Below are 57,671 nucleotides of genomic sequence, written 5' to 3'. Positions count from 1 at the left end.
CATGATAATTCCGGCGCAGGCAAGCGGCGCGACGAGCAGGATGCTGTTCGAGTCAAGCGTGAGCCATTCTTCGAGAGTGTGGTGCAGTGCAATAAAGATGAGCGTTAACAATAAAACGATGAGCCCTTTGATGTAAGGCACCTTGATTTTCGGTACCAGACTGAGGTCGCGCTCCATACGCTCTTTGAGGCGTACGTCAAATTCATCGAGTGCTTTACGGAACCAGAACATGGTGATGACGATACAGGAAGCAAGCGCGACGAGCATGATAGGAAATGCCCAGTAAATAAAATCAGAAAATGTGAGGTGAGCCTTAGTGCCGATATAAATTCCGACCGGATTGCCCATCATGGTTCCGGCGCTGCCGATGTTGGTGCAAAGTACGCAAATGATGATGTACGGTGCCGGATTCAGCTTGAGCCGGTTGCAAACCTGAAAGACGAGTGTGGAAATGAAAATGATGGATGTCACCTCATCAACCGCGCACGCAAGCAGCGCTGAGGCGACAGCGGTGACAGTGAGAAATTTTCTGCCGGTGATTTTCGGAATAGAAATGATACTTTGTACAATCCAGGTAAAAAAACCGAGGTCGCGCAGTGCGCCGACAATGATCATCATGCCGACTAAAAACAGAATGACCGGCAGGGAGGCTTCTTTTACAAAGTGGTCGATGTCAAGTGACCGGGTGAAAATCAGCACACCAATGCCGAGAAATGCGATTGCGAGCCGGAAGCCCCAAAAGAACAGTGTGCCGAGAATGATGGCGAGAAAAACAGATGTAGCGGCGGCCTGCTGGATCGTTAATCCCAGCCTGACGCCGGAAAATCCGATTCCGCCGCTGATGAACAGCAGCGCTGCCATGCGCAACATCATCTGTTTTCTGCCGAGTGTTCCACTATGATCATCATTATGCATACTTCCACTCCGCTGTTAAAATTATTATGGAATGTGACCGCGGATTACGCGGATAAAAAATATCTCAGACAGAATTACCGGCTTCCATTTTTATCCAGTGAATTCCATCAAAAAACATCCCTTTTCTTCGATCTTTCTTTGTAAATATCCGTTTCCATCCGTGATATCAGAGGTTCAAGATGTTTTATTTTCGGTGTTTTCATGAAATTCTCCGATGACCCGAAAGTTAAGCCCAGAAAAGTTTGGTTGAAAATCCGCTGAGATCGACTACGCCGATGAGCCGGCGTTTTTCGAGTACATAAATCTGGCGCACATCGCGTTTCAGAAAAATTTTTGCGAGCTGTACCGCCGGCGTTTCCGGTGCGACCGAAACAAAATTTTCGCGCATAAAATCAGCGAGCTTGGTTTCGTTATCTTTTTTCATCATTTCGGCAAACGGCTCAAAACGGAGAATCGGCGTTAAATCCTCCAGCCACAGCAGATGTTCCGGCAGGCTCTGCCGGAGAATATCTTCCGTGCTGACCACACCGCGCATATCGCCCTCTCCATCAATGACCGGCACATCCAGAATCCTGCATGCTGATAAGGTGGCAATCGCTTTTTGCAGCGTATCACTTTCAAGCAGCGTGATCGGCTCACTGTTCATGACATCGGCGGCAACCAGGTAATCTTTTCCGTTTCCGGCGGCGGCATTGAACAGTGCGGTGATTGAATCGGCGGTAGCGGTGGAAATAAATTCCGGCACATTAATATCTTTAAGAATGGAAACCAGCAGTGAAAGTACGCGCAAATAGGAGCTGGGATCATTCTTCGGCGTGAGTACGAGCAGAATCAGATGCACCGGCGGCTGATCAATATCAAAAAGAATTCCGGCGCGCGTCGTGGCAATCGCAATCATCGGCTGTTCACTCCCGGCCAGCCGTGCATGCGGCAGTGCAACGCCGGGCGCAATCACGGTTGGCAGAACATTCTCGCGTTCTTTTAGCGCCGCAATCGCGGCACTGGAATTAAACCCGCCGCCGGACTTTTCAAGTTGTTTGGTGAGAAAATCCAGCGCAGCATTGCGCGTCGTCGCATCAATTTCAAAAATTATATTTTCTTTTTTCAGATAGTTGTTCAGTTGAATGTCCATTCGTACTCCCTGCACTATTATCAATCTTACCGCGGATATAAACAGATGAGTTTTGAACCACGGAATACACAAAGCACACAGAAATAGTCTTCAGTGTTTTCAATGTGTTTCATTGTGAAAAATCCGTTTTCATCCGTGATATCTGCAGTTCATTCATCCAGATATACAGTTTTTAAAGCGCCGGAAAATAAAAAACTTTTTTCATTCCGTTTGCTGTTCGTGCGATTCATCGGTACCTTCTGCCGGATGATTGAAATTCCAAATCAAATCTTACTTGAAGTTTGCACGGCGGCGGCGCATACCACCGGAAATTTTGCATTAAAAAATATCCACCGGCGCAAAGAGGTCGCGCAGCAGTTTGATCACGATATAAAACTGGTGATGGACAGTGAAAGCCAGCACATTGCCGAAAAAATAATCCTCGAAAAATTCCCGGCACATTCCATTCTCGGCGAAGAGAGTGCGACCGAAAATACCGGCGACTATGAATGGATTATTGATCCGATCGACGGCACTGCCAATTACACCAATGATTTTCCGTTCTGGTGCTGTTCCATCGCCGTGCGCCGCAGCGGAAAAATTCTCGCCGGCTGCGTATATATTCCGCCGTTAAATGATTGCTACATCGCAACGATTGACGGACCGGCGCTGTGTAATGGCGAGCCGATTCACCCCTCCGGTATTGCAGATTTAAAACACGCAACATTGTTCACTGGGCTGACAAAAGATATTGATTCGCGCACGATTGAATTTTTCACCGCCGCTGCACCGCGCGTGAATAAAATTCGCATTCTCGGCGCGGCGGCGATTGATATCTGTCATGTAGCGTGCGGACGGTCGGACGCATTTTTTGAAGCCGGACTGTATCTCTGGGATGTTGCCGCCGCCGGACTGATTGCCGAACGCGCCGGCGCATGCTGCACCGCAACTCCGCGCGCCGAAACTCACGGCGTACGTTTTCTCTGTTCCACGCCGGAAATTCATGCCGGACTGAAGCAGCTGGTTGAAAAATATTTTTAAAATATCTGACGCACGAAAGATCTAAAAATTTTGAATCATCATTCACTGAGACTATTGAGCCGGCAACTACATGAAAAGAAGAATCAGTAAAGACGAGCTACACTATTATTATGAAGCGGCTGTGCAGGGTGCTGAGCACGATCTTGACTTTGCAGTCCGCATTTTTAAAACGAAAAACCGGCGCATACCAAAAATTATCCGCGAAGATTTTTGCGGCACTGCCGCCCTCGCCTGTGAATGGGTCAACCGCTCGCCGGAAAATTATGCATACGGCGTGGATATTGATCAGCCGACGCTTGACTGGGGCGCCGAGCATAATCTGAAATATCTGAATGATAACAGCGGCGAAATTGAACTGGTTTGCGGCGATGTGCTGACAACAAAAACACCGGCGGCGGATTTGCTGTTCGCGCTCAATTTTTCCTACTGCATTTTTAAAACGCGCGATCTGTTGCGCACCTATTTTAAAAAAGCGCGTACGGCATTGAAAAAAGACGGCCTGTTCATTCTTGATCTTTACGGCGGCACAGAATCCATTGAAGCAAAACCGGAGCCGCGTGAAATCGAAAAGCACACCGCAACCGACGGCACAAAAATTCCGGCGTTTACCTATATCTGGGATCAGGCCGAATATAATGTGATCAATCATCACGTCATTAATTACATCCACTTTAAAATTCCAGGTGCCGGAAAAATTAAAAAAGCATTTGCCTACGACTGGCGGCTGTGGACACTGCCGGAAATTCAGGAACTGCTGCTTGACGCCGGATTTAAATCCGCCGAAGTTTATCTGCACGGCTGGACCAAAGACGGCGAATCCGACGAAATTTACCGCAAACGTACAAGATATGAAAACTCCCTCGGCTGGGTTGCATATATTATTGGTGTAAAATAAATTCAAATTAATTATACGGCGGCGGCAGAGACGTTTCGATGAGGCGTCCGCGGCGGGTTCATTGAACCCGCCCTACCATTTTTTCATCAATTAGAACGAAACCTTTCCAGGTTTTCAGTTTACAAGTCCTGCCGGACAGCGATAATCGAGGCAAACTCAATAAGGAGGTCCATGATGAAAATTATGACAGCCATTGATTTTTCCACCGCAACCGAAGCGGTGCTCAAAGCCGCGAAGACCTATGCAAAAAAATTGCGAGCCGAGGTTCTGTTGATTCACGTTGAACCGACTCCGGTGCTGCTCCCCGATATGGGTATAAGCGGTACCGGCATTGAAGTGCTCTACGAAATTCCGGTGGATCATAAAACCGAACATGTCCGGTTGAATAAAGATGCAAAAGCGCTGGAAGCCTGCGGCGTAAAAGTAACGCCGCTGCTGCGTACCGGGTCACCGGCAAAAACCATCATCAAAGAGGCTGAAAAGCAGAGCGTGGATTTAATTATCGTCGGTTCTCACGGTCACGGTGCGCTGCAAAAGATATTGATCGGCAGTACCAGTGAAAGCATTCTCAAAAAAAGCAAAATTCCGGTGCTTCTGATTCCGGTGGCGCATTGATTTGAACCGTGGATAGTGCGGATGGAAACGGATGATTCTCTGCCGCAATTTACGCCGGTGAAAGTCCAGTGAAATTATCCGTATATATCCGTGTTATCTGCGGTTAAAAATAATTCCGGTTTAAATCATTTTTCTTTAGGTGCCGGCAGAATTTTCTCCGGCGCTTTCCGTTTATAAAAATCAAGTTAAAAAAGCGCGTTATACGCTTATTTTTCAATGGTTTTTATATTATTTTTCCCGCTGTTTTTGTTCGCTATTTTGCAACGTTTCCGGCATAGTGAATTATTTAAAGTTTGAGGAGGAAAAGGAGCAGCATGTCGAACGAAAATCTGGAGCACAAAACCCAAAAATCCGGCGAATACAGCGCCGGTCAAATTACCGTTCTTGAGGGGCTTGAAGCCGTCCGCAAACGCCCGGCGATGTACATCGGCGACACCGGCGCACGCGGATATCATCATTGCGTTTATGAGGTGGTGGATAACTCTATCGATGAGGCACTCGCCGGTTACTGCACACACATTCATGTAACGATTAATTCCAACGGCTCATTGACGGTGATCGATGACGGCCGTGGAATCCCGGTAGACATGCACCCGACGGAAGGTGTTCCGGCAGTGCAGGTGGCTTTGACGAAACTGCATGCCGGCGGTAAGTTTAACAGCGATTCGTATAAAGTTTCCGGCGGTCTGCACGGCGTCGGCGTTTCCTGCGTCAATGCGCTGTCGGAATGGTTTGAGGTTGAGGTGTGCCGCGACAGCAAAGTGCATCATCAGCGCTATCAGCGCGGAGCGCCGGCGACATCGCTGGAGGTGATTGGCAAAACACAGAAAACCGGCACGAAGATCACGTTTAAACTGGATCATCAGATTTTCACCCATGAAGGCTTCCAGTGGGATATTCTGGCGTCACGCCTGCGCGAACTGGCCTTTTTAAATCGCGGCGTACGCATTCGCCTGGCGCAGGAAGAACCGCCGCGCGAAGAAATTTTTGAATACAGCGGCGGCATCAGTGAGTTTGTCACGCATCTGAATATCGGCAAAACGCCGATTCATCCGGACGTCATTTATTTTGAACGCGAACGCGACGGAGTCACCGTTGAAATTGCCATGCAGTACAACGACTCATATAACGAAAACCTGTTCAGCTTCGCGAACAACATCAATACGATTGAAGGCGGCACACATCTGTCCGGCTTTCGCAGCGCCCTCACCCGCACCGTAAACCAGTATGCAAAAAACAATAAACTGGTGAAGGATGATAAACAGGCAATGGGCGGCGAAGATATTCGCGAAGGCCTTACAGCGGTGCTCAGTGTCAAAATTCCTGACCCGCAGTTTGAGGGGCAGACAAAAACAAAACTTGGCAACGGTGAAGTTCAGGGAATCGTCGAAGCGGTACTGAACGAAGAGCTCGGAACCTACTTTGAGGAAAATCCGGCGGTCGCGCGCAACATCATTGAAAAAGCGGTTATGGCCGCGCGCGCGCGCGATGCAGCGCGCAAAGCGCGCGACCTGACGCGCCGCAAAGGCGCATTGGAAAGCGGCGGACTGCCTGGCAAACTGGCGGACTGTTCGAGCCGCGATCCGGCCATGTGCGAGCTCTATATTGTTGAAGGGGACTCCGCCGGCGGTTCCGCCAAGCAGGGTCGCGACCGCGAGTTTCAGGCGATTCTGCCGGTCAAAGGCAAAGTGCTGAATGTTGAAAAAGCACGCCTGGATAAAGTGCTCGCGAATGAAGAAATCCGCACAATGATTACAGCGATTGGCACCGGCATCGGCAGCGATGAGTTTGATCTCGGTAAAGCGCGCTATACAAAAATTGTCATCATGACCGATGCCGACGTGGACGGCGCGCACATCCGCACGCTGCTGTTGACATTTTTCTACCGGCAGATGCCGCAGCTGATTGAGGCCGGATATGTCTATATCGCCCAGCCGCCGTTGTATAAGATTAAACGCAAGAAACGCGAGGAATATGTCGACAGCGACGCGCAGCTGACGCGTATGCTGCTCGACTTCGGCTCGGAAGATCAAACACTGATCTGCACCGCCGGACGGACGCTGCTGACATCCGAACAGCTGCCGGAAGTGCTGCTGTTACTGAGCGATGTTGAGCGCGTTGCCGAACAGCTGAACCGGCGCGGTGTTGATTTTGACCGCTACATGGGCAAACTGACGGAAGACGGCCGGCTTCCGACCAGCGCGGTGATCATTGACCGCGGTGACGGCAGCCCCGAAACACATTTCGTTTTTAACGACGCTGAACTGCGTGAACTGCGCGAGCAGACCGAAAAGCAGTTGGGGACGGAACTGGAATTTTCCGATTCGTTCACCGGTGCGCCGGGATTCTACTCGCAGGAGATTCATGCCACCGAGCGTCTGGAAAAACTGATTGCCGACTTAACGCAGAGAGGGTTTCCGTCACGCAGCCTCCGGTGCCTGGACGATGTAAATTATTTTCTGCAGAACGAAAAAGGTGAAAAAGTTCCGCTGCATTCGCTGCTTGAACTGCTCTCCGCCACTCGCGAATCGGGACGCAGAGGATTGACCATTCAGCGCTACAAAGGTCTCGGCGAAATGAATCCGGATCAGCTTTGGGAAACGACGATGGATCCGGCGAACCGTAAAATGACGCGCGTGATTCTCGAAGACGCTGTGAAAGCCGACCGGATGTTCACCATTCTGATGGGTGATGAAGTTGAGCCGCGCCGCGAATTCATTGAACAGAACGCACTGAACGTTCAGCACCTTGACATTTAATTTAACGCACAGGAAATAGAGCATAATGAACACAGAACGTATTGATCTGATTAATATTGAAGATGAAATGCAGCGCGCCTACATCGATTATTCGATGAGCGTGATTATCGGCCGCGCCCTGCCCGACGCGCGCGACGGGTTGAAACCCGGCAACCGGCGTATTCTGTTCGCCATGAAAGAACGCGGCTGGACGGCCTCCAAACCGTTTGTGAAATGCGCGAAAGTGGTCGGTGAAGTGATCGGTAATTATCACCCGCACGGCGACTCGGCGGTGTACGACACACTCGTGCGCATGGCACAGGATTTTTCGATGCGCTGCATGCTGATCAACGGTCAGGGAAACTTCGGCTCCATCGACGGCGACCGCGCGGCGGCGTACCGCTACACCGAGTGTAAACTGCTGCCGCAGGCGGAAGATATGCTCGCCGATATCGAAAAAAATACAGTGGATATGCGGCCGAACTTCGACGAAACACTGCAGGAGCCCACCGTTCTGCCGGCGCGCATTCCCAACCTGCTGGTTAACGGCAGCACCGGCATCGCCGTCGGCATGGCAACCAATATCCCGCCGCACAATCTGAGCGAAGTGATCGACGGCACAATCTATCTGATTGAACATCCCGACGCGCCGGTGGAAGACCTGTGCCAGTTTGTAAAAGGCCCGGACTTTCCGACCGCCGGAATTGTACACGGACTGAGCGGCATTAAGAGCATGTACCTCACCGGCCGCGGACGCATCCGTATGCGCGGCAAAGCGGAGATTGAAGAGTTCGGCACCGGCGGGCGCGAGCGGATTATCGTCACTGAAATTCCGTACACGGTCAACAAAGCATCGCTCATCACCAAGATGGCGGAACTTGTGCGTGAAAAACGGCTGGAAGGAATTTCCGACATTCGCGATGAATCCGGCAAACAGGGCATCCGCATCGTCATCGAACTGAAACGCGGCGCGATCGGCAAAGTGGTGCTGAACAATATTTACAAGCATACGCAGCTTGCCTGCACATTCGGCGCCATCATGCTGGCGATTGATGACAACCGCCCGAAAGTGATGAATCTGAAAGAGCTGCTGCAGTGCTTCATTAATCACCGCTTCGACGTCATTACACGCCGTACAACATTTGATTTAGAAAAAGCCCGCGCACGTGCACACATTCTGGAAGGGTTGCTGATTGCGCAGGATCATATTGATGAGGTCGTGCGCCTCATCCGTGAATCAAAAGACCGTGATGAAGCACAGACAAAACTGATATCGCGCTTTCAACTGACCGAAATTCAGGCGAAATCCATCGTTGAAATGCGCCTCTATCAGCTCACCGGACTGGAGCGCGATAAGCTTCTGGCAGAATATGATGAGCTGCAAAAAACAATCGCCTATCTGCTCGATCTGCTCGCAAATGAAGAGAAGCTGTACGGCGTCATCAAAGACGATCTCCTCGAAATCAAAGCCAAATACGGCGAGCCGCGCCGCACGCAGCTGGAAGTGGATGAAGGTGAAATTGATATTGAAGACCTGATCGCCGACGAAGCGTGCGTGATCACGCTTTCCAATACCGGCTATATTAAACGCGTTCCGGTTGATACCTACCGGCAGCAGCGCCGCGGCGGCAAAGGCGTTGTGGGAATGAACACCAAAGAAGAGGATTTTGTGGAACACGTCTTTACGGCGTCAACGCACGATTATCTGCTCTGCTTCACGGAGGGCGGACGTATGTACTGGCTGAAGGCCTATCATGTGCCGGAAAGCAGCCGCCAGTCGCGCGGACGCGCGCTCGCGAACGTGATTGAGATGGGACCGGAGGAAAAACTCGCTGCCATTATTTGCGTGCGTGAACTGGACGACAGCGAGCACAACCTGCTGATGGCAACGCGCGCCGGCATTATCAAGAAAACTGTTCTTTCGGCATACAAAAATATTCGCGCCGGCGGTATTAACGCCATCAATATTGATGAAGGCGACCAGCTTATCGGCGTGCAGTTAACCTCCGGCAGCGACGAGATTATCCTCAGCATGCGCAACGGCAAAGCGATTCGTTTCAACGAAAAAGATGCGCGCCCGATCGGCCGCACCGCCCGCGGTGTAAAAGGCGTAACGCTGGAAGATGACGATCAGGTCGTTTCGATTGAGGTCGTCAATAAAGAGGCCACCATGATGGCAATTACCGAGAACGGTTACGGCAAACGCACCAGCTTCGATGAATACCGCCTGCAAAACCGCGGCGGCAAAGGCATCATCAGCATTCAAACGACGGAGCGCAACGGCAAGGTCGTCAGTGCGCACGCGGTGACCGATGAAAACCGGATCATGCTCATTTCGCAAAACGGACAGATGATCTGCATCGGCGCCGGCGATCTGCGCGTGATCGGACGTAACACGCAAGGTGTGCGCCTGGTCAATCTGAATGAAGGCGATAAACTTGTCTCCGCTGCCGTGCTGGATGCGGAAGAAGAAAAGTCAGATGAAGAAAATTCCGGCGCCGGAATTGAAGAAACCGGAACCAATGACACTCAATCTGAACAGCCTGAATCTGACGCCGGAGTGGAGTAAATCCGCTCCCGGCACCAGCCTGCCGCCGAAAAAGCAACCCGCCGGCGCACCTGCGCCGGCAGTTAAAAACGCCGGCGTTGTACGGGTCGGGCGCGAAACCAAAGGACGCAAAGGCGCCGGCGTAACCGTCATCAGCGGAATTCCGGCGCATCCCGCCGGACTCGCAAAGCTGGCCGGGCAGTTCAAGCGGCAATGCGGCACCGGCGGCACGGTGAAAAACGGTGTTATTGAAATTCAGGGCGAACACCGCGATCTGCTGGTTGAAGAACTCAAAAAACTCGGTTACGCCGTCAAGCGTTCCGGCGGATAAAATTTAATCGCCATAAAAATGCACAAACGCACAACAACATAAAATCGCCGGTGCGGGACACGCTTCAAGTTTTGTGAATTTTCGTGTTTTTCGTGGCAATAAAAAAATCACATGAATCCTGTCTATCCTGTCAAAAATTCTGTGTATTGACTTCACAGGCAAAGAAAGAGAAGAATACAACACATGAAACAGAGAACAGCGGCAATTGAACGGAAAACGGGCGAAACGGATATTAAACTCTCCATCAATCTCGACGGCACCGGCGCCTACTCGATCGAGACCGGCGTGCCCTTTTTTAACCACATGCTCGAGCTGCTTTCAAAACATTCGCTGATCGACATGAACATTCACGCCGCCGGCGACATTGAGGTGGATTATCATCATTTGATCGAAGATGTCGGACTGGCGCTCGGGAAAGCATTCAATCAGGCGCTCGGCGAACGGCGCGGAATCAACCGGTATGGTTTCTGGGTGCTGCCGATGGACGACGCCGCCGCCGCCGCCGAAGTGTCGCTCGATCTCGGCGGACGCCCCTATCTCGTTTACAACATCGCCAATCCGAAAAAGATGATCCGCGATTTTGACACCGATATTCTGGAACACTTCTGGCGTTCGTTCTGCGACACCGCGAAAATGAATCTGCACATCGACCAGAAATACGGCGACGATCTCCACCATGCACACGAGGCGGTTTTTAAAGCGGTCGCCCGCGCCCTGCGCATGGCCTGCACCGCCGATCAGCGCGCGCTGGACGCCATTCCCTCGAGCAAGGGAACGCTGTAGCGCTCACGCTTAATTTGCCGGCATTTCAAAATACTCGTTCGCGCGGATGACGGTATCGAATAATCCAATGTTATTCCCCTCATGGCGGTTGATGCCGGAGTAGGCAAGGCTGGCATCTTCGTAGCGTTTGAATTTATAGACGGCATCATTCATCAGTGCGCTGTTAAACAGATTCAGACTCACCAGCAGCTCGAAATCCGGAATATTCAGTCCGGTGACTTTTTTAAACAGTCCGGGTTCAAGCTGTGTAATGATATCGCGCAGGCACCGTTCACGGGAATCGGTCAAATACATAAACACCGGAATGCGTGTCGCAAATTTTTTCAGTTTATCCTGAATCTGTTTTCTGAGCGACTTGTACTCTTTTTCATCTTCAGTTAATTCCCGTTTTTCCTGTTTCGACAACTCCCGGTCGGCGGCATCTTTTTTTACTTTTTTAACCGCTTCCGATTGATTGATGATGGTCTCGATATCCTGATTTAAACTGCGGAACCCCTCGATATTCATCAGCGCCTGCATTGCGCGCTCATTCGCCATGAGCCGTTTCAGCGTCTCGTTATCCACATTCACCAGCAGCGCACTTTCCCACCGCCGCGCCAGCAGTGTCGCGGATGTTCCGCTCAGGGCAATGTCCAGAATTCCGGCGGCATCGATCTGTTTCATTGAACTGCCGTCATACGCCAGCACCGGCAGAAAACGGATAAATTCCGCCACTTTCTTTTCCGGATTAATTTCATTCACATTCAGGCGGCAGCTGTATTCCTGAATCTGGCGCAGCGCGCGGTTCGGCGCAAAATCAAACACATAGCACTCCTGCTTAATAATCTCTTCCTGATTCGGCGCCGTACGAACAGTCCACGGCGACTGAACGCGGAATGCCGCCTGAAAATAGGTCTCCGGGGTGGATGAATTGCGCAGCATAAAAATTCCGCTCCACGGCTTCACCGTCACGCCGGTCGTCAGTTTCCCGCACGACAGTGTAATCGTTTTACTTTTCAACGGGTTGACCATGGCATTCTGCACCGGATACAGCGCGTCCACGCCGATGCCGGCGGAAACACCCGCCGCCACAACCACGCGATAGTCATGAAAAAAGAGATTCTGTTTCTGCCGCAGCAGATTTGCCATCGCATAACAGGACGCCACACTTGGCAGAAACCAGAATGTGTGCGACAGCACGTTAAGCAGGCGGACATCAGAAAACGGCAGCGGCGGTTTTTTAGCGCCGAGCTTCAGGTTATCCACCGTCGTTTCAGCAAATGCTCCGCGAATCAGATCCAGCCATTTTTGAACTTCGGTTTCATAAGTAAAAACCGCCAGCTCGCGGTCGCCGTGAGCAGAAAAAAAGAGATTCAGGTCAAACTCATTAAACTCACCCTGCAGCGCAATATCACGGATGGAAGCGGGCAGCTGATAGGTCATCATCACCATGCGCGGCAGGGAGAGATACGGATTATTCTCCCCGATCCAGCTTTCTTTCGCCGCCTGCTCATCTGAATAAGTCCAGTTATAAATCTGCTCCTCGATAAATTCACCGGTGGCAATCGCCCGGAACGGCGTGCCGGAGAGATAAAGATAAGCGTTGGTGGTAATCGGCATATCCTCTTCATCAAAATACTCCAGCCCCTCGCCCTGCCCGAACCCGATCTCTTTTTTATCCTCCGCCTCAAAGAGATCTTTGGCATTTTCGCGCCACGCGCCGTAATGGTATTCATCGAAAATCACACAGTCCCAGTGTATGCAATGCACCCATTCGTTTTTTGTTTTAATTCCGCCGGTGCTTTTATTCCGTCCCAGATAATCCTGAAATGATCCGAAACAGACAAACGGCCGCTCGGGATCCACTGCATCTTCCGTCAGTCCGCTGCGCGCAACAAACTGCCAGCCCTCAAAATCAATATGCGTCCGCAAATCCTCTTCCCAGGCGCTCTGCACCGCCGGTTTAAAGGTTAACACCAGCACCCGCTTCCAGCCCATTTTCAGCGCCAGCTGATATGCCGCAAACGTTTTGCCGAATCGCATCTTCGCGTTCCACAGAAAATGCGGCGTCTTCCCCGGATTCTCTTGTTTAAACGCACAGAAATAATCCGCTGTTTTTTCAACCGCCGCGCGCTGTTCCGGACGCATCCCGAAATCCAGCGACCGCCGTTCCTCATTCCGCTCACCACGCCGCACCGTTAAGATTGCCGCTAAAACATCCTCTTCCGAACACCGGAACCACTCGCCGTCAGGATTATGCACACCGTTCCGGCGCAGCACGCGGTGCACATCGCGGTCAGAAAAAACCGACCCGTCACTGCGCATCGCCGGCTCTTCCAGCACAATCTCGTACGGCGCTTTACCCGGCCGCATCGTCGGATACTGCTGCGCCACGCGCTGCTGAACATCCACCGCTGTAAACCCGACCTTCAGCAAACCCGCATACTGCGGGTTCGTATCCCGATACGCATAAATCATCGGATTTGCAGCCGGCCGCGCAGGAAACAGCACCTTACTCATCGCTCGCCTCCATTGGACGAATCATTGATTCAATGAAAGCGATTTCGTCATCAGACAGACCGTATTTTTTATAAAGTTTTTCATCCGTCCATTCTTCGATGAAATCTTGAATAGGAACAAATCGAAATTTATCTCTAGAAATGTCCATGCCAGATATGCTCTGAACAAGAAGGAATCGTACAAATTTTGTTTCAAGATATGATTTTAGATTACGAGCAGTTTTCTCGTCATCATGACTCCCTGCAACCAAATATGTATGAGTACAAATTTCTTTCGGTTTTAGTACTTTTGTAAGAGCAATTACCTTAAATGGTGGAGTTTCTAAATTTCCAGAAATTGGGCGAGATAATAATATTTTATATTTATTTATTAAATGCCGCCCTGTCCTAACCTCCCCTGCAGGGATATATCCTGTTCCTTTGCTAGAATATAAAACTAAGGAGTCTTTTGATTTTTTATCTATACCTCTCACTGAAGTCGCCAAACCAAATGGACTGACGGCAGATATGAGTTCGGATAGGGAGTTTTCTTTTTTCTCTATCACTTTATGAATAATCTGTAGCGCCTGATTCCACCGGATGAATATGGGAAATTCATCCAATTGTCGTGTCATGATGTTTTTTTCACCGGCGGAAATGCTTATATAATCGCATTTCCCTTTGTTATCTCGATCCCAAAGGAAATAACAAACACCACCTCGGAGTTCAATCCCGGGGAAACAATCACCAGCATTAGGAAAATCCACCAAAATTCTAACGTGCATATCCCCGAGCATTTCATCTCGAAATCTATCAAGTCCCATACCTCCCGCATACCAACGACCAGGAATAATCATTGTTAAATAACGCGGTCTTAGCTTTTTTGCCTGTATTATGAACTTATGATAAAGAGGTATTGCTTGCGCCGAAGTAGTACCGGTAGAGAGTTGATACGGCGGATTCCCGATAATCACGTCAAAATTCATCTTAAAAATCTCCTCTGGTTTTTCAGTATGAATCCAATGGTAGGCGTGCGTTTCGAGCGCAGCGTCGCGGTCATATTCCGACCGGCTGGCGCCGCAAAACCGGCAGCGTCCTTTCACCCATTCATGCTCGATGCGTTCAAACAGAATATTGCCCTGTTCATCGTCAAAGACTGTGCAGGTAGAGTAGTCTCCGTTGGCGGTTTTCGAGCAGTAGAGCGAGCGGCGCGACAGCAGGGATGTTAATTCCGTGGTGGCAATGCCAAACAGCTGATGCTTAAAAATATGATTCAGCCGTGCCTGCAGATCAGGAAAGTCAGTCTGCAATCCGTTAATCAGCCGCTTGGCAATTTCACGCAGAAACACGCCTGATTTGCAGAACGGATCCAGAAAGGTCGCCTGCGGATTATGCCAGAGTTCCGGCGGCAGCAGATCCAGCATTTCATTCACCAGTTTCGGCGGCGTAAACACCTCATCGCTGCTCAGATTCGCAATACAGGTTAACACATCAGGATTATACCCGGCTGCAATCATTGCTAACCTCCCTGTTTCAGCCACGAAAAACACAAAAATTCATAAAGAGCCGAATTTCCGGTTTTTGTAATTTTTGGTGGCCATTCCCTTTTATTCATCGCTAAATCCCTCCGCGATTTTCATAAAATGCACCGGCGGAAAATCTTGCACCGGCTCAGGAATGAAAACGTCGTCGCCGAGGTCGGAAAACAGCGGCATGACTTTGATGGATTGATGTTCGAACAACCCGTGAAATGTAAAATCACGGCGTTTCAGCATGGAGCCGTTTACCGGCGACCACTCGGAAAAAACAATCGGGCGGCCGCTGCCGTCCGCGTATTGCAGTGTCAGCGCGTCGCCCCAGAGAATATTCCGGCGGAGGATATACCGGACGGCCGCGCAGCACTCCTCTTTTATAAGATCGCGGAAAATTCCGCCGTACTGTGCATAAAAAATTTCAAACAGGCGCTCCCGGCATTCGCTCACATTGTCTGCAAGCAGTTCAATGCCGTAAAGGCTCGCAATGGCGAGAACGGCATACCGCTCATATTCCGGTTGGCTTGTGCGGTAGCGCCGTTCCACCGCCGCCAGTTTCCGGCGCAGAATTTGAGCCAGAAAGTTGCCGTTGCCGCAGGCCGGTTCAAGAAAACGGGATTCGATCCGCTCCGTCTCCGGCTTCACCAGATCGAGCATGGCATTCACTTCCCGTTCGGAAGTAAACACCTCTCCGTGGTGCGCCACCCGCTCCCGCGTTCTTATCTGACTCATATTCCCGGCTCCGGCCGCAGTCAGGCCGTCCGAAAAAAGAGAGCGGCCTCAACGTGCCTCACCTCGGGCATCGGGAAACGCCCACACGGAAAACACGAAGAAGCCGCCCCGATACGGGGCGGTTCAACGAGTCGTTTCCGTGTTTCAAAATTTCCCGATTTTGAGGTGAAACCGACTGCGTCTAATACGCAAATTTTTAAATTGTCCCCGCAGTGTATGACGAATCAACGCGGAGTCAAATATTTATATCCGGGCATCCTTTCAGACCGGACAGAAGAGTTTTTACTTTCCGGCGAGCTGGCCGCAGGCGGCGGCGATGTCGTCGCCGAGTGAATAACGCAGCGTGGTTTTAAATCCGGCGCGCCGCAGTTCTTTGCCGAAGGCTTCGCGCGCTGCTTTGCTGACGGGCTCAAACGGCGCGCCGGGATATGGATTAAACTGGATCAAATTAATGTGCGCGTTTGTACCGGCGAGGAATCCGATCAGCGCCGCCGCGTCTGCCGGTGAATCGTTCACGCCCTGAAGCATCAGATATTCGATCATGAAGTTTTCAGGAAAAGCGGCTTTCAGTTTTTTGAGTGTGTGTATTTTAGCCACCGGCATCAATTTTTCGCGCACCTCCTGCTGCGCACTGTGCAGACTGAACGCCAGACGGACTGCCGGAAAATGTGCAGTGAATTCAACGACTGCCGCCGGAATACCGGCGGTGGAAACCAGCAGGTGATTGCCGGAAAAATTAAAGAAGCGCGTGTCGCGCAACAGCTCGAGGCTTTCAAACAGCGCGCCGCAATTTAACAGCGGTTCGCCCATACCCATAAAAACGACGTTGCGCAGCGCCCGCCCTTCTCCCCGCAGCAGCCGGCGCGCCTGCGTGACCTGATCCAGAATTTCGCCGGCAGTGAGACTGCGGATAAATTGCAGCGCACCGGTTGCGCAGAATGTACATTTTGCCGGACAGCCGATCTGCGACGAAATGCACAGGCTGGTCCGGCCGGTGGCGATGCGCAGAATAACACTTTCGATGCAATACCCGTCCGCCGTTTGAAAAACGAGTTTGGTGGCGCCGTCAATTTTTGAATCGTGGCGCTCCATAAGTTCTAGCGGGTGAAAATTGAACGCACCGGCTAACTCCGGCGCTTTGCGCAAGCACTCTGCCAGCGGCAGTCCCTGTTTAAAAAAGGCGTTGCAGAAAAGTTTCCGGCGATGCGCATCGCGACACGCAGACTCCAGCGCCGAGATGCTGTACACAGAGTTCGCTGGCGCTGACTTTGCTTCGCGCGCCGACGCAACTTCAACTGCGCTCGTTAGAATGTTCACACGTGGAGTCATTGCGGCGGGTTGAATCCGAAGAGTTGCAGCTTGGAGGTGAGGAGCTGATTAAGCACCGGCAAATCTTTGGGGTATACGGAGATGATCCGCTTGCCTTCCTGCTGATAGAGCAGTTGTTTTTTGTACATACTCATTTTGTATTGCGGTGTATCGAGTCCCCAGTATTCGATGTAGAGATCGATTTCGGGCAGATAAAAATCGGGACGGATTTGAAATGCAGCGATGATACGGAATTTGGCGTCGTAGCGATATGCGATTCCTTTGGAGATCAGCCATTCCGCAATCTGCCGTTCTCCACCGGACTGCACCACAGTGCCATCAGCAGCTTCGATTGTTTTATTCATTTCAACCTGTGTTTCAAAATTAAGACGTTGCAAAAAGATTTCATCGAAACAGCGGTCGCAGAAATCGCGCTGAAAAGCCTGCTGCGAACGTACATATTCATCGGCAGTTAATGCAGCATTGCACCGCTGACAGCGGTGCAATGCTTTAGCTTTTTGTATTTCAAGCACTTCCTCAATGAATTCCACCGCAGCGGCGGCATCGCGCCGGAGATATTCTTTTTCAACCGGGTTGCGGGAAATGTCCCGCAAATCGTGCAGACAATCACATGCTGCAGCACCGCAGGCTTTGAGCGCTTTGATTGCATACTGCCGGGTTTGCGCGTGAGGATCGTTGCGCATCACCGGGGTAAGCGCTGCAACAGCCGCCGCCTGATCAATCCCCTGCCAGGCAAGTTTGCCGATCGCAGATGCAGAGAGCCGCCGGACATTCGCAGAAGATGATTGCAAACCCTCCAGCAGTTCCGCAAACGCTGCAATATTTCCTTCGCGGCCGATGGAAACAACCCGGTCGGAGAATTTTTTTTCGAGCTGTCGATCCATCGGGTTTTTCATGAATCTCTCCGGCGCCAACGAACGAAGCGAAGTAAGCTACAATAAAATGCCCGGCGGGGTTTCTTCGTCGTTCCGCCACCAGCGTCCGGGCTTTGTGTCGATGTATTGAATAGATTTCGCGGTCAGCCCTTTGCCTTTGGCTTTGGCGCCTTTTGCCAGCAGTCCTTTGACGTTGAATACCTGCTGATGAATCCGCTGACCTTTTGCCGGACGGTAGCGCAAATAGAGCTCGTCGGGGCAGCCTTCCATCAGCAGCACAATTTTTGATCCGGCGGGCGCCAGCCAGTAGTCGCGGTTCATGATGGCGCCGCCGAATGCAAACCGTTTGATATAGGAAGAGCCGCGGTGCGTATAGACGCAGGTCATCTCGCGGTCACGGTCGAAGATGGCGCAGTAATTCAGATTTTTATCTATGAAGAATTTTTCCGGCGGCGGCATCATCTGATAGCGTCCGTCATCCCAGACCAGAATCAGTTTGTCGAGCGACGAACACTTCAAGACCGACTCGCCTTTCACCGCCGAACCGAGGAAATGACTTTCGGGGTCGCGCTGAATATGCAGTTCGTCCGCCGTTAATTCGCGCACTTCAATTTCCTTGAAGGTTTTAATTTCGGTGCGGCGCGGATATTGATCTTTATATTTTTTAATCAGGTTTTTCAGATAACGCACGGCATACGCCGTTAAGCCGCCGAGATCTGCTTCAACCTCTGCCAGCCCGGCAAGAATGCTTTTAATGTCATCACGGTTTTTATTAATATCAAACAGTGAAATGCGCTTAATGCGGACGCCGAGCAGCATTTCAATATCTTCCGGCACCACCGGACGCTTCAACTGTTTTTTGAACGGCTCCAGTCCGTCCAGCACCGCTTTTTGCACCGCTTCGTAGGTTTTGCACTGCTCAATCATTTTATAGATGCGGTTTTCTACGAAAATCTGTACGAGCGTTTTAGTGTGGAATTCATCCAGCAGTTTGCTCTTTTTCAGATTCAGCTCGGCTTCAAGAATGGTGACAAGCTGCTGCGTGTTCAGATGCAGAATTTCGTCGACCGTCATCTCAACCGGACGGTTGTCGCGAATGACGACGATACGGCTGGTGATGGATGTTTCGCAGTTGGTGAATACATACAGCGCCTGCCGCACCTGTTCCGGATCGGCGCCCTGTGAAAGAATCAGCTCAATCTCAACAGTTTCGGCGGTGTAATCGTTAATGGCGCGCACGGCGACTTTTTTCTTTTTCACCGCGTCTTCGATGGATGCCACCAGTGTTTCGGTGGTTTGTCCGTAGGGCAGCTCTTTAATCAGCAGCCGGCCTTTTTCTGTGATGATGCGCGCGCGGACTTTAATTTTTCCGCTGCCGTTATCATATTCGGAAACATCCAGCAGCCCGCCGGTCAGAAAATCCGGCAGTGCGGCGGCTTGATAGGGTGTGCGTTTTTTTTCGCGCAGAATTTCAATCTGATCCTGAAGCAGTTCGATGAAGTTATAGGTCAGAATTTTGGTCGAAAGTCCGACGGCAATGCCTTCGGCGCCGAGCATCAGCAGCAGCGGCAGTTTACACGGCAGTGTGACCGGCTCTTTGTTGCGCCCGTCATAACTCGGGATGTAACGCGTCAGTTCTTTATTAAACAATTCTTCGCGCGCGAGCTGAGTTAAGCGGCACTCGATGTATCGCGAAGCTGCCGCCGGATCGCCGGTGTAAATATTGCCGAAGTTGCCCTGTCCTTCAATCAGGTAGCCGCCGCGGTTTGTTAACGAAACCAGCGCGTCGGCGATGGACGCGTCGCCGTGCGGATGATACTGCATGGTGTGCCCGACGATATTGGCAACTTTGATAAACCGTCCGTCATCTTTTTCCGCCAGCGCGTGCATGATGCGCCGCTGCACCGGCTTCAGACCGTCCTCCACATTGGGAATCGCACGGTCGCAAATGACATACGATGCATATTGCAGAAAATTATAATCGATCAGCTTTTTCAGAGGACCGTCACCAAAACCGTAATGCCCGCGTGCCGGCGCATCCGGCGTTTTTTCCGCATCGCCGGAAAATTCATCCGTTGTTTCCGGCGGCACTTGTTGTTTCATTTTTTTCTTCGGCCGGGGCTCTTCTGAGCTGTCGCCGAAAAGCAGTTCCTGATCTTCACTCATAAAATTTCTTCATCCACAACAAGGTTATCCATGATATACGTCCGGCGGTCCTGCGTATTTTTACCCATGTAAAACGTGAGCACTTCCGGAATCCCGTACTCTTCATCAATCACCACCGGCGTCAGCTTCATCTCTTTACCGATGAATGCCTTGAATTCGCCCGGTGAAATTTCGCCGAGTCCTTTAAAGCGTGTCACCTCTGCGTTTTTGCCAAGTTTATCCATTGCGGCATCGCGCTCTTTTTCGGAATAGCAGTAGAGCGTCTCTTTTTTATTCCGCACGCGAAAGAGCGGCGTCTCAAGAATTTTTAAATGTCCGTCGCGCACCAGCGGTTCAAAGAAACGCAGAAACATTGTAATCATCAGGTTGCGAATGTGCAGGCCGTCGACGTCGGCGTCGGTGGCAAGAACCACATGACCGTAACGGAGTCCGGCGACCGACTCTTCAATGTTCAAACTGCGCATCAGATTGTAAAATTCAATATTTTTATACAGCGCTTCCTTGCTGGCATCGCACACGTTCAACGGCTTGCCGCGCAGTGTAAAAATGGCCTGCGTATTCACATCGCGACAGCTCACCAGCGAACCGGCAGCCGACTGGCCTTCGGTGATGAAAATCATTGTATTGCCGTGCGTGTTCTTGTCTTTATTAAAGTGGTGCTTACAATCCTTTAACTGCGGCACACGGATGGAGACGGTTTTTGACCGTTCACGTGCCAGCCGTTTCACCTGCTGCAAATCTTTACGCAGCCGCTGGCTGTCTTTAATTTTTTCAATCAGCCTGTCCGCTTCCGGTTTATTGCGGTGCAGCAGCTCCACTACCGCTTTTTTTACATTCGCCACGAGATCGGAACGGATTTCGGTATTGCCCAGTTTATTTTTTGTCTGCGATTCGAATACCGGATCTTTCAGCCGGATGGCTACCGCGCCGAGAATCCCCTCGCGCACATCGTCACCGTCAAATTTTCCGTCAGAATATTCATTCACCGCTTTCAGCAGGCCTTCGCGGAAAGCGCTCAGATGCGTGCCGCCATCGTTCGTAAACTGACCGTTCACAAACGAATAATAATCTTCACTGAAGCGGTTGGTGTGTGTGAAAGCAAATTCCAGCATTTTGTCGCGGTAATGAAACGGCTCATACACCTTCTCGTATTCGCTCTCATCAGCAATCAGATCCAGCAGCCCGCCCTGCGAAACAATTTTCCGGTCGTTAAATACGATCACCAGACCGGCGTTCAGATAGGAATAAAAACGCAGCCGGCGCTCGATATGATCATCGCGGAATTTATACTGCTTAAAAATTTCCGGATCCGGCGAAAAACTGATGAACGTGCCGTTCTCCTCGCCAGTTGCGCTGCCTGCTTCTTCATCTTCAAGAATACCCTGTGCAAAACGCGCTTCAACAAACTCGCCGTCACGGTGTGAGCGGACCACGAAATAGCTCGACAGTGCATTCACCGCTTTTGTGCCGACTCCGTTTAAACCGACGCTGAACTGAAATACATCGTCATTATATTTTGCGCCGGTATTAATCCGCGAAACGCATTCGATGACTTTACCGAGCGGTATGCCGCGGCCATAGTCGCGCACATTCACCGTGTCGTCTTCGATTGTGATTTCGACCCGTTTGCCGTGCCCCATAATAAATTCGTCAATGGCATTATCAACGATCTCTTTCAGCAGAATATAAATTCCGTCGTCGTAATGACTCCCGTTCCCGGTGCGCCCGATGTACATTCCCGCGCGGGTCCGGATATGCTCCAGCGACGACAGTGTTTTGATCTTACTCTCGTCATAAATATGCTTTTTATTCTCACCAGCCATAATTTTAGAAAACCACTAGATATTGTATAACTCGACATTGAAAATACAGTGTATAGCACTTCCCGGCCTTTGCCGCAACCTTTGGAAGAGGGCAAATGCAAGAATTTGATATGAATCAGGACGAGCGGCGCCGGCCGATCGAACTGACTGAACGGCAGATATCCCGGACGGATCAGCCGTTAAGCGTCATCAAAAATTCGGCGTTGCTCTTCGTCTTTTTCAGGCGGTTGATGAGCAGCTCCATCGTTTCGACCGCCGGCACATCTTTGAGCGCTTTACGAAGCGTCCAGACGCGCGCGAGCTCTTCTTTGTGCAGCAGCAGCTCTTCTTTGCGTGTACCGCTTTTCTCAATATTGATCGCCGGGAAGATCCGTTTACCGACGAGGTCGCGATCCAGAACAAGTTCCATATTACCGGTGCCTTTGAACTCTTCGAAAATAACTTCATCCATGCGGCTGCCGGTTTCGATGAGCGCGGTGGAGATAATGGTTAAACTTCCGCCGCCTTCAATGTTACGTGCGGCGCCGAAGAAGCGTTTCGGTTTATGCAGCGCATTGGCATCGACGCCGCCGGAAAGAATTTTTCCGCTGTGCGGCTGAACGGTATTATAGGCGCGCGCAAGACGTGTGATACTATCAAGCAGAATGATAACATCTTCACCGTTTTCAACACGGCGTTTCGCCATTTCAATCACGATTTCAGCGACAGAAACGTGACGCTCCGGATGTTCATCAAATGTTGAGAAGAGCACTTCCGCTTTGGTTGTGCGCTGCATGTCCGTCACCTCTTCCGGACGTTCATCAATCAGCAGAATGATAAGTTTTGCTTCGGGATTATTCTGCGAAATGCTGTTGGCAATTTTCTGCATAAGTACAGTCTTGCCGGTACGCGGCGGCGCCACAATCAATCCGCGCTGGCCTTTGCCGATCGGCGTTGCCAGATCCATCACGCGCATGGCAATTTCATCCGGTCCGATTTCAAGCACAAGGCGTTTGTCGGGAAACAGCGGTGTAAGGTTTTCGAACGGGATGCGGTTGCGGTTTTCTTCCGGTGTTTTGTTGTTTACCACATCCACCGACGCAAGCGCAAAAAAGCGTTCTTTGGATTTCGGTGAGCGGATGCTGCCTTCCAGCATATCGCCGGTGCGCAGTCCAAAACGCCGGATTTGCGACGGCGAAACATAAATATCTTCTGGATTCGGCAGATAATTGTTCTCCGACGAACGGAGAAAACCGAATTTATCCGGCAGCACTTCAAGAATGCCGCGGCAAACCGCTTCGTTGCCCCAGCGGATATGCGTTTTTAAAATTTCAAAAATCAGATCGTGTTTGCGGAGTCCGGCCGGCTCTTCCACTTCATATTGTTCCGCAAGCCGCTTGAGCGCCGGAACCTCGGCTTTCTGCAGTTCAAACAGCTTAAGCGTTGGCATGGCACGGGTCACTTCCTGCACCGGCGGCTCATCGTTATGAGGATTTCCGCCGGGGTTATTGTGCCGGAATCCGGTGCGGTTATTATTATGCCGGTTGCTGTGCCGGTTATTATTATGCCGGTTGTTACTATTGAACTGGTGCTGGCTGTTAGTATTCTGATTTTGCGGCCGGTGGTCCTGTTCGCCGGAATGGTGCTGATGTTCATCTGTCTCCGGCGGCTTCGTCAGCGGGGTCTCCGGTTCGGCCGGCGCCGGAGCTTCCGCAGCATCCGCTGCCGGAACAGCGTCCGCCGGCGTTTCAAAAAGTTCTTTTTCTGCAAGAGGCTCTTCGGTCGTTTCCTTTTTTAAACGGCCTCTGGCGGCAGTTTTCTTTACGGTTTTTTTCATCTTTTTTTGTTCATCACTCATGGCTGTTCCCTTTTTTTCCTGCTGCGTACACATTCTGCTAAATCGATCATTTTATTGCGAAACGACTCCAATGTACTGTCATTCCAAATTACGAAATCTGATTTCGCCGCTTTTTCATCCAGCGGCATCTGCGCGGCCATCCGCCGGCGCGCCTCATCCTCATTGAATCCGCGTTGATGCTGCAACTGCTCCACTGCCTGATTCTCCGGCGCTATGATGCAGACTGTTGCGTCCCAGCCATCCGTCCAGTTCACTTCGAACAGCAGCGGAACCAGCACCGCGGCATCTTCATCGGCTGCGCGACATGCGGCGACCCATTCTTTGGCCGCCGTTAGTACCGCCGGATGAACCATCCGGTTCAGCGCCGTCAGCTCGTCCGGATTTTTAAAAACCCGTGTACCGAGTTTCCGTCGATCAATTTCACCGTCATCTGCCAGAATATCTTTTCCAAACTGTGCCACCACCCGGCTGTACACCGGGCGTCCGCTGCTCATCAATTCATGCGCCAGAACATCGCAGTCCAGTACCTTGAATCCTTCTGCAGAAAGTACACGGCCGGCTTCCGATTTACCGCAGGCAATACCGCCGGTAATTCCAATAATAATAGAAACTGACGAACCCATACCGAATGAATTGACCCGGGAAACAAAATTCCGTCGAAAAAGCGTGAAATATGTCTGTGTTTATATGTTGCAGTGCACTGTTTGTCAACCAAATCATTGCATCCAAATCAGAGAAATTTTCACTGCGCATCCAGCCAGTTTTGTAAAATAATCTGCGCCGCGATTTTATCCACCACCTCTTTGCGCCGCTTTCCATCCAGCCCCGCTTCACGCAGTGCGTTATGTGCGCTCACCGTACTCAACCGCTCATCCCATTCGAATACCGGTATCAGAATTTTTTCTTTCAGCTTTTCAATAAACGCGCGCACCTTTTCCGTCGCCGGACCGTAGGAGCCGTCCATATTGCGCGGCAGACCGATCACAATTTTTTCAACGGCGTGTTCTGCAATCAGCGCCGCAATTTCATCCAGTGCGGTGCAGCTGTTTTTAATCATGCAAAATGACGATGCCAGAAACGCCGTTTCATCGCTCAGCGCAATGCCGATACGCACATCGCCATAATCAATTCCAAGCACACGTCCCATAAAATTTTTAAATTCGAAATCCGAATATCGAAATCCGAAACAAATTATAATTTAAAAAATTCAAATGTTTTAAACATTGTAATTTGAAATTTTGAATTTGTTCCGTGCTTCGAATTTAGAATTCCGGATTTTCCTCAAAGCAGTTCTTCAAATGAACCTTTTTCTCTTAATGCCGTTACCATCTGCTTGATGTCCTGCGCACGGTCGCGCGGACACACCAGCGTCACGCCGTCGGCCTGAACCACAATCAGATTTTCAGCGCCGATCACCGCCGTCAAACGGTCTTTTGAATAAATGATATTATTTTTGGAATCAATCTGCTTGCATTCGCCAATCAGTGTATTGCCGCCGGCGTCCTGCGGGAAATGAGCTTCCAGCGCCGGCCACGAACCGACATCGTCCCACGCAAACGTACCGCACGCCATCACAATATTATCCGCTTTCTCCATCAGCGCATAATCCACTGAAATTTTTTTCAGCGCCGGATAGGTTTTTTTCAGTCCCGCAAAAATTTCGCCGCGCACCGCAAACGGAATCAGCTCATCCATTAAGATTTTCATCTCCGGACAGTGCGCCGCGAATGCTTTTTGCAGCGACTTCACCGACCAGATAAACATGCCGGAATTCCAGTAAAACCTGCCGGTTGCCAAATACCGCCGCGCGCGTTCTTCATCCGGTTTTTCAACGAACCGCACCGCCTTGCGAAACTCAACATTCTCCACAGTGGAAAAATCTTCCCCGGATTCGATATAACCGAATCCCGTACTGGGAAACGCCGGTTGAATACCAATCGTTACCAAAATATCATTCTGCTGCGCCAACTCCATTCCGCCGCGCAGCGTCGCACGAAAAACATCCAGATCGCCCATCACCTGATCCGCTGTCAGCACAGCAAACACCGCCTCCGGATTTTTGGCCGCAACCAGCGCACCGCCGCACGCCACCGCCGCCGCTGTGTCGCGCCCGACCGGTTCACCGACAATATTTTCCGGCGGCAGCATCGGCGCCGCCGCGCGCGTCGCATCCATTAAATCCGCATTTGTCACCACAAAAATATTTTCCGGCGGCACCAGACCGTTCAACCGCTCCACCGCCTGTGCAATCAGCGGTTGATCGCCCACCAGTGCCAGCAGCTGCTTCGGATGCTGCGACGTACTCAGCGGCCAGAACCGCTCGCCCCTGCCCCCCGCCATAATCACTGCAAAATGTTCTGACATAAATTATATCCTCGTATTTGATTTTCTTAACAAATCCAACGTCACCCATTTGCTCGACTTATTTTTAAAACTCCAAAATGTCCAGCCGTTTACCGGGTGATTCACCACAGCCATCGCAGCCGAAGAAGGCGAATTATAAATTTTTCCGCCGTATTGAATTGTTCCGTCAGCAAACACCACCGCTTCATAGGTTTTTCCTTTATAAGTTTTCCGCAGTAGAAATGAGTTTTCAACATATCCCGACAGTGCCGGAATGTTATTTTCTTTTTTACGGCGCACCGCTGATCCATTGCGTTTTACTTTTTTCTCAGCAGTTTTCTTTTTGCAGAACGGGTTTAGCATCGCAGTTCTTATTTTATCCTGCCGTTTTTTCATTTCCGAATTCAACCGTTTGTTCAGCTTCTCTGCGTGAGGCATCCGCCCTTTTACTGAATTTCCTTTCGGATCAGCGATCCGGAGAATTAATGACTCCAGCTCTTTAATGTGTTCACTCTTACGAATCAGATAAAGCCGGAACGAATCCCACTTTCCGGCATGTTTATCACGTAGATGATAGTTTACCCTGCGGTGCAGATTCGTTGCCAAGCCGACATAGTAAAGCCTGTCGCCTTTATAAAGCGCATAAATCCCATGCCGACCGGCAACCATCGCCGTAATTTCTTTCGGAAATTCAGAAAAGACCGAACTCGAAACATTTTCGAGATACGCCAGCACCAGATTTTTTTCTTTCATAGCGACTGCTCCGTTTACTGAACCGGCCACGCAGGAATTGTTTCATCAATCTTTTGCATCAGTTCAATCGTCATCCCGAGTGCTGCGACAATTTTTTTATAATGCTGAAGATCGTCGTGCGAAAGTTCACGTCCACGCCGGTCTTTCAGCCACTTTTCGCAAACCTGATAGCCGCCGATCGTAAAATTCCAGACATTGGAAGGCACCCCGTCGAAATACTGTGTTTTATTAATATAAACGCAACCCAATGCAGATGCGACGTCTCCGGTGGATTTCTCTTTTTGTACGGAACGCGACGAGGGCGTCGCGTCTACGTTGAATTTCGGGAACCCTTTTTCGACCTCATTGTTGCCGGCGACAGGGAACGCCGTTGTTGGCTTATTCAGTTCCGGCGCTTCCATCAAATGAAATGCTGACAGCTTGCTGCCGAGCTTAACCAGTGAAGCAAACAGTTTTTTATCGGATGTTAGCGGAACGCGAGGGAAATCGATTTTCAAGAAATCGGCATAACGTGTTCGATACGTTGGAGAATGAAGAATTGCATAAATGTAATAAAACACATCTTCCGGCCCGAATGTTTTCTTACAATCACCCTGCCCTTCCGGAATAAATTTTAAATTCAGTTTTTCGCTGAACTCCTTGATGAATTTTTCAGATAAATTCGGCTTCCGTTTTTCAGCGCCAAAACTGAACTCACTGGTATTAGGATAAAGATAAAGAGGTGCAACATTTGCGTTATCGGCAGAAGATAATAATGTTTTGTCTACAACACTGCTTGCGACAAAATAATTTGACAACACATTCTCCCGACTGCGGCGTACAAAACATAAAGCTTTATTATGTTTTCCATTTAAATGGCACATAACATCTGCTCTTGGCATACAAAGAAAGCCTTTGGTTTTCCCGGTATAATAAGTGGCTCGAGTATCAAACGGTCGATACACATACTCTGCAATTAACGACTCCGAGCATTTTGTCTGTAATACATCTTGCTGAGCGAAAAGCACCTTCCAGTCGCGAGCATCTTTTCCTAGATTGAACAGCTTGCGAGCGTCCTCTGCAGGCAATTCTGAAAACATCCGGATTCGTTGCAAAAGCTCATCTGCTGTCCACGCAACAGTCAATTCATCTCGCGCAGTTGCAACACCCATAGATTGCTTTATGAAGATATCAGGCAATAAAACACCAAAATCATATTCATTCCGAAGGTTTTCATCCTGTGGAATGAAAAAATATAAAGGATCGTGTGGACTGACTTTTATCCATTTAGTTTTCGAAACATCGTCTTTATTTAAACGAGCATATTTTTTGTCTCGTCTTCCAATTATCTCGGCATAATGAATCTGACATTTCCGATTCGAATCCGATTGTTTAACAAAAATTCCGATGCAAACACCTTGTTGAATATCAAATACATTTTCATCACTTTCATCAAATCCCTGTTTTTTAACATTGGATAGCCCATGTAAATTAAGAATATAGATATCATTAAAACTCTGCATGAGCGACCAGCGCATGCCGCGAAAAGTCGGATTATCCAGATAACCGTTGTTGGAAATAAACGCCAGCACACCGCTTCCGCTCTGGTCAAGCCGCCATTGTGCAAAACGGATAAATTTTACATAGTCGTCCTGCAGCCATTTTGAATTTCTTTCACCGAGCGGTTGGCCGGCAACAAATTTATAATCGTTGATTAAATCTGAAATCCATTTTCCATTGTTTTCGGAATGCCCTGAATACGGCGGATTGCCGCAAATGACCATGATAGGCAAGTCGCGTTTGACTGCGTTGGCGGCTTCAGTTTCCGCCGCAATCCAGCGGGCAAAAAGCGGCAATCCGCTCATTTCATGCATGTCTTCGAGCGTATTCGTTAGAAAGATATTGAGGCGGTTACCCTCTTCCATTTCATACTTCCAGCTCTGTTCTTGAAGTTGCAGAAGATCGCGGCCTGCAAGCTGCAAACTGAGTTTAAAGTGTGCTATCGCATACGGCGCCATCATCAATTCAAATCCGAAAAGGCGCGGAAGAAGCGACCCTTTTACATAACCGGGCCACATGCCGGCATCGTTGCGTTCGATAAACTGATTACGGATCAAGCCGATAATGTCGTAAAGAAACGTGCCAGTTCCGCAGGCGGGATCGAGGATGAGAACCCGGTGACATTCATCGGTTTTACGCATCGCATCTTTCTTCGTGCGTTTTTCCGGTCGCCAGTTCGGAAGCTTAACTTTTGAGCTGTCGGCCAGTCCCTCCGGACATTTGAATTTTATTTTCAGGATGTGATCAACTGAACGGACGATGTACGAAACGACCGGGTCCGGCGTATAATAAACGCCGCGTTTTTCGCGCAATGCCGGATCATATTCTGCCAGAAATGTCTCATAGAAATGGAATACCGGGTCGCGTGTTTTCTTTGATACACCGAAATCTTTCAGGACACGGGTCATGTCTGTGTGAGCAAGAACGGCAACCAGATCGTCAACAAACGGCGCGAACGGCTCATCATCCAGCGCCGGCCCGGTGATTTGATAGAAAAAGTTTCTGAGAAACGGATTTGATTTCGGAATCAGCGCCTGTGCTTCCTGTCGCGAAAATGTGTCAGGAGTCGGATCAAGCACACGGGCGGAAAACAATCCGTAAGCAATTGTCTGTGCAAACATATCTGCGAAATCGCCGGTACGCTCCGGACGCTCCAGGTCATGCATCAATGTCTGTGCAAATGCAGACCGCCAGTCTTTAAGCATGTCAGAGGCCTTGTCCTGTTCAAATGCTTTTACGATGATGTCACGAACCATGTGCGCCAGATTCGCCATACGCACGGCAAGCTCTTTCGGATGCCGGATTGTCTGCGGCTTATATTTCAAGAACCCATGCAATAGTGCGGCAACATCTTCAGCGCCGGAAACATCAGCGCGTATTTTCTCGCCTGTAAAATTCCCGGCACGGACAACCTGCCGTAATTCACCGTTTACATACCAGCGAAACTCCAGATAATCGGTAAGAATCAAATTTTCAAGCGCATGGAAATAACGTTTAAGCTGTTCGCTTTTTGCTGCCTCATTTAATGAAATGCCGATATCTTTTGTTTCGATATAACCAAGTGTGAATTTTTTTCTGGAAATTAGAATATCAGGAGCACCGCATGCAATCCGGCGCGGTTCATTCACGGCCTGAATATTTGAATCAAGAGACTCAATCAGTTTTTGAAGCGCCGGACGGTGCGTATGTTCCGTTGCAATACCGGCAGACATTTTTCGTTCAATTTCATTCAGATAATTAAGAACCGCATTGCTCGCCATGTATTTCTCCGGAGGTTTCGAGTTTTTTACATTTTTCACCGGATATTGAAAAGACCTGTCTGGAAGTTATTTCAATTTTTCCAGTTTTGACAGGAGCATTTCGCGCAGGTACGGTCGGTCGGCGGGATAAAGAGGAATCAGTTTCTTATCCTGCTGCTGATACAATTTCTGCTTTTTCAGCATACCGATTTTATAATCGGCGGTGTCCATGCCCCGGTATTCAATATACACATCAAATTCCGGCAGATAAAAATCCGGACGAATGGCATAACCGTTGAGAATGCGAAACCGTTCGTCATAGCGGTATTCAATTTTTTCGCCGGTAAGAATTTCACAAATCTGCTGTTCACCGACGGACTGAACCAGTGCTCCGTCTTTCGCACGAATTGTTTTCTGCAGTTCAACTTTTGTTTCAAAATTCCGGCGGCCGAGAAACATCTCGTCGAAACAATGATCGCAGAACGAACGCTGAAACGCTTTTTGAGAGCGTGCATATTCGTCCGGCATCAGCTTTACACCGCAGCGCCGGCAATGATGTACAATTTTTTCTTCCGCAATTCGTACCGCTTCACGGATTGTTTTTCCGGCAGTTGTCACCGAACGTTTTACATAATCCTTTTCCACCGGATTTTTCAACATATCGCGCAAATCCGGCAGAACATCTTTGGCATGCGCGCCGAATGCGCCGAGCGCTTTGGCGGTATACTGCCGGACTTGCGGATGAACATCTGAAAGCAGCGGATGCAACACTTTTACCGCCGGTGCCGGCGGAATAATTCCAGCAAGTTTTCCCAGCGCCGATGCCGCCAGCCGCCGGGCAAGCGCAGACTCCGAATGCGTTAATTTTTTCAATTCATCGAACGCACCGGCATCGCACTTTCACCGAGAACTTTTGCTTTCGCCGCGAGCTTGCGTTCGTTTGAAATGTTCATGACAACTCATTCCACGCACAGTTGCGTTCCATTGCGCCGTGCACTAGAGAATATCACTAACTTTAAAAGATAAATCAATCAAAATCAAATTCGCAGCGAGTGAAACGTAACGAAGAACTAAAGTGCCACGTTTAATATTCGTTATTATCTGCTCAAACACTCCTTCAAATCGGCATCGACCGTGGAGACCGGTGCAATATTGAACTTTTCAACGAGGACTTTAAGTACCGGCGGAGTGACAAATGCAGGCAGAGTCGGTCCAAGTTTTATATTGCGGATGCCAAGATGCAGCAACGAGAGCAATATCACAACGGCTTTCTGTTCGTACCACGACAGAATCATGGAGAGCGGCAGATCGTTTACGCCGCAATTAAATGCACCGGCGAGCGCAACGGCAATTTGAATGGCTGAATAGGCATCATTGCATTGTCCAATGTCAAGCAGACGCGGAATGCCGCCGAGTTCGCCAAATTCCAGTTTGTTAAAACGGTATTTACCGCAGGCAAGCGTGAGAATAACGCAGTCTTGCGGCACGGCTTCGGCGAACTGGGTGTAATAATTCCGTCCCGGTTTGGCGCCGTCGCAGCCGCCGATGAGGAAAAAGTGCTTGAGCGCACCCGATTTTACGGCATCGATTACCGTCGGCGCAACACTCATCACAGCGTTGTGTCCGAACCCGACCGTGATCGTTTTTTCTGATTCGTCTGCGGCGAATCCCGGCGCGGCAAGCGCGGCATCAATGACCGGTTTAAAATTGCCGTCGCTGATGTGCTGAACGCCGGGCCACTGCACAAGACCGCTGGTGAAGATCTGCGCTTGATAGCTCTCTTTCGGACGCTGGATACAGTTCGTTGTCATGAGAATCGCGCCGGGGAATTTTTCGAATTCTTCACGCTGATTCTGCCAAGCACCGCCGTAGTTTCCGGCAAGATGTTTGTATTTTTTCAGCTCCGGATAGCCGTGACACGGCAGCATTTCACCGTGTGTATAGATGTTAATGCCGGTGCCTTTCGTCTGTTCAAGCAGCATGGCAAGGTCTTTCAGATCATGACCGGAAACGAGAATCGCTTTTCCTTTTACCGGCGTAATCCGCACTGCTGTCGGTTCCGGATGCCCATAGGTCCCGGTGTTTGCGGTGTCGAGCAGTTCCATGACCTTGATGTTCACCTCACCGGTTTTCATTGCCAGATCAAACAGTGCTTCCACCGTCGGTTTGCCCTCTTTCAGATACGCAAGCGCTTCATGGAAGAATGCAAAAACAGAATCATCTTCTTTACCGAGCACATGCGCGTGGTGCGCGTATGCCGCCATGCCTTTGAGTCCGAACAGAATCAGATACTGCAAGCCGGTGATGTCGTCACCGAGTTCTTTTTTATATTGAACAACGCCGGCAGCTTCACCCTGTTTTAATAGACCTGCGCAATCAGCAGAGAAATCGATGGTTGTTGTGCCGCCCAGGTCTTGAATAATTTTTTCACCGGCGCGAATCATCGCTTCCAGCGTCGCCGGATCAAAGTTCACATTCGTCACCGTGGTGAACAGTGCTTCAATCACATAAATGTCTGCTGCACGTGTCACTTTGCCCTGCTGACGCGCGGCATGCGCCGCGACACCGATCTGCCGGCAGACTTCAACCAGTAAATCCTGCAATGTTGCGGTTTCCGGATCTTTTCCACAGACGCCGATTACGTCGCAACCGGTTCCTCTGGCAGCCTGCTCACACTGATAACAAAACATACTCATGATTACCTCCTCCAGTTTATAATTATACCCGTCATTAAATTTGATTCAGAAAACACCTCTTAACCCCGTTTAAACTCTCCGGGATTTTCAGAAACATAAACAATCAATACCGCAAAAGTAAACCCTTATAAATTGATTTGCACACGCTTTTTTATTTTTCGACGGATGGCTAAGGATTTACCGGAATAATTTTCCCGCCTCAAATCATAAACATCATCTCTTCGTAGGTTGGAAGCGGCCAGTGTTCAAACGGCACCATCAGCTCAAGCGCATCCACTGCGGTGCGGACTTTGTTCATGGCGCCGATTTTTTCTTTTACGGCGGCGGCTTTTTCGAGCCGTGCGACCGTCCGGTAGAGTTTTTCGGTTTCGGCACAGATGCCTTTAAGTGCTGCGCGCGCGCCAGTGGCAGTTCCGCCGGCAGAAACAACGGCTTTAATCTGCGCCGCCAGTTCTCCCTGTGCGGTCATGACCGCCGGAATGATCATGGTTTTGGCCATCAGCAGCGCCACGCCGGCTTCGATATGAATGATTTTTTCATACTCGGCATGGTAAATTTCGTAGCGGGAGCGCAGTTCTTTTTCAGTTAACACATTGTGTCTGGAAAAGAGCTCCACCGCTTTAGGTGTAATCCACGCTTTGAGCGCTTCCGGAGTGGTTTTTATATTCGGCAGTCCGCGCTGCGCAGCTTCCTTCTCCCAGGCGGCAGTATAATTATCACCGTCAAACAGAATGCGTTTATGCTTTTTAATGATGCTCGAAAGAATCGTCTGCAGAGATTTGTTAAACTCTTTTCCGGCGGCGACCTCCGCTTCCAGTTTTGTACAGATGTCATCCAGTGCATCGGCGACAATGGTATTGATGGTTACATTGCAGCCGGCGCAGCTTTGATTCGAGCCGACGGCACGGAATTCAAACTTATTGCCAGTGAATGCGAACGGCGATGTGCGGTTGCGGTCGGTATTGCCGCGCGGCAGTGTCGGCAAGATATCGATGCCGAGATGAATAGTGCCGTTCTGTTTTGAACGGCTCGCGGCACCGTTTTCAATCTGCATAATAATATCGGTAAGTTGTTCGCCGAGAAAAATGGAGATAATCGCCGGCGGCGCTTCGTGCGCACCGAGACGATGATCGTTGCCGGCCGTAGCAACAGAGGCGCGCAGTAAATCCGCATACATGTCCACCGCTTGAATCAATGCACAAATAACGGTCAGGAATTTTGCATTTTCATGCGGGTTGTCGCCGGGCAGCAGCCAGTTTTTACCATCCGGTCCGGTAAGCGACCAGTTGTTGTGTTTGCCGGAACCGTTCACGCCGGCATACGGTTTTTCGTGCAGCAGGCAGACAAAATCATGCTTTTCTGCTGTCTTGTGCAGCACCCCCATCGTGAGCATATTGTGATCGACCGCCAGATTGAGCTCTTCAAAAACCGGTGCGATTTCAAACTGTCCCGGCGCCACTTCGTTATGCCGCGTTTTAGCCGGAATGCCCAGCCGCCACAGCTCGTGGTCGAGGTCCTCCATGAATTTCATTACACGGGTTTTGATGGTGCCGTAATAATGATCCTCCATCTGCTGATGTTTTGCCGGCGCGCAGCCGAACAATGTACGGCCGGTCTGCTGCAGATCGAGACGCGCGTTATAATATTCGCGATTGACCAGAAAATATTCCTGCTCCGCCCCGAGCGTTGCGCCGGCGTACTGTTTAATTTCCAAGCCGAACAGTTTCGCCATGCGGCGCGTCTGCTGATCGAGCGCTTTAATAGAGCGCAGCAGCGGTGTTTTTTTGTCAAGTGCTTCGCCGTGATAACCGCAAAACACCGTCGGGATGCACAGTGTATTATCTTTAATGAACGCCGGACTGCTCGGGTCCCACGCGGTATACCCGCGCGCTTCGAATGTTGCGCGCAGTCCGCCGGACGGAAAACTGGAGGCATCCGGTTCGCCCCGAATCAGCTCGCTGCCGGAAAATTTACAGATCACGGAACCTTCACCGTCCGGCACAATAAATGAATCGTGTTTTTCGGCGGTGGAGTTAGTGAGCGGCTGAAACCAGTGCGTATAGTGTGTTGCGCCTTTGGAAAGCGCCCACTCTTTCATCGCTTCGGCAACTTCAGCCGCAATGCCGGGATTCAGCCGCTTGCCGGTTTTGATCGTCGCTTCCAGCGATTGTACCGTTTTTTCGGAAAGGTGCTCACGCATTACACGCATACTGAACACTTTTTCGCCATACATACTGATCGGATTCATCGTTTTCCTTTAATTAAAAACTCACCCGTCTTTTAACCGGACTGTTCAAGCTGCTTTATCCGTTTTTCCAATGCCGCAATCCGTTCTTTTAATTTCGGCAGCAGCGCAACAGCAGCCGTGCTGCGTTTCCACTCTTTTATCGCTACCGCCGGCATCCCGATCAGATAAGCGCCGTCCGGCACGCTCTTTGTCACGCCGGCCATCGGGCCGACAACCACGCCTTTGCCGATTTCAATATGGCCGTTCACGCCAACTTTTCCGGCCAGAATCGATTTTTCGCCGACGCGCGCGCTGCCGGCAATGCCAACCTGCGAAACCAGCACCACGTGCTCGCCGATTTCCACATTGTGTGCAATCTGAACCTGATTATCAATCTTTGCACCGGTACCGATCTTTGTTTTGCCGAACCGCGCGCGATCTATTGTCGTATTCGCTCCGATTTCAACATCGTCGCTGATCTCCACTGTGCCGACCTGCGGAATCTTTGTGCGCACGCCGGCTTCGTCCACTGAATAACCAAACCCGTCGCTGCCGATCACCGTGCCGTTATGCAGAATCACGTGGTCACCGGTTTTCACCGATTCACGCAGCGACACATGCGGATAGAACAGACAGTTTTTTCCCACAGTGCAGTTTGCACCGATATAACACTGCGCAACCAGCACCGTTCCGGCACCGATCGTTACGCCGGATTCAACCACACACAGCGGCCCGATGCTGGCGTTTTCTCCGATGATGGCATCCGGCGCGACGACTGCCGACGGATGAACTCCGGCGACCGCCGCCGGCGGCGGTGTATAAAACAGCATGGTTGCCTGTGCAAATGCGGCATCCGGATTTTTTACGCGAATGAATGCCGCCGGCGATTCCGCGCTCCAGTTCTCCGGTACAATCAGCGCCGATGCGTTGGTTGCCGCCGCCTGTGCTGCATATTTCGGGTTCGCAAGAAAACTGATTTCGCCCGGCTCTGCAGAGCCGATTGCCGCTACGCCGCGAATTTCAACATCGCCGGCGCCGTCCAGTTTCCCGCCGATTTTTTCTGCAAGTTCAACAAGTTTCATTTAAATCCTTAAAATTTATTTCACACGGAGGAAGCGAAGAGAACGAAGTATTGAACGGGACACTGCAATTTTTTCTTCGTGTTCATTCGTGATTTAAAAATCCGTTTCCATCCGCGTAATCCGCGGTTTGATATCAGTTCGCCGGAGCAGCTTCGGCCGGAACCGGCGCTTCTTCTGCGCCCGTCGCATCTTTTATCATCTGTTCAAATGAATCCGGACGCTTACTATTCAATTCACCAAGAATCTGCTGTGTAATATCCACGTCAGGATGTGTGTAAATAAACACGCCGATCGCCGCCCGGCGCGCTGAATTGTCCATGACCGCCTGCAATCCGTTGCGCTTGGCATACTCAATCACCGCGCCGCGAATTTCATCCATAATCGACTGACTCATGCGTGTAACCTGCTGTTGCAGCAGCTGCTGCCGGAGTTGTACAAATTCTTCCAGCTCTTTCTGCTTGCTGCGCAGCTCAAGCAGGCGTTCTTCGTAAATCAGCCGTTTTGCATCGCGGATATCCTCCGTCAGCGTCATATCGCGTGCCTCTTTTTTCAGAGCGTCAACTTCGGTGGCGAACGATGTAATTTCATCGGCACGCGCTTTGCGCTCCGCCTCAATCTCCTTCTGCTGCGCCTCAATGGTCGCCTTCGAAAGCTGCGTGCGGTAGAAATTATTAAACACCTCTTCGAGATTCACAAACACCATGCGTTCCATCGCACCGGCGAGTCCTGCAATTGACAAAATTCCAGCCAGCAAAAGTTTTTTCATCGTCACTCCTCAGTTTTCAAAAAAGTTTTGTCAGAATACACGCATTCCGGAGAATTGTGCGAATAAAAAATAGCGCCTCTGCAGAATTCACTGCCGGAATGCACGGATTACGTTTTTTTGTTTTGCCGGATTTCACGACACACCAGCATCAGTATCGCAACAGCCGTCAGCGGCAGAACGAACCACAGCACTGCCATGCGAAATTCCGTTGCAACGGTGCTGCCGGTGGACAGCAGAATTAGAAAAACAGTGTAAATGATATAATAACCGAAAAACAGCGCGCCTTCCCACCGGGTAATAACATTGCCGGTGAAAAACACCGGCAGGCACGCCAGCGCCACCGTCAGCATCACCGGAAAATCAAAAACTAAAACCGATTCCGGCACCGGGATTCCGCCTTTCGTGACAACGGCCGCTGCACCGAGAACACACAGCAGATTAAACAGATTACTGCCGACAATATTTCCCACTGCAATATCGCGCTCACCACGAAGACTTGCCACAACCGATGTTGCCGCTTCCGGCAGCGAAGTTCCGGCAGCGACAATCGTTAAACCGATAACCAGATCGCTCACCCCGCAATGCTGCGCAATGGTCACCGCACTTTTCACCAGCCAGCTGGAACCGAGTACCAGCAGCACCAGGCCGGCGAGCACAAAAAACCCGTTCTTCAACAATGCGCGTGCGCCCTTTGCTGCCGGTATCTCAGCGACGGCGGCGCAGTTTTCTTTGCGGCTTTTCATGATTAAAAAAAGGGTATATGCAATAATTCCGGCAAACAGAATGACGCCTTCAACCGTACTGATTACACCGTTCGCACCGAACAAAAATACCAGTGCCGATGCGGCAATCATCAGCGGCACATCCAGTTTGATCAGTTGCGTTGAAACAATCAGCGGCGCCACCAGCGCCGAAATTCCGAGAATAAAAAGGATATTAAAAATATTACTGCCGAGAACATTGCCGAGTGCAATGTTCGTCTCACCTGCCATGCCGGACATCACACTCACCGCCAGTTCCGGTGCGCTCGTACCGAATGCAACCACTGTCAAGCCGATCACCAGCGGAGAAATGCCCAGCGCCGCCGCCAGCCGTGACGCGCCGCGCACCAGCAGTTCTGCACCGCCGGTTAACAGACCAAAGCCGGCAAGCAGAAAAAAAATGGCAATCCATAATTCAGTCATGTGCACCATCATCTCCTGTCCGCCGGCGTTTTCAATATTTTTGTCAGATGCATTTGAAAAACCGCCGCCGCTCTGTAATGTAATCAATGTAGACGCGACGTCCCGCCGCGTCAAAACAGAACGGATGACATGTCTGTAATAACTTTTTTAAAAGCTGTCCTGCTCGGATTTGTTGAAGGTATCACTGAATTTCTGCCGATCAGCAGCACCGGCCACATGATTCTTGTCGACGCATTTCTGCAGCTTTCTGAGAACAAACAGTTTTCTGATGCCTTTACAATTTTTATCCAGACCGGCGCAACGCTTGCTGTGATTGTTCTCTTCCGGCGCGAACTGTGGCCGTTTGCCGGTACGGCCGAAGAGCGTAAAAATAAATGGCTGCTCTGGATGAAAGTTGCCGTTGCATTTTTTCCGGCAGTCATTCTCGGACTTTTATGCGCCGATACGATTGAACATTATCTTTTCACACCGCAAACCGTCGCGTGTGCGCTGATTTTTTACGGCGTTGCGCTGGTCATTTTCGAAAAAACACGCGGTATGAAAACCGGCGCCATTCAGGACATCACCGGAATTACGTTTAAAACCGCTCTGTTCATCGGCTGCTTTCAATGCCTTGCACTCGTTCCCGGCACGTCACGTTCCGCTGCCACTATTCTCGGCGGAATGCTGCTGAGACTCGACCGCCGAATCGCCGCCGAGTTTTCATTTTTTCTCGCCGTGCCCACACTCACCGGTGCCGGCGCATATAAACTCATGGAATCCGGCGCCGCATTTTCCGGCGCGGAATATCTCATCCTCGCCACCGGATTCATGGTCGCTTTTATCGTTGCCGCCTGTGTTATTCAATGGCTCATGAACTATCTGCGCAAACACAGCTTTACCCCGTTCGGGTGGTACCGCATTGTACTCGGCGTCATCGTTCTGCTCTGGTGGTTCCGGTAAAATTTAAACTGAAAAATTATCGTACACACACAAGTTTTTGAGGAGCTTTTTTCAAGGCTGCCGGCGAATCTCTGAAAATTCACGATTAAAAAATTTTAAATTACCACCCGATATTCGAACGCCGCCCTTCAGATTTTTGACTCTTGTTTTTCCGCGTCACGCTTATTCTCAAGCGTAATTCCCCGAACACCTCCCGAAAATTATATTCGCCAAATATACCGAAAATTACTCCCCGCCTTGAGACTGCTGCATTTCATAAAAAAATCCATGGCATTCCATTAATTCTGAATAAGAACCGATTTCAACAATGCGACCGTTTTTCATCACGACAATCCGGTCTGCCCTGCGAATGGTTGAAAGCCGGTGCGCAACAATAAATGTGGTTCGATTGATTACGGCACTGTCGATGGCATCCTGAACTTTTTTTTCGGAAACAGTATCAAGCGCAGAGGTGGCTTCATCGAGCACAAGAATTTTAGGATTGCGAACCAAAGCGCGTGCAATAGCAATTCGCTGACGCTGTCCACCGGAAAGCATGGCACCATCTTCGCCGATTTTTGTTTCAAGTCCTTCCGGCAGCTCGGCAACAACATCTGCCAGATGTGCTGCGGTCAGCACCTCCATCAGCCGTTCATCAGAAATGCCGGATAATCCATAAAGAATGTTTTCACGAATAGTACCGGAAAATAAAACCGTTTCCTGCGGCACAACAGAAATATGCCTGCGAACCGTTCGCATATCACATGCTTCCATATCGCGTCTATCGAACAGAATACGACCTGCCTGCGGGCGACGGAATCCAATCAACAACTGAATGACCGTTGATTTTCCGGCGCCGCTCGGTCCGACAAATGCAACACATTCACCGGGTTTTACATCCAATGAAAAGTTTTTCACACCGTGATTTTTTTCAACGTCATACACAAATGAAACATCATCGAATTCAACATGTCCGCCAATCTCTGCAACGGACGCACGTCCGTCATTTAACTCGAGGTCAGGACACTCCAGTATTTCACCGATTGAGCGGATGGACTCGATACCTCTCATGAGCCGGGGATAAATCCCCAGCAGCTGCGAAACGCACATCACAATCATACTGAACAGACTCTGATATAAAACAATATCCCCAATGGAGATCAATCCGCGGCGATTAAACCAGACCAGCACAATCAATCCGCAAACCACTGAAAGCTGAAAAACCACCCATGCGGAAGAGCCGAACAGCGAGTCGATCCGATCAAGCTTTCGTCCACTGCGGTTCACCTCGTCAAACTGCCGCTCCATCTCGCTGGCGGCCATGCTTTCAAGCCCGTGTGCACGCACTACCGGAATCATATTCAGCATTTCAACAATACCGGCAGACATCCGCTCAACCTCTTCGCGGAACGCATTATTGTGCGCCAGGATCCGGTGATGAAATGCGGCGCGCAAAGCGATGCAAAGCGGCACAAGAATTAAAAATACGATCAGCATTTTCGGCTCGCGCACAACGGTCACAAGAATCGCAAACACGATGGAAAGGATCGCCAGCATCCCGCCGTCACCAAGCAGCATACAGAATGTCTGTACCTGCTCGACATCGCGCAGGACTTTCGCCTGCAGCCGTCCGCTTTCCGTACGATCGTGGAATGCAATGGAAAGGTGCTGCATCCGCGTTACCAGCGCATTACGTAACGTCTGTTCCAGATCGCGAATTGTGCCGCTTAACATAACAAAAAACAGCGTGTGCGAAAAAATATTCTGAATCGTTAGTACCACCACAATGGAAAAATAAATTACGGCACGGGACATCGACCAGTTTTCCGGTGTGACCAGCAGATCGATCAATTCGGCAATCAAAAACGGAATTGCCCACACCGGAGAGTGCTTGATCAGGAGCAGCAGTGTCGTAATAACGAAATAATACCATGGCCGGTTCAACAGACGAAACAAGGTTCGCATTGGATGAGCGCTCTGATAATTCAGCTCAAGTGGATGCAATACCGTCCGGTATTTTTTCATATTATTCCTTTTGCACCAGCATCCACAGCATGGTTTCTCGTCCGATTTTCAAGTGTTCAGCGGAGAGAATTTTAAATCCGGTCGCCGTAAGAAGTTCTGCATATTTTTCCGGCGTCACATGATGATACGGCAATTCAACATCCTTAAATTGCTTCATGCCGGAAAACTCCGGCGCTCCGGTATACGTTTCTGTGGCCAGCGTGAAACAGGCGATGCCGCTGGCGCGCAGCATGGTGTAAAATTTTCCAAACGCACTCACCTGACATTCCATCGACATATGAAACAGGGTGTAGATTGAGGTGATCAAGTCGAATGAGTCCGCCGGAAAATCCAGTTCGGCGGTGTCTTTTTGAATCAGCTCGGCCGCCGGACTATTTTTCGCTGCCAGCGCCAGCATCTCTGCCGAAATATCAGTACCGGTTACACGACAACCGTGATCAATAAAAAATTTCAGAACCGGTATTCCGGAACCGCAACCGGCATCGAGCACATCTGCATGCGCCGGAATTTTTTCTGCAAGCATTTCAAGTTGCGCCGTATTATTAAAAATGTTGCGCCCTCTTTCATAATCCGCAGCAATTCCATCGTAAATTTTATCCAGCTCATTCATTGGGAAAAATTTTTACCGCGGCAGTTTTATTTTCCGGCGGATGTAAGTTGGGATGTCGAGGTCTTCGCCTTTCCAGATGGTGCGTTCGGCGCCGCCGAAGGTGCGTGAGCGCGGTTTAAGTCCGAGCTCCCCCTGCCCGGCCGCCGGTTTTCTGCCGCCGTGCCCATCGTCGATCAGCGGCTCTTTCCACGCTTCGGCGGCGAGCAGCATAACATCGACACGACCGGAAAACTGCGGGTCGATCGCGATGCCGGTTTTCAGCCAGCACTCCGGATTCTCCGGTGCGAGCCCGTCGACAATCTGCTGGATTTCGACGAGCTTTAAATCGTGTCCGCCGGTGATCCCGATGATCATGCCCGGCGCACTTTGAAATACAGCCGTGTTGTGCAGCAGCGGATGTGCACGCAGTTCTTCAACGACATCTCCGGCGCGGTTTTCGCCGGCGGCGCTCGCGCCGGCGAAGCGGCAGAATGCGTCACAATAGTTTAGCATGGTGCCGAGTGATGCAAAATCGAGGTTGCACACACCGGCATACGAGAGCATTCTCCAGATTCCGCTCACGCCGGCAGCAAGCAGCCGGCTGCTGTAATCAAATGATTCTTCCACCGATGCATCATCCGGCGGCTGAAGCTGTTCATTCGGCAGTTCAATAATGGCGTCGGCATAGGTTCGCATGCGCCGGATGGCGCGTTCAGCTTTACCGCGTGCCACCGTCCCCTCAAACGGAAACGGCAGTACGGCGAAAAAGAGTGTGACGGCACCGAGATCGCGTGCCATGCGCGCAACCACCGGCGCGGCGCCTGTGCCGAATCCGCCGCCAAGCCCGGTGATAACCATCAAGAACCCGGCGGTGTTGATCAGCGATTTAAACTGCTCACCGGAACCTTCGACGCAGCGCCGGCCGATTTCAATATCGCCGCCGGCGCTCAGTCCGCCGGTAAGCTCCCGTCCGGCCTGCAGTTTATTCTCAACATAATGGCAGTTCTGCAGCGTCTGTTCGTCGCAGTCCATCACGGCAAATTCCATGCCCGCCGGCGCTTCCGTAGCAATACGCGCTACCGCATTACAACCGGCGCCGCCGAGTCCGAGAATCAGAATTTTTTTGCGGTCGGAGTTCACTGTTCAGAGTTCACTGTTCAGGGTTAAAACGTGTCGGAAGTTACGGGTCTTAAAGTCGCAAGCCGGGAACACTGACGTTTGACCTTTGACTTTCAGACTTTTGACTCTTTGATAATTTTTCATTCTCCTCCGCCCCATAGTTTCGAGAAAAAATTCCGGATGGCTCCACGCGCCGGCGCGGCGGGTTTGCGCTGCGCTGAGGCGTAGCGGATAGCGCCGATCGCGGCGGCAAAACGTGCGCCCTCCTGTTTGGTGGAGAGTCCGACACAGTCGTAAATTCTTCCGACGCGCGCCGGTGCGTTAAATACCTGCTGTGCCAAATCAGCAACGCCTTCGAGTGCCGATCCGCCGCCGGTAAGAATGACGCCGCCGTTTAATACTCCGGCGAGTTCGCTCTGTTCAATCTGCTCGGCAATTAAGCGCAGTGTCTCTTCCATGCGCGCGTGGATGATGGTGTGCAGCGTGGATGAACGGACAATGCCGCCGCGATAGCTGCCTTCCGGCGGAATAGAAATATTCTGATCACTTTTCAACCGGTTGATTATGGCGCTGCCGGACTCTTTTTTAAGCATTTCAGCCTGCCGGCGCCCGAGATTCAGTCCGCTGGAAATATCGCCGGTAATATGGTCGCCGCCGACGGCGATTGAACCGGCCAGCCGGACAAGTCCGGCGCTATACGCCAGGTAGTCGGTTGTTCCGCCGCCAAGATCAATCACAACAGCGCCGGCGCGTTTATGTTCCGGTGTTAACACGGCGAGTGCAGAACAGAATCCGCCAAACGCAGCATCGGCACAAGTGACGGGAACACTTTCAATGAGTTTTTTCAGATTTTCAATCACGGAGCGCTGTCCGTGAATCATCAGCATGCCGGCGCGCAGTTCCTGGGCGAGCATCCTCACCGGATTTGCAATGCCGCCACGCCCGTCGACCTCAAAATTTTGTTCCAGCGTATGCATGCGGATGCGGTCGTCCGGCACATGAATTTTACGGGCGGCTTCCAGGGCATGATCTACATCGTCCTGTGTAATTTCGCCGCCGGGCTCGTCATATTCGTTGAGCACCGGAATTCCGCCGGCGTGCAGCAGGCTTTCTGCGCGGCCGCCGGACGCCACAAGATAGAGATGTTCGCCGATGGATTTGCGCGAACTGCTCTCGGCGTCTTCCATTGCATTGCGCACGGAGTCGAGCGCGAGCTCGAAGTCGATAATTTCGCCTTTGCGCACGCCGCGTGAATCGCGCTCGCCGACGCCGGCAATCATGATTCCACCATCCTCACGCACTTCAGCCATCAGCACTTTGACTGAGCTGGTTCCGATTTCAAGAGCTGTGATCACCGGCGCGGCCATATTTTTTCGAATTTCAGATTTCAAACCGGTTGCAGGTCTGAAGGTCGCACATCCAATGTCCGGAACACCAGTTTAGAAGTTCCGGCTTGTGACCTTTGACGTTCAGACGTTTGACACCATTTTTCATATTTCAATAATAGGTTACCGGCACATTGCGGCCGTCCGGCGTGAGATCAACGGTTTTGATGCGCCGCCCCTGTTCGTTTGCCAATTGCAGTACACTAACGAGCCGGATGAGTTTTTCTTTGGCGTCCTTATACGGAAAGCGCGCACTGGTTTCGGTGTTAACAGTGACGTCGATAAATTCAGGAAAACGCAGGTTAAATGTGCCGAAGCGAACGATCGGCCCGAAGCCGAGCGAGTCGGACAGCATGAGCAGATCAAGGCAGTAGCGCACGCCGGCATCATTGCTTTTTTCACCGGGACGCAGTGCGTTACTTTTCATGCCCTCAATCACCGGCAGCACTTGTCCGCTGCGTGTCGGCGGCAGGACAACACCGGCGCGGTCGATCAGAAACGGCAGACCGCGTGCGCTCCAGCGGATCTGCGCCAATGCGACGCGTTCGGTAATTTTGATTTCGAGCGTGTCCGGCAGCTTCCGGCGCACAATGACGGTTTCAACCAGCGGCACATCGACAAGGCGTTTGCGCAGAGCAGCGGTGTCGACGGAAAAAATATTTGCACCGGTTTCTACAGCGGCATATTCGCGAATTTGCGAAACAGTCAGCCGTCCGTCTGTAGCAATATCAACAATTTTCAGCTCAAACGCCGGATTGCGCGAAAAGAAAAGCGAACCGGTAAATTTTGCGCCGCGATAAAGTCCGTAAACGATTCCTGCAGTCACGAGCAGCAGAAACAGCACAACCAGACTGCGGCGTGCAGTATGTTTTTTGTTTGCGCGTGTTTTCGCATAATATACGCGGCGTTTTGATTTTATTTGTCTTTTTCTTGCTGCCATCAGCCAAACTCCGATTCGAACGTAAAAGTTTGTATGGCAGTGTTTCATTTCAGCCGGCAAATTTCAAATTTCAAATTTCATAGAAACTCTAATAATTCATTTTCCGCAAAGAATCGCGAGCGGGCGCAAAGAATTTGACCGCGGATTACGCGGATGGAACCGAATTTTAATTGCCACAAAAAAGCGCAAAAGTCACAAAAACTGGAAATCGAGAATTGAATATTAAAATCCTGTTAATCCTGTCTAAAAAAATCTTTCTCCTCTTTGCGGCTCTGCGTGAATGAATCTTTTATTTGAACAAAGTCGAATTTTTCAGGGCATCAAAGCGGTGCGCATGATCCGGTCGCAAAGCTCAGAAAAGCCGATTCCGGCGGCAGCGGCGGCTTTGGGCATCAGACTGTGCGCCGTAAATCCGGGAATGGTATTGAGTTCGAGCACAAACAGCTCGCCTGCCGGCGTCATCCGGAAATCGACGCGGCCAAAACCGCGCGCGCCGAGCGAATGAAATGTTTTGAATGCGAGTTCTCTCATCCGCACTTCTGTTTCGGCGTCAATCTTCGCCGGTACAATATAGCGTGTTGAATCCGTTTTATATTTCGCGTCGTAATCGTACCAGCCCTCTTCCAGTACGATTTCAACCGGCGGCAGCACCTCGCCGGCCACAATGCTTACCGTAAATTCCCGTCCGGGAATAAACCGCTGCACAATGATTTCCTCCCCGTACTGCCGCGCTTTTTCAAGTGCCGCCGGAAAATGCATTGCTTCAAACACGAGCGAACAGCCGACGCTGGAACCCTGCCGCAGCGGCTTTACCGCCACCGGCGGCTGCATGACCGGCTGGCGTTCTTTACGCACCACCTCTATATCCGGCACCGGCACACCGGCAGCGCGCAGACAAATGTCAGTAAGCTGTTTATCAAACGCCATCCGGCTCGCTTCCACTCCTGCACCGACAAACGGCACACCCATCTGAGTTAACAGCAGTTGCACTCCGCCATCCTCGCCAAACGTTCCGTGCAGCGCAATGAAGACCGCCTCCACTTCTCGCGGCAGGTCAATGGTGCGGGACGTCACATCCAGTTCATACACTGTGTAACCGGCGGCGCGCAGACCGGCGGCAATGGCCGCACCGGACTCAAGTGAAACCTCACGTTCAGTAGAAATTCCGCCTTTTAAAACCGCCACATGCTGGAAGCATCTCTCATTCATAACACCTGAAAATAATAAAGATCCCGTTCATTGTCAGGGAAAATGTATTCAGCCGGAATTCACGAATTATGTGTGTATAAATGAACATCCTGCTGCCGGAACGGAATTGTCAGTCCGGCGGCGTCTAAACTTTTTTTGATGGCTTCGGTTAAATCAAACGTGACACCCCAGAAATCGCTTACGTTCACCCAGCCTCGCACTGTGAATTCAACCCCGTGATCACCGATCGCCGCCACCGCAACCAGCGGAGCCGGATCGCTCAGCACACGCGGCTCATTTTCGAGTAGTTTTTTAAGAATTGTTTTCGCGGCGTCAATATCATCGCGATAACTGATGACCGCGGTTAAACTGATGCGGCGCGTTCCGTGTGCCGAATAGTTTACAATATTGTCGCTCATCATTTTTGAATTCGGGACAATAATTTTCCGGTTGTCCGGCGAGGTGAGCGTGGTGGTAAAAATATGAATGGCTTTCACCGTACCGGCGGCACCGCCGCCCTCAATATACTCGCCGATCTTGAACGGCCGGAAAATCACCATTAAGACGCCGGCGGCAAAATTGGACAGCGAGCCCTGCAGGGCAAGGCCGATAGCTAAACCGGCGGCACCGAGAATTGCCACCAGCGATGCGGTTTGAATTCCGATTTGCGCCAGCGCCGCCAAAATGACAACAATCAGCATAAGCGTATATGTCAGATTCGCTGTAAAGGTGATCAGGATCGGATCAACTTTCGCACGGCGCATAACCCGTTCAATCCAGAGCTGCAGACGGCGCGCAAGCCAGCGGCCGACAATAAAAATGAGCGTTGCGGCGAGCAGCTGCAGTCCGAATTGAATGAGAATCTCATTCACCTTATCCCATGATCCGCTGCGTGCAGCTTCTTCAATGGTGGACATCGTGTTCTGTAGAGTTGTCTGTTCCATAGAGATTAATTTAAAATTCCGGCGGCCTTATGTCTGGCGGCAATTGCATCCGCCAGTGCGTCGAGTTCTTTCATGGTTTCCTCGCCGGGATGTCCTTTGGCGATCACCGCGCCGACGATTTCCGGCTTCCATGATGCCAGCAGGTCGCCGGCGTTTTTCAGCGGGTTCGGGCTCCAGCCATAAGAACCGATGACCGCCGCAAATTTTGCTTTCGGCTTCAGCCGGTCGAGCAGAAATGCAGTGTACACTGCCAGTGGATGCAGCGACGCCATAATCACAGAGGAGCCGAGTACAATCGTCGCCGGATCCGTCAATAAACCCGCCAGTTCATGAAGCGGCAGTCCAACCAGATTTTTCAGCACCGTTCTCACACCGCGTTTTTCAAGCGCTGTATTTAAATATTCTGCCATAACTTCCGTATTGTCGTGTGTAGAGATATACGCAATCAGTGCCAGATTTTCCGGTTCGCCGCGCATCCATTTTTCATAAAGATCAAAAATGATCTGCGGCCGGTCATATACCGAACCGTGGCTTGGGCAGATCATTTCAATATCGAGCGCTTTCAGGCGGTCGAGATATTTCGCGGTGATCTTGGAGTAGAGCATCATAATCTGGACGTAATACTGTTGCGCTCCGAGATATACTTCCGGTTTTTCTTCGGCGAAAATTTCATCGAAGCAGTGATGCGATCCGAAGAAATCACACGGGAACAGAATTTTATCCTCTGGAATATAGGTCATGCCGGTTTCGGGCCAGTGCGTCCACGGTGTAAACAGAAAGCGAATCGTTTTATTGCCGAGTGAAATCTCAGCGCCGTCTTCAACCACCCGAATCCGCTCTTCCGGAATCGGCAATAAATCCAGCAGCATCTCTTTATTTCTCTGCATGCACAGCAGCGTTGCTTCCGGGAACCGTTCCAGCATTTGCGGAATCGATCCGGAATGATCCTCCTCTGCATGATGCGACACAATGTAATCAATTTTATTTACGCCTTCCAGATTCGCCAGCAGCTGATCCAGCAGCGCCGGCTCCACCGTATCCAGCAGCGCTGTTTTCTCGGAGCCTTGAATCAGATATGAATTGTACGTTGTGCCATGCGGCAGCGGCAGCAGTCCGTCAAAAAACCGGCGCTCCGGGTCTTTTGCACCGACCCAGAAAATATCATTTTTAATTGCAATTTTAGCCATATCCATTCCTCCTTAAAAAGCAGGCTACTAAGCTTCCATTTACCAGGAACACTGGCAACATTATTATTATTTTAAGCTGTGATAGACTGTAAATTAAAATGCCGGAGTTCGGATTTATCACCGGTTCAGGTGTATAGGTGTATAAATGACGGTCATGCTCAATACCATTATGAGCTGTGCGCGATCGCCAAAGGCCGGGCGGTGAAGCTGAAAACCGGCTCGCCGGAACTCCGGTTTATCCGGCAGAAAACCGTGCAGAACAGTCTCATAATTCGCGGGGTTGCACTTTTTCTGCAGTGAACTGCTGAACACGGCGGCGTTCTTCCTGCTCGCTGCGAAACTCCATTGCCGCCCATTTTTTTAATTCTGCCGGTGTAAGACCGGCGCAACGCAACCGGTATTTGCTGGGCGTCATGCCGGTGGCATGACAGAAGGTGTTGGCAAAATACTGACTGCTGCTGAATCCGCATTCGAATGCGATATCAATAATTTTAATATTTGTTTCGCGCAGCAGTGCTTTGGCGCGTTCAATGCGCAGCCGGACAAGATAATCCATCGGCGTACTGCCGGTAAGCTTTTGAAAAATATTGTTCAGTTGCGTACGCCGGATTCCGCAGCGTTCAGCCATTTGCTTGAGTGTCCACGGCTGGTCACATTCGCCGGCGAGTTCGGTAATCAATCGCTGCACTTTGTTTGACGTCCACGAATGTGTTCCGGTGTCAGCGGCTTCGCCGGAAATAGTGCGGCCAAGCTCAATCAGCACTGCGCGCAATAAAGAAATCGTGTGAGCTTTTCCGAGCAGATGACCGGTTTGCTGTTCGGTGATCACTGCCGGCATCAGCCAGCGCATCGCCGGCGTAGCACGGAAAGCGTGCTGAGAGCTTCCGGTAAATAAAATACTAAGCGTACGGTTTTCCGCCGGGGTAAAGCCAAAACTCGCCGGAAAGCGAAACTGTTTACAGGGAACCGGATAATCCTGTTCAAGGTGGAATAAAACGTGACAAATCATGTTGTCCGGCTCTTTCGGATGTAAGCTGCCGTGCACCTGCCACGGCAGCGTAAAAAAAACAGATCCCGGCACTACTTTTTCCGGTACGCCCTCCACCATCCACTCCAGCAGGCCTTTTTCGACCAGCGTAATTTCCATGCCCCGGTTTTTATGCGGCGTAAGTTCATTGCACCGGAAACGTCCGTAACTGATGATTTCTTTCATACGCCGGAGCTTGGCATAATGTATAAAATTTACCACTCCAAAAGTCGACCGCCGAAATTTTTCAACACTGCTATTTTTTGAAAAACTCGTTTAACAGGAGAAGAACATGGCAAACAGATTACTGGCAAGTCTGCCGAAGGTTGGAATCCGTCCGGCGATTGACGGCCGGCGCAACGGCGTACGGGAAAGTCTGGAAGATCAGACAATGAATATGGCGCAGGCCGCCGCCAAACTGATTCAGGATAATTTAAAATATCCAAACGGCGCACCGGTGGAAGTGGTGATTGCCGATACAACCATCGGCGGCGTGGCGGAAGCGGCGATGTGCCAGGAAAAATTTGAGCGCGCCGGTGTTGGCGTTACACTGACGGTATCGCCGTGCTGGTGTTACGGCACCGAAACGATGGATCAGGATCCGCTGACGATTAAAGGCGTGTGGGGCTTTAACGGCACGGAACGTCCCGGCGCGGTGTATCTTGCCGCCGTTTTGTCGGCGCATTCGCAGAAGGGTCTGCCGGCATTCGGCATCTACGGTCACGACGTGCAGAATGCCGGCGATACGGAAATTCCGGCTGACGTGCGCGAAAAAATTCTACGGTTTGTACGCGCCGGCGTGGCGGCAAAATCGATGCGCGGCAATTCCTATCTGCAAATCGGCTCCATGTGCATGGGCATCGCCGGTTCAATTCTGAATCAGGATATGCTGCAGGAATATCTCGGTATGCGGTCGGAGTCTGTCGACGAAACAGAAATCCTGCGCCGGATTGATTTCGGTATTTACGATCAAGATGAATTTGAAAAAGCATATCAATGGACGCGCGAAAACTGCAAAGAGGGCATCGACAAAAATCCGGCGGACATGCAGGCCGATGCCGCCGAAAGAGATGCGCAGTGGGCATTCACGGTGAAGTGCATGCTGATTATCCGCGACCTGATGGTCGGCAATCCGAAGCTCGCCGAAATGGGGTTTGTAGAAGAGAGCTGCGGACACAATGCCATCGTCAGCGGCGTACAGGGGCAGCGCCAGTGGACAGACTATAAACCGAACTTCGACTTTGCCGAAGCGATGCTCAATTCACAGTTTGACTGGAACGGCCGGCGCGAAGCTTTTATGGTTGCCACTGAAAACGATACGCTTAACGGCATAACGATGCTTTTCCAGCATCTGCTCACCAACACGCCGGGAATTTTTGCCGACGTGCGTACCTACTGGAGTCCGGATGCCGTTCAACGTGTCACCGGCAAAAAACTCACCGGCCTTGCGCAGAATGGAATTATTCATCTGATTAATTCCGGCGCGGCCAGCCTTGACGGCACCGGCGCGGTTTCGGACAAAGACGGCAATCCGGTCATCAAGCCGTTTTATGAAATGACAGACGCCGACGCTAAAGCGTGTCTGGATGCCACCGACTGGTGTGCCGCCGACCTGTTTTATTTCCGCGGCGGCGGCTTTTCCAGTCACTATAAAAAAGGCACGCGCGGCGGAATGCCGGCCACAATGGCACGTCTCAATTATGTTAAGGGACTCGGACCGGTGCTGCAGCTCGCCGAAGGCCACACCTGTGAACTGCACGCTGATGTTCATAAAATTCTGGAAGATCGCACCGACAGGACGTGGCCGACCACCTGGTTTGCACCGCGTGTCACCGGCAAAGGATCGTTCAAAGATGTATACAGCGTGATGGCCAACTGGGGCGCGAATCACGGCGCGTTCTGCTACGGACACATCGGCGCTGATCTCATTACATTGGCAGCGATGCTGCGGATTCCGGTGAGCATGCATAATGTGGACGAAGACAAAATCTTCCGGCCGTCTGCCTGGGCAGCGTTTGGCACGGAAGATACCGAATCCGCCGATTATCGCGCCTGTAAAGCGTACGGCCCCATCTACGGATAAACTGAAGCCGTGGCTTCTGGTCTTCTGCAGAATAGCCCCGTCCTGACAAAGCAGTCCGGAGTATGGAGTCTTTTATCCCCGGTCTTAAAAAACCGGGGGTTTCTGGCTGCGGGCTATAAAAATATCTGCAACTAAAAACATAAAATCCTTCAAACGGCATTTTGATTCTACTTCTTTTCTGATATAGGCATGCCTGTGAAAAACAATGTCTTATTTTATACAAAGGAAGCCGGCAGCGACTGGTATTCGGCGCTGCCGCTCGGCAACGGACGGATCGGCGCGATGGTGTTCGGCAATGTTCACAACGAACGGATTCAGCTGAATGAAGATTCGCTGTGGAGCGGCGGTTTCCGCGACCGGATTAATCCGGATGCAAAAAAGAATCTGAAAAAAATCCGTGAACTGATTTTCGCCGGCGAATTGAAAGAGGCGGAAACGCTGACAAATCATTCGCTCTCCGGTATTCCGCCGATCATGCGCCAGTATGAACCGCTCGGCGATCTGCTGCTGGAGTTCGATTACGGCATTCAGGTGAAAGGTTACGAAATAACAATTACCGAAACCGGATGTGAACAGATTCTTGAAAAAAAAGCGGCAGTGGAAAAATACCGGCGCGAGCTGAATCTGGCCGATGCGATTTCAAAAACCGAATACACCATCGCCGGAACAAGCTTCACGCGCGAAGTGTTTGTTTCTGCCGAAGCAGACGCACTGATCATGAAAATTTCGGCAGACCGCGCCGGCGCGCTGAATTTTTTCGCGCGGCTGGATCGCGGCGATATGAATAATTATGCGAACCGTCCGTTCGATAAAATGCAGCCGCTGGAACAGTCGGCGCTCGTACTCAGCGGAAAAGCCGGCGGCGAAATCGGAACGGCATTCGCATTCGCCATAAAAGCATTTTCTGACGGCACGGTTGCAACGCTTGGCGATTCAATTGAAGTGAAAAACGCGCAGTCGGCCGTTCTGATTTTAACGGCGGCGGCACAGCCGGACGCCGCACCGGAGTTTTGCATTGAGAAAACTGTGGCGCGATTAAAACAGATTGCGCCGGAATGGGATTCGCTGCGCGCCGGACATATTGCCGACCACCGGAATTTTTATGACCGCGTCCGGATCGAAATTTGCGGCGACAACGCCGCAGAAGCACTGCCAACGGATGAGCGCCTGAAACGAATCATTGCCGGAAAATCCGATCCCGGCATGAGTGCGCTCTATTTTAATTTCGGGCGCTATCTGCTGATTTCCGGCAGCCGCCCCGGAACCATGCCGCTGAATCTGCAAGGCATCTGGAATCAGGATCTGTCACCGGCATTCGGCGCAAAATATACAATTAATATAAATCTTCAAATGCACTATTGGCCGGCGGAAGTCTGCCAGCTGCCGGAATTGCATGCGCCGCTGTTCGACCTGCTGAAAAACATGCATGCCAACGCCAAAGCGTGTGCCGGGGAAATGTACGGCTGCCGCGGCGCGATGGCGCATCATAATACCGACAATACCTTTGATGTCTGCCCGACCGACCGCAATATTCAGGCGTCGTACTGGGTCATGGGATTTGCCTGGCTATGCCTGCACATCTGGGAACACTATCAGTTCACGCAGGACGAAAATTTTCTAAAAGAATATTATCCGTTAATGAAAGATGCGGCGCTGTTCTTCGTTGACTTCCTCGTCGAATCGCCGGCGGGATTCCTCGTCACCAATCCATCCTCATCACCGGAAAACACCTATATTCATCCAAGCGGACAGAAAGGGAATCTCTGCGCCGGCGCGAGCATGGACACACAGATTATTCGTGAACTGTTTCATGCCTGCATCGCCGCTGAAAAAATCACCGACGAAGAAAACCCGCTCACGCCGGAACTTAAACCTATACTAAAAAAACTGCCGCCGGTCTCCATCGGCAGCGACGGACGTATTATGGAGTGGGCCGAGGAATACAAAGAAGTTGAGCCGGGTCACCGTCACATCTCCCACCTCTTCGCACTGCATCCCGGCACGCAGATTATTCCGCAACAGACTCCGGAACTTGCCGAAGCCGCAAAGCAAACCTTATTCCGGCGCCTCTCCACCGGCGGCGGACATACCGGCTGGAGTCGCGCGTGGATCGTCAATTTCTGGAGCCGGCTCGAAAACGGCAATGAAGCGCTCCACCATTTAAATGCGCTGTTCGCCTCATCAACCTACCCGAATCTGTTTGATAAACATCCGCCGTTTCAGATTGATGGGAATTGCGGCGGCACTGCCGGCATTGCTGAAATGCTGCTGCAAAGCCATGCCGGATTTATCCATCTGCTGCCTGCATTGCCGGACGCGTGGAGCACCGGAAAAATCTATGGACTCAAAGCACGCGGCGGTTTCACCGTTGATATTGAATGGAGCGCCGGGAAGTTAAAAACCGCAACCATCCGCGCCGGCAAAACATCCGCCTGCAAAATTTTCGCCGGAGAACATTGCACCGCTGAAACCGCCGGCAAAACAATTCCGGCACAAAATGGATTCTTTGAAACAACCCTCAACACCGGAGACATCTTGACCATTTACGCATCAATCTAGATGAGGGTTGCCGCTCCTTTCACCCACTGCGTTGCATCCGCAGGACCTCTCTTCGAGTCCAGCCTCATTCCGGCGGAGAAGAAAAGGCAGGGCGTGCCAGACCCTTGGCCGCCGTTAAAATTGAATATTCAAATTTGCGGACGGTAAGGGCCTGCCGTCCCTACCCGCGATCGCCGGAAATGACAGAAGTAGAATCGGAAATTAATTTTCGTCTTTCAACATTCGCCGGAGAAATTCGGCGTCGTTAAAACGGGCGTTCACGTGGTCGGTTTGACGCACGACCACCAGCGATTTCTCCGGCACGACATACATGCGGTTCGGGCCGGCGCCCATTGCGGCAAACAGATCCGGAAAACCGTCGGGATAAATAAAACCGCCGCCGGAATTTTCAGGGATCCGGCCGGCGCGCTGATCCTGCGGCGAAAATCCGCCGGGGGCGGTTCAGTCAGATGGCGAGTCTGTGTCCGGGATTCGGCGCGGACGGCCGCCGTAATTCTTGTATCAATTCCGCGTTCACAATCTGTTCGCCGTTCCACTCGCCGTTCTGCAGCATCCACTGCCCGAAGACCGCCCACTCGCGCGCGGTAATCCACGCGCCGTTCGGAATGTGCGGATTTCCTGACGCATCGTGAACCCATCCGCCGGTTTTTATGCCGAGCCGGTCAAGAATTCGCTGCCTGAGATAATCGAGCGGCGACAGCTTTTGCGGCGCGAGTTTGCGCTTCATAATTTCGCCAAGTACATAATAGCAACTCGGTCCGTACGCAAACCGCTGTCCCGGCGCATGCATCATGGAAAGGTTCACCGCATAACTGTACAAATCCGGCGCGAGCGTTTTCCGGTCATGGCCTTGCAGCGATTCCAAATCCTGCGCGAGTCCGGCGTTTAGTTCCATCAGCTGCCGCACCGTGATTTTTGATTTCGCCGGATGTGTTGTCCATTCCGTTAGCGTTACAGCCGCCGGTTCATCGAACGAATCAATCAAACCGTCTTCAATCATTGCCGCAATTACCGGACCCCAGAATCCTTTGGTGCCGCTGTGCGCATGAAATGGCGAATCGGCAGTGAAATCTTTTTCGTACCGCTCGAAAATAACGGCACCGTTTTGCATCACAACCACCGCCGTGCCGCCGGCGTTGGCGGAATAATCCGCCGCCGCCGTCATCGACTGCGGCGACATTTCCGCCGGCGCTGTAAAAATTAAACCGGCGACCGCTGCTGAAATTAACCGTTTCATGATAATTTCCTAAAACGCTGCGCGCCGGTTTTTATTTTAACCTATTTTTGAATTATGATTTCTGCTGAAAAATGCCGTACGAAACCGGCGGCAGTGTAAAGGTTGCGGTCTCGCCGGCGGCGTTCACTGAAACGCCGAAATTTAATACGGCATTTAATGTGCCGGATTCGGAACGAAGTGAAGAGGGGCACGGCGAATGCCGTGTAGCGAAGCGGCAATTTTTCACAGAACACTCCACCGGTTTGCCGGACGGATTGAGCGCAATGATCCACTCTTCGCCAGCGGCAGCGCGCCGGTAAATTAACGGGTAAGGTTTTTTTTCGCCGCTGAGAATTTCAAGTTCCGCATCGGCGCGCAAAGCTTCATGCTGACTGCGCAATGCGAGCAGTTCTTTGACGAATGAATACATCGACGCCGGATTTTTAACCTGCTCCGCAACGTTCGGACGCGCCGGATTCGGATCAATCGGCAGATAAATCTGACTTTCCGGCGCGGTGGAAAAACCGGCGTTAATTTCGCCCGACCATTGCATCGGCGTACGCGAACCTGCGCGCGTATATGCGCCCTCTTTGTTCGGCGTTTCCTCTAGAAATTTCATGCCGATTTCGTCGCCGTAATAAATCGACGGCACACACGGCCATGTTAACAGAAACGCGAACGCCACTTTCATTTCAGCATCGCTGCGATAATAATTCAACCGTTGAAAATCATGATTGGCACTCGGCAGAGAAATACGCCCTTTTCCGGCGGCGTGCTCCTTCCCTTTATTATATTCGCGCAGAAACACATCGAGTGAACCGCTGCCCGTTTTATCAAAATAAGCAATACCGCTGGTCTCGCGTCCGCACACCGCCGGATTTTTAAAAAACAGTTCACCGTATCCGGGAACGCCGAAATGCATCATGAAATCAATATCGAACTCTGCCTGCCCGAGCGAAACGGACGGATTGCCCCATTCAGCAATCATTGCAATATACGGATATTCTACGCGCAATTCCGGCAGCAGTTCTTCGCGCCAGAGTTTTGCCACCACGCTTTGATCCGGATCGTTTTTAATCAACGACTGCGCCATATCCACGCGAAAACCGTCGCAGCCGATGTTCAGCCAGAAGCGCATAATATTTTTCAGCTCCGCAATCACCGCCTGCGGTCCCGGCGCGCTCACCGGCTGTTCCCACGGATTCGCCGGATCCGGATTTGCATAACCGTAATTCAGCGCCGGCTGACTCCAGAAAAAGTTAATCTGGAATGTTCCGTTGCGCGGTGCATAGCCGCCGATCCAGCTGCCGTCCGTACCGCGCTTTGTCCAATGATTCGTCCAGATATAATAATCGTCATACTTCGACAGCTCTTCGGAACCCGACTGCTTAAACCACTCACAGTCAATCGACGAATGTCCGGCAACCAGATCAAGACAGACGCGCAGATCGCGTTTATGTGCCTCTTCACATAGCCGCTTCATATCGTCATTTGTACCGTAGCGCGGTGCAATGTTATAAAAATCACGGACATCATAACCCGCATCAAAAAACGGCGAATCGAAGCACGGATTCAGCCAGAGCACATTTACACCGAGTTCCTTGATGTAATCCAGCTTCTCAATAATCCCCGGCAGATCGCCGATACCATCGCCGTTTGAATCATAATAACTCTGCGGATAAATCTGGTAAATCACCGCATCCTTCAACCAGCTTCTGTCCCTGTTATTCAACGCCATAAAAACCCCTTCGCATTAAAAAATCCGGCGCAATATAGCCTGTGTCGGATTTTTTGCGATCACTTTTGCATTCAACCGCTAAACTGATTTTTTTAACTGCCGCAAAGCAGGAATTAAGGCATTAATTCCGATGCACTTCCAATCTCCTTTTTAATTACGAATCCTGATTACACATCTAAAAATTCCTGCGGATATCGCTGTTTTAATTCAGGAACCGTCCAGCCGCGGCCGGTGGCTGCGAGGCGTTTGTCGTAGTTTGTTTTTTTGATCATGCCGCGCGCATGAAACGGCCCGCCTTCGGCGAGCACGGTGTCCAGCGGATCGCCGTAACCGGCGGGCATGGTGTCCAGCATGTGTTTGTGCCATGCGCCATATTTCTGCCTGGCGGCGGCGGCGAGTTCCGGTTTTTCGGCAACAATATTGCGGCGTTCGAGCGGATCGTTTTTCAGATCGAAAAGCATCTCCTCATCGAAGAGATGGAACCCGTCATGCCAGGTGCGAATCCAGATATAATTATCCCAACGCACAGAACGCTGACAAACATGCGCACACTGGCTCAGCACCAGATAGTCGCGTCCACAGCTTTTCCCCTCTTTTAACACCGGCGCATAACTTGCGCCGTCCCACAGATCTTCCTGCGGAACGTTGAGCAGTTCGGCGAGCGTCGGCAGAA

Annotated in this window: 44 protein-coding genes (1 of these 44 running past the window's edge); 10 read left to right on the top strand and 34 right to left on the bottom strand. The window is 51.0% G+C overall.

Annotation, left to right across the window (positions count from 1 at the left end):
- Together WC959_07360 and WC959_07355 are read right to left on the bottom strand one after the other, a co-directional pair.
- Window positions 1-915: the 5' portion of an SLC13 family permease gene (locus WC959_07360; protein MFA5688949.1), read on the bottom strand. 501 nt of this gene lie to the left of the window's left edge; 915 of the gene's 1,416 nt are visible here — the first part of the coding sequence; it begins with the start codon at window positions 913-915; its stop codon lies beyond the left edge, outside the window.
- A gap of 226 nt (window positions 916-1,141) precedes the next feature.
- Window positions 1,142-2,047: a PTS sugar transporter subunit IIA gene (locus WC959_07355; protein MFA5688948.1), complete on the bottom strand. Its 906-nt coding sequence runs from the start codon at window positions 2,045-2,047 to the stop codon at window positions 1,142-1,144.
- Between the two features lie 114 nt (window positions 2,048-2,161).
- Here WC959_07355 and WC959_07350 point away from each other — a divergent pair, with 114 nt between their 5' ends.
- The 7 genes from WC959_07350 (at window position 2,162) to hisB (ending at window position 10,977) form a co-directional block, all read left to right on the top strand.
- On the top strand, window positions 2,162-3,067 hold the full coding sequence (locus tag WC959_07350) for an inositol monophosphatase family protein (protein ID MFA5688947.1): 906 nt from the start codon (window positions 2,162-2,164) through the stop codon (window positions 3,065-3,067).
- A gap of 70 nt (window positions 3,068-3,137) precedes the next feature.
- Window positions 3,138-3,962, top strand: a complete 825-nt coding sequence (locus WC959_07345) for a class I SAM-dependent methyltransferase (protein ID MFA5688946.1) — start codon at window positions 3,138-3,140, stop codon at window positions 3,960-3,962.
- Window positions 3,963-4,133: 171 nt separating this feature from the next.
- Window positions 4,134-4,577, top strand: a complete 444-nt coding sequence (locus tag WC959_07340; protein ID MFA5688945.1) for a universal stress protein — start codon at window positions 4,134-4,136, stop codon at window positions 4,575-4,577.
- 314 nt (window positions 4,578-4,891) lie between these two features.
- A complete protein-coding gene (gene gyrB, locus WC959_07335) occupies window positions 4,892-7,336 on the top strand; it encodes a DNA topoisomerase (ATP-hydrolyzing) subunit B (protein MFA5688944.1) in 2,445 nt (814 codons plus the stop codon).
- 25 nt (window positions 7,337-7,361) lie between these two features.
- Window positions 7,362-9,884 (top strand): DNA gyrase subunit A, encoded by a 2,523-nt coding sequence (gyrA, locus tag WC959_07330; GenBank protein MFA5688943.1) that lies wholly within the window; start codon window positions 7,362-7,364, stop codon window positions 9,882-9,884.
- Window positions 9,838-10,194 carry a hypothetical protein gene (locus WC959_07325; protein ID MFA5688942.1) on the top strand — a complete coding sequence of 119 codons (357 nt, stop codon included), beginning with the start codon at window positions 9,838-9,840 and terminating at the stop codon, window positions 10,192-10,194. Before gyrA ends, WC959_07325 begins: the two co-directional genes overlap by 47 nt.
- Before the next feature lie 183 nt (window positions 10,195-10,377).
- Window positions 10,378-10,977, top strand: coding sequence for an imidazoleglycerol-phosphate dehydratase HisB (gene hisB / locus WC959_07320; protein MFA5688941.1), 600 nt, complete (start codon window positions 10,378-10,380; stop codon window positions 10,975-10,977).
- 9 nt (window positions 10,978-10,986) lie between these two features.
- On the opposite strand, the gene WC959_07315 is transcribed toward hisB, so the two are convergent.
- The 19 genes from WC959_07315 to WC959_07225 all read right to left on the bottom strand — a co-directional run bounded on the left by WC959_07315 (window position 10,987) and on the right by WC959_07225 (window position 38,164).
- The gene (locus WC959_07315; GenBank protein ID MFA5688940.1) at window positions 10,987-13,476 is read right to left on the bottom strand and encodes a GIY-YIG nuclease family protein; all 2,490 of its coding nucleotides are present in this window, start codon (window positions 13,474-13,476) and stop codon (window positions 10,987-10,989) included.
- Entirely contained in the window at window positions 13,469-14,971 is a 1,503-nt protein-coding gene (locus WC959_07310; protein MFA5688939.1) for an Eco57I restriction-modification methylase domain-containing protein, read from the bottom strand. The genes WC959_07315 and WC959_07310 overlap by 8 nt, the downstream gene beginning before the upstream one ends.
- A 90-nt stretch (window positions 14,972-15,061) precedes the next feature.
- A complete protein-coding gene (locus WC959_07305) occupies window positions 15,062-15,718 on the bottom strand; it encodes a hypothetical protein (protein MFA5688938.1) in 657 nt (218 codons plus the stop codon).
- A gap of 282 nt (window positions 15,719-16,000) precedes the next feature.
- Window positions 16,001-17,035: a 23S rRNA (adenine(2503)-C(2))-methyltransferase RlmN gene (gene rlmN / locus WC959_07300; GenBank protein ID MFA5688937.1), complete on the bottom strand. Its 1,035-nt coding sequence runs from the start codon at window positions 17,033-17,035 to the stop codon at window positions 16,001-16,003.
- An 8-nt stretch (window positions 17,036-17,043) separates the two neighbouring features.
- Entirely contained in the window at window positions 17,044-17,943 is a 900-nt protein-coding gene (locus WC959_07295; GenBank protein MFA5688936.1) for a HEAT repeat domain-containing protein, read from the bottom strand.
- Window positions 17,944-17,979: 36 nt separating this feature from the next.
- Window positions 17,980-20,088, bottom strand: coding sequence for a DNA topoisomerase IV subunit A (locus tag WC959_07290; GenBank protein ID MFA5688935.1), 2,109 nt, complete (start codon window positions 20,086-20,088; stop codon window positions 17,980-17,982).
- Window positions 20,085-21,911, bottom strand: a complete 1,827-nt coding sequence (locus tag WC959_07285) for a toprim domain-containing protein (GenBank protein MFA5688934.1) — start codon at window positions 21,909-21,911, stop codon at window positions 20,085-20,087. The genes WC959_07290 and WC959_07285 overlap by 4 nt, the downstream gene beginning before the upstream one ends.
- Before the next feature lie 172 nt (window positions 21,912-22,083).
- Window positions 22,084-23,340 (bottom strand): transcription termination factor Rho, encoded by a 1,257-nt coding sequence (gene rho / locus WC959_07280; GenBank protein MFA5688933.1) that lies wholly within the window; start codon window positions 23,338-23,340, stop codon window positions 22,084-22,086.
- Window positions 23,341-23,744: 404 nt separating this feature from the next.
- On the bottom strand, window positions 23,745-24,371 hold the full coding sequence (coaE, locus tag WC959_07275) for a dephospho-CoA kinase (protein ID MFA5688932.1): 627 nt from the start codon (window positions 24,369-24,371) through the stop codon (window positions 23,745-23,747).
- Window positions 24,372-24,490: 119 nt separating this feature from the next.
- Window positions 24,491-24,895, bottom strand: coding sequence for a Holliday junction resolvase RuvX (ruvX, locus tag WC959_07270; GenBank protein MFA5688931.1), 405 nt, complete (start codon window positions 24,893-24,895; stop codon window positions 24,491-24,493).
- 134 nt (window positions 24,896-25,029) lie between these two features.
- Entirely contained in the window at window positions 25,030-26,112 is a 1,083-nt protein-coding gene (locus tag WC959_07265) for a sugar phosphate nucleotidyltransferase (GenBank protein MFA5688930.1), read from the bottom strand.
- A gap of 3 nt (window positions 26,113-26,115) precedes the next feature.
- Window positions 26,116-26,844, bottom strand: a complete 729-nt coding sequence (locus WC959_07260; GenBank protein MFA5688929.1) for a hypothetical protein — start codon at window positions 26,842-26,844, stop codon at window positions 26,116-26,118.
- A 14-nt stretch (window positions 26,845-26,858) separates the two neighbouring features.
- A complete protein-coding gene (locus tag WC959_07255; GenBank protein MFA5688928.1) occupies window positions 26,859-30,143 on the bottom strand; it encodes a type ISP restriction/modification enzyme in 3,285 nt (1,094 codons plus the stop codon).
- Between the two features lie 66 nt (window positions 30,144-30,209).
- The gene (locus tag WC959_07250; protein MFA5688927.1) at window positions 30,210-30,995 is read right to left on the bottom strand and encodes a HEAT repeat domain-containing protein; all 786 of its coding nucleotides are present in this window, start codon (window positions 30,993-30,995) and stop codon (window positions 30,210-30,212) included.
- Between the two features lie 224 nt (window positions 30,996-31,219).
- The gene (gene hcp, locus WC959_07245; GenBank protein MFA5688926.1) at window positions 31,220-32,818 is read right to left on the bottom strand and encodes a hydroxylamine reductase; all 1,599 of its coding nucleotides are present in this window, start codon (window positions 32,816-32,818) and stop codon (window positions 31,220-31,222) included.
- 199 nt (window positions 32,819-33,017) lie between these two features.
- Window positions 33,018-35,066: a glutamine synthetase III gene (locus WC959_07240; protein ID MFA5688925.1), complete on the bottom strand. Its 2,049-nt coding sequence runs from the start codon at window positions 35,064-35,066 to the stop codon at window positions 33,018-33,020.
- 32 nt (window positions 35,067-35,098) lie between these two features.
- Complete coding sequence (gene lpxD / locus WC959_07235) at window positions 35,099-36,127, bottom strand: UDP-3-O-(3-hydroxymyristoyl)glucosamine N-acyltransferase (protein ID MFA5688924.1); 1,029 nt, start codon at window positions 36,125-36,127, stop codon at window positions 35,099-35,101.
- 133 nt (window positions 36,128-36,260) lie between these two features.
- The gene (locus tag WC959_07230) at window positions 36,261-36,893 is read right to left on the bottom strand and encodes an OmpH family outer membrane protein (GenBank protein MFA5688923.1); all 633 of its coding nucleotides are present in this window, start codon (window positions 36,891-36,893) and stop codon (window positions 36,261-36,263) included.
- A gap of 107 nt (window positions 36,894-37,000) precedes the next feature.
- Window positions 37,001-38,164, bottom strand: a complete 1,164-nt coding sequence (locus tag WC959_07225; GenBank protein ID MFA5688922.1) for a calcium/sodium antiporter — start codon at window positions 38,162-38,164, stop codon at window positions 37,001-37,003.
- A 42-nt stretch (window positions 38,165-38,206) separates the two neighbouring features.
- On the opposite strand from WC959_07225, the gene WC959_07220 reads away from it, so the two are divergent.
- Window positions 38,207-39,019, top strand: a complete 813-nt coding sequence (locus tag WC959_07220; protein MFA5688921.1) for an undecaprenyl-diphosphate phosphatase — start codon at window positions 38,207-38,209, stop codon at window positions 39,017-39,019.
- A 225-nt stretch (window positions 39,020-39,244) separates the two neighbouring features.
- Here WC959_07220 and WC959_07215 read toward each other — a convergent pair whose 3' ends face one another.
- The 9 genes from WC959_07215 to WC959_07175 form a co-directional block, all read right to left on the bottom strand.
- The gene (locus tag WC959_07215) at window positions 39,245-41,023 is read right to left on the bottom strand and encodes an ABC transporter ATP-binding protein (GenBank protein ID MFA5688920.1); all 1,779 of its coding nucleotides are present in this window, start codon (window positions 41,021-41,023) and stop codon (window positions 39,245-39,247) included.
- A 1-nt stretch (window position 41,024) separates the two neighbouring features.
- The gene (locus tag WC959_07210) at window positions 41,025-41,633 is read right to left on the bottom strand and encodes a class I SAM-dependent methyltransferase (GenBank protein MFA5688919.1); all 609 of its coding nucleotides are present in this window, start codon (window positions 41,631-41,633) and stop codon (window positions 41,025-41,027) included.
- 12 nt (window positions 41,634-41,645) lie between these two features.
- A complete protein-coding gene (locus WC959_07205; protein ID MFA5688918.1) occupies window positions 41,646-42,752 on the bottom strand; it encodes a cell division protein FtsZ in 1,107 nt (368 codons plus the stop codon).
- Window positions 42,753-42,871: 119 nt separating this feature from the next.
- Complete coding sequence (gene ftsA / locus WC959_07200) at window positions 42,872-44,122, bottom strand: cell division protein FtsA (protein ID MFA5688917.1); 1,251 nt, start codon at window positions 44,120-44,122, stop codon at window positions 42,872-42,874.
- A 106-nt stretch (window positions 44,123-44,228) separates the two neighbouring features.
- Window positions 44,229-45,056, bottom strand: a complete 828-nt coding sequence (locus WC959_07195) for an FtsQ-type POTRA domain-containing protein (GenBank protein ID MFA5688916.1) — start codon at window positions 45,054-45,056, stop codon at window positions 44,229-44,231.
- Window positions 45,057-45,368: 312 nt separating this feature from the next.
- Window positions 45,369-46,265: a D-alanine--D-alanine ligase gene (locus WC959_07190; protein ID MFA5688915.1), complete on the bottom strand. Its 897-nt coding sequence runs from the start codon at window positions 46,263-46,265 to the stop codon at window positions 45,369-45,371.
- A 59-nt stretch (window positions 46,266-46,324) separates the two neighbouring features.
- On the bottom strand, window positions 46,325-47,188 hold the full coding sequence (locus tag WC959_07185) for a mechanosensitive ion channel domain-containing protein (GenBank protein ID MFA5688914.1): 864 nt from the start codon (window positions 47,186-47,188) through the stop codon (window positions 46,325-46,327).
- A gap of 5 nt (window positions 47,189-47,193) precedes the next feature.
- Window positions 47,194-48,375 carry an FprA family A-type flavoprotein gene (locus WC959_07180; GenBank protein MFA5688913.1) on the bottom strand — a complete coding sequence of 394 codons (1,182 nt, stop codon included), beginning with the start codon at window positions 48,373-48,375 and terminating at the stop codon, window positions 47,194-47,196.
- Between the two features lie 265 nt (window positions 48,376-48,640).
- Complete coding sequence (locus WC959_07175) at window positions 48,641-49,588, bottom strand: helix-turn-helix transcriptional regulator (protein MFA5688912.1); 948 nt, start codon at window positions 49,586-49,588, stop codon at window positions 48,641-48,643.
- 106 nt (window positions 49,589-49,694) lie between these two features.
- Between WC959_07175 and WC959_07170 the strand changes: the two genes are divergently transcribed.
- Both WC959_07170 and WC959_07165 read left to right on the top strand, forming a co-directional pair.
- Window positions 49,695-51,485 (top strand): L-fucose isomerase, encoded by a 1,791-nt coding sequence (locus WC959_07170; GenBank protein ID MFA5688911.1) that lies wholly within the window; start codon window positions 49,695-49,697, stop codon window positions 51,483-51,485.
- Window positions 51,486-51,680: 195 nt separating this feature from the next.
- Window positions 51,681-54,044 (top strand): glycoside hydrolase N-terminal domain-containing protein, encoded by a 2,364-nt coding sequence (locus WC959_07165; GenBank protein ID MFA5688910.1) that lies wholly within the window; start codon window positions 51,681-51,683, stop codon window positions 54,042-54,044.
- Window positions 54,045-54,245: 201 nt separating this feature from the next.
- Here WC959_07165 and WC959_07160 read toward each other — a convergent pair whose 3' ends face one another.
- The 4 genes from WC959_07160 to WC959_07145 form a co-directional block, all read right to left on the bottom strand.
- Window positions 54,246-54,377 (bottom strand): hypothetical protein, encoded by a 132-nt coding sequence (locus WC959_07160; protein ID MFA5688909.1) that lies wholly within the window; start codon window positions 54,375-54,377, stop codon window positions 54,246-54,248.
- A gap of 112 nt (window positions 54,378-54,489) precedes the next feature.
- Entirely contained in the window at window positions 54,490-55,281 is a 792-nt protein-coding gene (locus tag WC959_07155; GenBank protein ID MFA5688908.1) for a serine hydrolase, read from the bottom strand.
- A 52-nt stretch (window positions 55,282-55,333) separates the two neighbouring features.
- The gene (locus tag WC959_07150) at window positions 55,334-56,998 is read right to left on the bottom strand and encodes an alpha-amylase family glycosyl hydrolase (protein MFA5688907.1); all 1,665 of its coding nucleotides are present in this window, start codon (window positions 56,996-56,998) and stop codon (window positions 55,334-55,336) included.
- A 167-nt stretch (window positions 56,999-57,165) separates the two neighbouring features.
- Window positions 57,166-57,671 (bottom strand): hypothetical protein (locus WC959_07145; protein ID MFA5688906.1); only part of this gene is annotated, 506 nt, incomplete at its 5' end.

It is taken from the genome of Kiritimatiellales bacterium (genome assembly GCA_041656295.1).
Classification (GTDB): Bacteria; Verrucomicrobiota; Kiritimatiellia; order Kiritimatiellales; family Tichowtungiaceae; genus Tichowtungia.
The sequence above is the reverse complement of the archived record's forward strand: the minus strand, read 5'-3'. Positions and strand labels throughout refer to the sequence as shown.

Bases quoted from the DNA above. Each gene is read 5' to 3' on its own strand.
- WC959_07355 (MFA5688948.1), bottom strand. From the start codon at position 2,047: ATGGACATTCAACTGAACAACTATCTGAAAAAAGAAAATATAATTTTT.
- WC959_07345 (MFA5688946.1), top strand. From the start codon at position 3,138: ATGAAAAGAAGAATCAGTAAAGACGAGCTACACTATTATTATGAAGCG.
- WC959_07340 (MFA5688945.1), top strand. From the start codon at position 4,134: ATGATGAAAATTATGACAGCCATTGATTTTTCCACCGCAACCGAAGCG.
- gyrB (MFA5688944.1), top strand. From the start codon at position 4,892: ATGTCGAACGAAAATCTGGAGCACAAAACCCAAAAATCCGGCGAATAC.
- gyrA (MFA5688943.1), top strand. From the start codon at position 7,362: ATGAACACAGAACGTATTGATCTGATTAATATTGAAGATGAAATGCAG.
- WC959_07325 (MFA5688942.1), top strand. From the start codon at position 9,838: ATGACACTCAATCTGAACAGCCTGAATCTGACGCCGGAGTGGAGTAAA.
- hisB (MFA5688941.1), top strand. From the start codon at position 10,378: ATGAAACAGAGAACAGCGGCAATTGAACGGAAAACGGGCGAAACGGAT.
- WC959_07315 (MFA5688940.1), bottom strand. From the start codon at position 13,476: ATGAGTAAGGTGCTGTTTCCTGCGCGGCCGGCTGCAAATCCGATGATT.
- WC959_07310 (MFA5688939.1), bottom strand. From the start codon at position 14,971: ATGATTGCAGCCGGGTATAATCCTGATGTGTTAACCTGTATTGCGAAT.
- WC959_07305 (MFA5688938.1), bottom strand. From the start codon at position 15,718: ATGAGTCAGATAAGAACGCGGGAGCGGGTGGCGCACCACGGAGAGGTG.
- WC959_07295 (MFA5688936.1), bottom strand. From the start codon at position 17,943: ATGAAAAACCCGATGGATCGACAGCTCGAAAAAAAATTCTCCGACCGG.
- WC959_07290 (MFA5688935.1), bottom strand. From the start codon at position 20,088: ATGAGTGAAGATCAGGAACTGCTTTTCGGCGACAGCTCAGAAGAGCCC.
- WC959_07285 (MFA5688934.1), bottom strand. From the start codon at position 21,911: ATGGCTGGTGAGAATAAAAAGCATATTTATGACGAGAGTAAGATCAAA.
- rho (MFA5688933.1), bottom strand. From the start codon at position 23,340: ATGCCAACGCTTAAGCTGTTTGAACTGCAGAAAGCCGAGGTTCCGGCG.
- coaE (MFA5688932.1), bottom strand. From the start codon at position 24,371: ATGGGTTCGTCAGTTTCTATTATTATTGGAATTACCGGCGGTATTGCC.
- ruvX (MFA5688931.1), bottom strand. From the start codon at position 24,895: ATGGGACGTGTGCTTGGAATTGATTATGGCGATGTGCGTATCGGCATT.
- WC959_07265 (MFA5688930.1), bottom strand. From the start codon at position 26,112: ATGTCAGAACATTTTGCAGTGATTATGGCGGGGGGCAGGGGCGAGCGG.
- WC959_07260 (MFA5688929.1), bottom strand. From the start codon at position 26,844: ATGAAAGAAAAAAATCTGGTGCTGGCGTATCTCGAAAATGTTTCGAGT.
- WC959_07255 (MFA5688928.1), bottom strand. From the start codon at position 30,143: ATGGCGAGCAATGCGGTTCTTAATTATCTGAATGAAATTGAACGAAAA.
- hcp (MFA5688926.1), bottom strand. From the start codon at position 32,818: ATGAGTATGTTTTGTTATCAGTGTGAGCAGGCTGCCAGAGGAACCGGT.
- WC959_07240 (MFA5688925.1), bottom strand. From the start codon at position 35,066: ATGAATCCGATCAGTATGTATGGCGAAAAAGTGTTCAGTATGCGTGTA.
- lpxD (MFA5688924.1), bottom strand. From the start codon at position 36,127: ATGAAACTTGTTGAACTTGCAGAAAAAATCGGCGGGAAACTGGACGGC.
- WC959_07230 (MFA5688923.1), bottom strand. From the start codon at position 36,893: ATGAAAAAACTTTTGCTGGCTGGAATTTTGTCAATTGCAGGACTCGCC.
- WC959_07220 (MFA5688921.1), top strand. From the start codon at position 38,207: ATGTCTGTAATAACTTTTTTAAAAGCTGTCCTGCTCGGATTTGTTGAA.
- WC959_07215 (MFA5688920.1), bottom strand. From the start codon at position 41,023: ATGAAAAAATACCGGACGGTATTGCATCCACTTGAGCTGAATTATCAG.
- WC959_07210 (MFA5688919.1), bottom strand. From the start codon at position 41,633: ATGAATGAGCTGGATAAAATTTACGATGGAATTGCTGCGGATTATGAA.
- WC959_07195 (MFA5688916.1), bottom strand. From the start codon at position 45,056: ATGGCAGCAAGAAAAAGACAAATAAAATCAAAACGCCGCGTATATTAT.
- WC959_07190 (MFA5688915.1), bottom strand. From the start codon at position 46,265: ATGAATGAGAGATGCTTCCAGCATGTGGCGGTTTTAAAAGGCGGAATT.
- WC959_07185 (MFA5688914.1), bottom strand. From the start codon at position 47,188: ATGGAACAGACAACTCTACAGAACACGATGTCCACCATTGAAGAAGCT.
- WC959_07180 (MFA5688913.1), bottom strand. From the start codon at position 48,375: ATGGCTAAAATTGCAATTAAAAATGATATTTTCTGGGTCGGTGCAAAA.
- WC959_07175 (MFA5688912.1), bottom strand. From the start codon at position 49,588: ATGAAAGAAATCATCAGTTACGGACGTTTCCGGTGCAATGAACTTACG.
- WC959_07170 (MFA5688911.1), top strand. From the start codon at position 49,695: ATGGCAAACAGATTACTGGCAAGTCTGCCGAAGGTTGGAATCCGTCCG.
- WC959_07160 (MFA5688909.1), bottom strand. From the start codon at position 54,377: ATGGGCGCCGGCCCGAACCGCATGTATGTCGTGCCGGAGAAATCGCTG.
- WC959_07155 (MFA5688908.1), bottom strand. From the start codon at position 55,281: ATGAAACGGTTAATTTCAGCAGCGGTCGCCGGTTTAATTTTTACAGCG.
- WC959_07150 (MFA5688907.1), bottom strand. From the start codon at position 56,998: ATGGCGTTGAATAACAGGGACAGAAGCTGGTTGAAGGATGCGGTGATT.